This is a genomic window from Lentzea alba, assembly GCF_047445655.1.
GTDB classification, from domain to species: Bacteria; Actinomycetota; Actinomycetes; order Mycobacteriales; family Pseudonocardiaceae; genus Lentzea; species Lentzea alba_A.
Map to the genome: position 1 here is coordinate 1 of NZ_JAJAEG010000049.1, position 57671 is coordinate 57671.

Annotated in this window: 38 protein-coding genes and 2 pseudogenes (1 of these 40 running past the window's edge); 30 read left to right on the forward strand and 10 right to left on the reverse strand. The window is 68.3% G+C overall.

Annotation, left to right across the window (positions count from 1 at the left end):
- Positions 1-97: 97 nt before the first annotated feature.
- Positions 98-391, reverse strand: coding sequence for a hypothetical protein (locus tag LFM09_RS46200; RefSeq protein WP_414103007.1), 294 nt, complete (start codon positions 389-391; stop codon positions 98-100).
- 26 nt (positions 392-417) lie between these two features.
- On the opposite strand from LFM09_RS46200, the gene LFM09_RS46205 reads away from it, so the two are divergent.
- Positions 418-897, forward strand: a complete 480-nt coding sequence (locus LFM09_RS46205) for a GTPase (protein ID WP_414103008.1) — start codon at positions 418-420, stop codon at positions 895-897.
- Between the two features lie 46 nt (positions 898-943).
- Here LFM09_RS46205 and LFM09_RS46210 read toward each other — a convergent pair whose 3' ends face one another.
- Positions 944-1345, reverse strand: a complete 402-nt coding sequence (locus LFM09_RS46210; protein WP_414103009.1) for a hypothetical protein — start codon at positions 1343-1345, stop codon at positions 944-946.
- Positions 1346-1471: 126 nt separating this feature from the next.
- Between LFM09_RS46210 and LFM09_RS46215 the strand changes: the two genes are divergently transcribed.
- A complete protein-coding gene (locus LFM09_RS46215) occupies positions 1472-1963 on the forward strand; it encodes a DUF6292 family protein (RefSeq protein WP_414103010.1) in 492 nt (163 codons plus the stop codon).
- Between the two features lie 59 nt (positions 1964-2022).
- Here the strand turns inward: LFM09_RS46215 and LFM09_RS46220 are convergent, their stop codons facing one another.
- On the reverse strand, positions 2023-2232 hold the full coding sequence (locus LFM09_RS46220; protein ID WP_414103011.1) for a DUF1918 domain-containing protein: 210 nt from the start codon (positions 2230-2232) through the stop codon (positions 2023-2025).
- A gap of 937 nt (positions 2233-3169) precedes the next feature.
- Here LFM09_RS46220 and LFM09_RS46225 point away from each other — a divergent pair.
- The 3 genes from LFM09_RS46225 (at position 3170) to LFM09_RS46235 (ending at position 5321) form a co-directional block, all read left to right on the forward strand.
- On the forward strand, positions 3170-3313 hold the full coding sequence (locus LFM09_RS46225; protein WP_414103012.1) for a transglycosylase family protein: 144 nt from the start codon (positions 3170-3172) through the stop codon (positions 3311-3313).
- A 1180-nt stretch (positions 3314-4493) separates the two neighbouring features.
- The gene (locus LFM09_RS46230; protein WP_414103013.1) at positions 4494-4976 is read left to right on the forward strand and encodes a DUF6292 family protein; all 483 of its coding nucleotides are present in this window, start codon (positions 4494-4496) and stop codon (positions 4974-4976) included.
- Positions 4977-5159: 183 nt separating this feature from the next.
- Entirely contained in the window at positions 5160-5321 is a 162-nt protein-coding gene (locus tag LFM09_RS46235) for a hypothetical protein (RefSeq protein WP_414103014.1), read from the forward strand.
- A gap of 772 nt (positions 5322-6093) precedes the next feature.
- On the opposite strand, the pseudogene LFM09_RS46240 reads toward LFM09_RS46235, so the two are convergent.
- From LFM09_RS46240 to LFM09_RS46250, 3 genes and pseudogenes are all read right to left on the reverse strand, one after another.
- Positions 6094-7203: pseudogene (locus LFM09_RS46240) on the reverse strand (IS30 family transposase); the annotation flags it as partial.
- Between the two features lie 205 nt (positions 7204-7408).
- Positions 7409-7870 carry a hypothetical protein gene (locus LFM09_RS46245; RefSeq protein WP_414103015.1) on the reverse strand — a complete coding sequence of 154 codons (462 nt, stop codon included), beginning with the start codon at positions 7868-7870 and terminating at the stop codon, positions 7409-7411.
- Positions 7871-8025: 155 nt separating this feature from the next.
- Entirely contained in the window at positions 8026-8205 is a 180-nt protein-coding gene (locus LFM09_RS46250; protein WP_414103016.1) for a hypothetical protein, read from the reverse strand.
- Positions 8206-8473: 268 nt separating this feature from the next.
- Here LFM09_RS46250 and LFM09_RS46255 point away from each other — a divergent pair, with 268 nt between their 5' ends.
- The 23 genes and pseudogenes from LFM09_RS46255 (at position 8474) to LFM09_RS46365 (ending at position 44010) form a co-directional block, all read left to right on the forward strand.
- Positions 8474-9172: a thioesterase II family protein gene (locus LFM09_RS46255; RefSeq protein WP_414103017.1), complete on the forward strand. Its 699-nt coding sequence runs from the start codon at positions 8474-8476 to the stop codon at positions 9170-9172.
- Entirely contained in the window at positions 9156-10388 is a 1233-nt protein-coding gene (locus LFM09_RS46260; RefSeq protein WP_414103018.1) for a salicylate synthase, read from the forward strand. The genes LFM09_RS46255 and LFM09_RS46260 overlap by 17 nt, the downstream gene beginning before the upstream one ends.
- A complete protein-coding gene (locus LFM09_RS46265; protein ID WP_414103019.1) occupies positions 10379-11371 on the forward strand; it encodes a Gfo/Idh/MocA family oxidoreductase in 993 nt (330 codons plus the stop codon). Before LFM09_RS46260 ends, LFM09_RS46265 begins: the two co-directional genes overlap by 10 nt.
- The gene (locus LFM09_RS46270) at positions 11365-11982 is read left to right on the forward strand and encodes a VOC family protein (protein ID WP_414103020.1); all 618 of its coding nucleotides are present in this window, start codon (positions 11365-11367) and stop codon (positions 11980-11982) included. The genes LFM09_RS46265 and LFM09_RS46270 overlap by 7 nt, the downstream gene beginning before the upstream one ends.
- 10 nt (positions 11983-11992) lie before the next feature.
- Positions 11993-13486, forward strand: coding sequence for an ABC transporter substrate-binding protein (locus LFM09_RS46275; RefSeq protein ID WP_414103021.1), 1494 nt, complete (start codon positions 11993-11995; stop codon positions 13484-13486).
- Positions 13483-14412, forward strand: a complete 930-nt coding sequence (locus LFM09_RS46280) for an ABC transporter permease (protein WP_414103022.1) — start codon at positions 13483-13485, stop codon at positions 14410-14412. The genes LFM09_RS46275 and LFM09_RS46280 overlap by 4 nt, the downstream gene beginning before the upstream one ends.
- Positions 14409-15164 carry an ABC transporter permease gene (locus LFM09_RS46285; RefSeq protein ID WP_414103023.1) on the forward strand — a complete coding sequence of 252 codons (756 nt, stop codon included), beginning with the start codon at positions 14409-14411 and terminating at the stop codon, positions 15162-15164. The genes LFM09_RS46280 and LFM09_RS46285 overlap by 4 nt, the downstream gene beginning before the upstream one ends.
- Positions 15155-16390: an ABC transporter ATP-binding protein gene (locus LFM09_RS46290; RefSeq protein WP_414103025.1), complete on the forward strand. Its 1236-nt coding sequence runs from the start codon at positions 15155-15157 to the stop codon at positions 16388-16390. Before LFM09_RS46285 ends, LFM09_RS46290 begins: the two co-directional genes overlap by 10 nt.
- Positions 16387-21396 carry an amino acid adenylation domain-containing protein gene (locus LFM09_RS46295; RefSeq protein ID WP_414103026.1) on the forward strand — a complete coding sequence of 1670 codons (5010 nt, stop codon included), beginning with the start codon at positions 16387-16389 and terminating at the stop codon, positions 21394-21396. The genes LFM09_RS46290 and LFM09_RS46295 overlap by 4 nt, the downstream gene beginning before the upstream one ends.
- A complete protein-coding gene (locus LFM09_RS46300; RefSeq protein ID WP_414103027.1) occupies positions 21393-23090 on the forward strand; it encodes an ABC transporter ATP-binding protein in 1698 nt (565 codons plus the stop codon). Before LFM09_RS46295 ends, LFM09_RS46300 begins: the two co-directional genes overlap by 4 nt.
- Positions 23087-24793 carry an ABC transporter ATP-binding protein gene (locus LFM09_RS46305; RefSeq protein WP_414103028.1) on the forward strand — a complete coding sequence of 569 codons (1707 nt, stop codon included), beginning with the start codon at positions 23087-23089 and terminating at the stop codon, positions 24791-24793. The genes LFM09_RS46300 and LFM09_RS46305 overlap by 4 nt, the downstream gene beginning before the upstream one ends.
- Positions 24790-25689, forward strand: coding sequence for a hypothetical protein (locus LFM09_RS46310; RefSeq protein ID WP_414103029.1), 900 nt, complete (start codon positions 24790-24792; stop codon positions 25687-25689). Before LFM09_RS46305 ends, LFM09_RS46310 begins: the two co-directional genes overlap by 4 nt.
- The gene (locus LFM09_RS46315) at positions 25686-26525 is read left to right on the forward strand and encodes a class I SAM-dependent methyltransferase (protein WP_414103030.1); all 840 of its coding nucleotides are present in this window, start codon (positions 25686-25688) and stop codon (positions 26523-26525) included. The genes LFM09_RS46310 and LFM09_RS46315 overlap by 4 nt, the downstream gene beginning before the upstream one ends.
- Positions 26522-27652, forward strand: a complete 1131-nt coding sequence (locus tag LFM09_RS46320; protein WP_414103031.1) for a methyltransferase — start codon at positions 26522-26524, stop codon at positions 27650-27652. Before LFM09_RS46315 ends, LFM09_RS46320 begins: the two co-directional genes overlap by 4 nt.
- A 14-nt stretch (positions 27653-27666) precedes the next feature.
- Entirely contained in the window at positions 27667-29508 is a 1842-nt protein-coding gene (gene asnB, locus LFM09_RS46325) for an asparagine synthase (glutamine-hydrolyzing) (RefSeq protein WP_414103032.1), read from the forward strand.
- 13 nt (positions 29509-29521) lie between these two features.
- On the forward strand, positions 29522-30727 hold the full coding sequence (locus tag LFM09_RS46330) for a cytochrome P450 family protein (RefSeq protein ID WP_414103033.1): 1206 nt from the start codon (positions 29522-29524) through the stop codon (positions 30725-30727).
- Entirely contained in the window at positions 30724-32124 is a 1401-nt protein-coding gene (locus LFM09_RS46335) for a (2,3-dihydroxybenzoyl)adenylate synthase (protein WP_414103034.1), read from the forward strand. The genes LFM09_RS46330 and LFM09_RS46335 overlap by 4 nt, the downstream gene beginning before the upstream one ends.
- On the forward strand, positions 32121-33254 hold the full coding sequence (locus LFM09_RS46340; protein WP_414103035.1) for a cytochrome P450: 1134 nt from the start codon (positions 32121-32123) through the stop codon (positions 33252-33254). The genes LFM09_RS46335 and LFM09_RS46340 overlap by 4 nt, the downstream gene beginning before the upstream one ends.
- Positions 33255-33263: 9 nt before the next feature.
- Complete coding sequence (locus LFM09_RS46345) at positions 33264-39389, forward strand: amino acid adenylation domain-containing protein (RefSeq protein ID WP_414103036.1); 6126 nt, start codon at positions 33264-33266, stop codon at positions 39387-39389.
- A gap of 185 nt (positions 39390-39574) precedes the next feature.
- Positions 39575-39745 carry a hypothetical protein gene (locus LFM09_RS46350; RefSeq protein ID WP_414103037.1) on the forward strand — a complete coding sequence of 57 codons (171 nt, stop codon included), beginning with the start codon at positions 39575-39577 and terminating at the stop codon, positions 39743-39745.
- Between the two features lie 927 nt (positions 39746-40672).
- Positions 40673-40859, forward strand: a pseudogene (locus LFM09_RS46355) (ATP-binding protein); the annotation flags it as partial.
- 708 nt (positions 40860-41567) lie between these two features.
- Complete coding sequence (locus LFM09_RS46360; protein ID WP_414103038.1) at positions 41568-41975, forward strand: IS110 family transposase; 408 nt, start codon at positions 41568-41570, stop codon at positions 41973-41975.
- Positions 41976-42045: 70 nt separating this feature from the next.
- A complete protein-coding gene (locus LFM09_RS46365) occupies positions 42046-44010 on the forward strand; it encodes an NB-ARC domain-containing protein (RefSeq protein ID WP_414103039.1) in 1965 nt (654 codons plus the stop codon).
- Here the strand turns inward: LFM09_RS46365 and LFM09_RS46370 are convergent.
- Positions 43976-45367, reverse strand: a complete 1392-nt coding sequence (locus LFM09_RS46370) for a hypothetical protein (protein WP_414103040.1) — start codon at positions 45365-45367, stop codon at positions 43976-43978. The two genes, LFM09_RS46365 and LFM09_RS46370, sit on opposite strands and share 35 nt — an antisense overlap.
- Before the next feature lie 542 nt (positions 45368-45909).
- On the opposite strand from LFM09_RS46370, the gene LFM09_RS46375 reads away from it, so the two are divergent.
- Complete coding sequence (locus LFM09_RS46375) at positions 45910-46338, forward strand: hypothetical protein (protein ID WP_414103041.1); 429 nt, start codon at positions 45910-45912, stop codon at positions 46336-46338.
- A 651-nt stretch (positions 46339-46989) separates the two neighbouring features.
- Positions 46990-48327: a hypothetical protein gene (locus LFM09_RS46380; protein WP_414103042.1), complete on the forward strand. Its 1338-nt coding sequence runs from the start codon at positions 46990-46992 to the stop codon at positions 48325-48327.
- 32 nt (positions 48328-48359) lie between these two features.
- On the opposite strand, the gene LFM09_RS46385 is transcribed toward LFM09_RS46380, so the two are convergent.
- The 3 genes from LFM09_RS46385 to LFM09_RS46395 all read right to left on the reverse strand — a co-directional run.
- Complete coding sequence (locus LFM09_RS46385) at positions 48360-55244, reverse strand: SDR family NAD(P)-dependent oxidoreductase (protein WP_414103043.1); 6885 nt, start codon at positions 55242-55244, stop codon at positions 48360-48362.
- Positions 55245-55305: 61 nt separating this feature from the next.
- Complete coding sequence (locus LFM09_RS46390; protein ID WP_414103044.1) at positions 55306-56403, reverse strand: 3-oxoacyl-[acyl-carrier-protein] synthase III C-terminal domain-containing protein; 1098 nt, start codon at positions 56401-56403, stop codon at positions 55306-55308.
- A 42-nt stretch (positions 56404-56445) separates the two neighbouring features.
- On the reverse strand, positions 56446-57671 hold the 3' portion of the coding sequence (locus LFM09_RS46395; RefSeq protein WP_414103045.1) for an FAD-dependent oxidoreductase. Its footprint extends 223 nt past the window's final position; 1226 of the gene's 1449 nt are visible here — the last part of the coding sequence; the start codon falls outside the window, past its right edge — the gene reads right to left on this strand; its stop codon occupies positions 56446-56448.

Here is a 57671-nt window from a genome sequence, read left to right on the forward strand (position 1 = left end):
GCGACCCCACCCGCCACACCCGCCGACTCGTCGCCCAGCTCCACCAACTCGGCTTCCGCGTCACTCTCGACCCAGCGACATGACGGCTATTTTCGACTCAGTCCCTTGTGAGGCTCTTCTCCGGTCCAGATGGTGTTCGCTCTGCGGTTGGTGCCTGCCGTGCTTGCGGCACGAACACGTCCTGCGTGGTGGGGACCGCCAGTTCTGTCAGGAGGTTCCGGGTGAACTGATCTGGGTAGGTGTCGGCGTAGGTTGTCCAGTCGGCCAGGGGCACGACGACGCTGCCGTGCTCGAGCAGACGCCCGAGCATCGCCGCTCCGCGTGCGGGCGTGAAGCTGCGGAGGCCTGCCGGTACTCGGAGTTGTCCTGGCCCGTTAAGGCGTACAGCCATGCCTGTTTCCCTGAAGCCCCAGCCGATTGGACGGCACCTGGGAGGACGAGGCCGACTGGTCGGCCTTCGACGACCTTTCCGACGACGCCGAGGAGGCCGCGCCACCGCAACCGGTGCTCGCGGTGGTCGGACGGCCGAACGTCGGCAAGTCCACGCTGGTCAACCGCATTGCTCCTTCAACTCGGGCCGAACACCGAGGTCGCCACCGGGCTGCGCCGCGTGATCAGCAGCAGGTCTGGGGCGGCGCTGTCCTCAGAAGTTCAGTCAGGGATGCGCACACGGCCTCGTCACCCGGCTCCGACAGGCTCGTCGAGGGCGATCGCGGTACGCCGCGGTCGGCGTGTTATCGGGTGTGGTCGAGCAGGGTGCGCAGGGCGGTGAGTTCGACCGCGTTGGCCATCATGATCGTCAGCTCGTCGCGGCCGGTGCCGGGCTTGGCCCACCGGGCGAGCAGAGCCAGTGCACGAACCCGCACCTCGGGGCGGCAGCGCAGGCCCGCCAGCTGATTGTGCGATCGTGCGGTGCGATGCACCGGCCACACGATGCGCCCGCTCACCCCGCCACCTGATCGTCCGCGCTACCGGTGATCGCCGTCAGCAGGTGTCGTGCGGACCGCAGCTCGGTGATCGCGGCATCGATCCCGTCATCGGCGCCCAGGTGCGCGAACGCCGACTGCAGCAGTGCCATCACGCGCATGAACGCCCCGTCCGGGGCGGTGGCCGGATCAGTGCGCAGTACCGCCAGCTCGGCCTGGATCGGAGCGATCGCGGCCAGATACGCAAGCAATGTTTCCGTGATTCGTTCCTCGATCACATCGGCGTCACCGGGATCGGTCCGAGATCCGCCGCCGGCGTGGCCGAGGGGACCGGAGCACAGCCGGGTGAGGGCGTCGTCCACTGCGCTGGCAAGCACTCGTAGCACGTCGTGGTCACGCTCCGCCGCGTCAGCTGTCACAGACCGCGATGCTAGTTCACTATGGACGAGATCCGCGGGTGACGGGATGCGGTGCGCGGGGTCCGGGTGTGCCATACACGAGTGGAGTACACGCGTCACGAGGCGGCAGCCGTGGCGTCGTGTTCGGTGACAGGCATCGTAATCACACGGCCGATCGCACGGCCGGGCCCGGATGCGGAGGCGCGTGTGTTCGGCTTCGACGATGACGATCTGCGGCTCGGCGATGAGTGGCTGCCCAGCCGCGGCCTGACCGGGTACGTGCACGCCGTGGCCGCGATCCTGGGCCTGTTGCCGGAGGCGACGTGGTGCGACACCGGGCATCCCTCAGTCGCCTACATCGCGCTCGAGCAGCGGATAGCGCAGTTTCCGGATCGGGATGTGGCGTTGTTGTGGGATGAGGAGTCCGGGTGGTGTGTGGCGCTGGAAACCGGCACGACGGACGACCCGATCGCCCTGTCGTGGCTAGGCCGTGACGTGCTGCCCGCGCCCGCGGTGGTGCGGGAGTTCGTCGACCTGATCATGCGGGGCCGCCTGCCGGGCAGCCTGGACCGCCCACGGCTGCGGTGCAGCGGTGACGACGACAGCCTGGCCCGGCGGCTTGCCGTCTACGACACCTGAGCGTTGTGATCATCCGGACGCCCGCCCAAGGCGGCCAGGACACGCGATGTGTCCGAGCTTTAGCCGTGGTCGTGGGTGCCGTCGTGCTGACGGGGCAGGATCAGGCAGTCGGGGCCAGGAACGTAGATGGTTTCGTGGCCGTCGTCGAACCGCACCCGGTAGGGCGGCCGACCGTCGCCTCCATGGACGGCGAGGATCTGACCGCCGCGGGCGGGCATGCCCTGACGGGAACTGTGAATCCAGAGCCGGTCACCGGCATCGGCACGCATGTCCTCAAACCTCCACGCACACAACAACGTCACGGCGTGCCAGAAGTCTCGGTGGGGCTGCCGCCTGCAGCTCACGGCAGCCCCGAGACCCCGTGCGCCCCAGCGTGCACCACCGTGTTCACCGGCCAGGCCTGTCTCAAACCAGAATCATCGACAGGACTGCGGGGAGGCTTGACCGCGTTCACCCGATCGCGCGGCAATGCCAGTGTCGTCGCCCGCAGTCGAGGGCAGGCCTGGTGCGTGGCGCTCACGGTCAGAGCCGGCGAGGCGGCAGGGTCTCGATCGGCAGGTCTGGTCCGGTGGGGGCGTGCGCGGCCGGTCGCTGTTGGCCTTCGCTATGCCGACAACCGCCGGACGTGACGGCCGGGTTTAGCTGCCGTGGTTCCCTGGCACGGCAGGGCCGCTACCGCTCCGTTGCAGCGTGCCCGCCGTGCCGGCGACGATGCACCTGACCAGCGCTGAGGGCCATCCGAAGGGGCGTCGGATTCAATTCCGGCTCTCCGATGCCCGAGAGCGGCTGGCGCCACCACATTCGGCGTCCGCCGCGCCCCGGAATCTCGCGTCGTGGTGAGGCTGTGACCAGTATGAACAGGGCAACTCGCACGTAGCAGGTGTCGACGCGGTGGTGTGGACGGTGCTCTTGATCGTCTCGCCGGGCTGGTCTCGGGTCCGTACGGCCCCGTGTCGGCCGGGGTCGTGTGCCCGGCCGGAGCACGACCGGGGAACCGAGCACCGAGTCCTGTCCGCAGGTCACCCGGCCAGCGTCACCGAGCGAGAGGTGACCCACGGGACAGGAACCACCCACCGCCAGGCGCATTCCCTGGCGAGCCGGAGTATGAGGTGCGGCGGGTCGGCAGGGGGCATGACGTCTCACCGAACCAACCGCCGTCACCAACTGTTCACCGTCGCGTGAGGTGTCGCTGCCGCCCTCGCCGTCATGGCCGGCTTGGTCTCCGGTGCCGCGCAGGCCGCACCGGGTGCCGACTGGGACCGGATCGCGCAATGCGAGAGCGCCCGCAACTGGTCGACCAGCACCGGCAACGGCTACTACGGCGGCCTGCAATTCACCCCGCGCACCTGACGTGCCAACGGCGGCGCCGCCCACGCCGCCGGTGAGGAGCAGATCCGGGTCGCCGAGAACGTCCTGCGCACCCAGGGCATCGGCGCCTGGAGCGCCCGCGGCCGAAACGGCCACGGCTACGTCCCGTCACCGCGCCAGGCCGCACCAACCTCACGCGGCGCCGCTCCCGCCACCGTGCGGCCGCCGGTCGCACCGGCAGCGGGATCGACAAGCAACCCGCACGGCGACTACACCGTCAACCCGGTGACACCCTCGCCAGCCTCGCTTGCGACCTGGAGATCGAGGGTGGCTGGCAGGTCTTGGTGGACAAGAACAAGGCTTCCTCACCAGCCCGGATTTGATCTTCGTCGGTCACAAGATCGCCACCACGCCGGCGGAGGCTGTGTCACTGCGGGCACGAGCCGTGCTGTAGCCGCCCAGGCGCCGGCGACGCGGGTGCGACAGTGCTGGTACTGCGCCGATGGTGTGTCTGCTGTGGACAAACACCCAGGCGAGGCGGACGCTGTGAGGGCGGGCGCTTGGTGGACCGGGGGGACGCGGTTGTCACGAATCAGCCTCCCTTGCGGAACCGCCAGGCACCCGCCTACACGCGGTGAGAGTGTCGAGGGGATTCCTCACGCGCCGTGCGACTCTGCCGACTTCAATCCGGTATGGGGTGGGGCCGGTGCCCGACTCCCCAAGCGTGGGGACCCGGATCGGGGGCTAAGCCACCCTTTGATCATGACCCGTTTGGCCATGGCTGGCATGCCTGCGAGTGCGCGGCGATGGTCATCGCCGTTGCCAGTTCGATGTTCGCCCCGCTCGTGGGAGGCAGCGTGCGGGTGGTCTGAAGGGAAGGGCTTCAGACCACCCACACGACGCAGCACGAAGACCGGGGCAAGTACAAGGCTGGGTATGGGGCCCTGTCTCGGTTGACCCAGGTCGGTATGCGGTGCCTGAGGATCGCGCGCGTGAGCAGGGCGCGCGGATTGCCGCTGTCGACACTGATCGCGAGGCCGTCCTTCTACGCCCGACCCAGGTTCCGTCCAGCACTCTGCCTCTGGCTGGCCGGTACCGCGACACGCCACCATCCGGTGATCAACTCACGGAGCCTCCGGTCGACCAGAGCTAGCATTACGCCTTTCGTGGTAATGAGTGGGGCGTGGTGATGGACGCGGAGAGAACCGGCGGGGACGTTGTCATGGACCTGAGTACTGACCAGGCACAGCGCGGCCTGCACCGCTATGTGCAACTGATCGCGGCCGCGCTCGGCGCCGACCTGGACATGGGCTGGTGCGAGTGGGACACCGAAGCCACCGCGTATCTGCCGCTGCCGCAGCAGATCAGAGGCACGACCGGGGGTCCCGGCCCGACCGCGCATCAGCTCGCGCTGATGTGGGACGAGCTGTGCGGATGGTCGGTCGGCGTGAACACCGACAACGACTTCCTCGTACTGGCCACCTACCACGAAGACGTCTTGCCCGCGCCCCGTGTGGTCGCCGCGTTCGTGTTCGACGTGGCCGACGGTACCGCCGTCGCATCCGCGCCAAGCGACGCGGACCTCGGCTGCGACACCAGTCACGACTCCGGCTGCGACCAGGCACAGGTACGGCAGCGGCTGACCGCATACGCGCCCACCAGTTCGGACACGCCGACGTTCTCGCTGCCGCCCAGCCGCCTCTAACCACCTCGCTGCAACCAAGAGCACCCTGACCATCAGGCGTGGTGAGTCGATGGTCGCGTCCGCCTCACCTGATCGATCGGATCAACCAGGCGGACGCCTGCGCGGCCTGGTTGACCGAGCGGGTCTGGCCGACATCGAGGTGATCATGAACGAGATGGCGCAGACGACGACACCGGAGGCGGCGTGGCTGGTGATCATCGGGTCCGGGTTCCCCAGGCACTGGCGAAGGTGCCCGCGGACACGGTGGAAACCGCGCGGAAGATCGGCCCGGCGTCGCTGCAGGCCGAGGGCGTGACAGAACTCGATGCCACCACCTTGATCGGTAGTGGGTGCCGCGCGACGTGACGCGCAACTCGTGGCCTGGGTGCAAATGATTTCACGGGCCAGCGTCGCGCAGGCCGGTCCAGGCCGACGAGGGACGACGGGCGGTGGCCAGGCCTGTGATGGGTGATCCGCCCCGCGAACAGAAACCGAGGCCAGGTGTCAGTACGTGAGGGATGCCGGTGCCGACGTGCGTCGGCCCCGGCCGTGGATGGCCGAGGCCGGCGACTGGAGATCTAGCAGCTGGAGCAGCATCCACATCCGGGACCGGTGCAGCCGCCACAGCAGCTGCAACCACCGAGCTGCGCTTGGGGCTGAGGACTGGTCTCTGTCGTCATTGGGCCTCCTGCGATCGTCTGATCTCTCCGGCGACGGCGTTCGGTGTCCACCGTCTGGCGCGAAGGTCGCCGCTAGGAAGCCGCATCACCCGAATGCGGGCACTTGTCACCGCTATGCCGCAATGGCGGACTCGCGAAGCGAGGTGACTACCGCTCGGCGTGGGTTGTCGGTCGTCGACCACTCGCTCGAGGCACTGCTGGGCCGTGTCGATGGTCAGTGCTCGTCGAAGTGGTCGTTGTGTGCGTAGTCGACGTGATCGCCGTGTGGGATGGCTACGTGTCCGCAGCCGTCGCCGTGGGTGGGTCGTGCGTCGCGTGTTCGGCGTGAGCGGTCGTCATGTGGTGCGCCTCCTCGAAGTGACGGATGCGGCTGAAGGGGTGAATTTCACGGTAGTCCGTGCGGGCGGTGGCGGATTCCGGGGGTTGTCGCAACACAGATGATCAACTGGCTTGGGTGAGAGCTTAGCCATGCGTTCGGCTGGGGTGTCCCATCCGAGTGTTTTGCGTGGGCGGCCGTTGAGCCGGACCGCGACGGCGTCGAGGTGCTCGCGGCTGTGGGCGGAGAGGTCTGTGCCTTTGGGGAAGTATTGGCGTAGCAGGCCGTTGGTGTGCTCGTTGCTGCCGCGTTGCCAGGGTGAGTGCGGGTCGCAGAAGTAGACCGGGATGTCGGTGGCGGCGGTGAAGCCGGGGTGGCCGGACATTTCGGCGCCTTGGTCCCAGGTCGGCGATCGCCGGAGGTGGGCGGGCAGGGTCTGGACGGTGCCGATCAGGGCGTCGCGGACGACGTCCGCGGTGCGGGCGTGGGGCAGGTGCACGAGCATGACGTCGCGGGTGGCGCGTTCGACCAGGGTCCGATGGCGGATTTCGCGTCTTTGCCGATGACCAGATCACCTTCCCAATGGCCTGGGATCGCGCGGTCGTCGGCTTCGGCGGGGCGTTCGCTGATCATGACCATCGGGGCGGCAATGCGCGGAACACGCTGCTGGGCCTGGCGGTGCGGGCGGCGCATCGCCCGGCCTGTGCGCAACGCCGAGGCCAGTTCGCGGCGCAAACTCACCGCGGCCCTGGACGTAGAGGGCCCGGCAGATCGTCTCGTGGACCACGTGCAGCTCCGGACGGTCGGGGAAGTCCCGGCGCAAGCGTCGCACGATCTGTTCCAGGCTCCACCGCAGGTCCAGGCCGTCCTGGACGGCTTGGCGCAGTGCGGGGTTCGCGGCGATCTTGCCGGTTTTCGGCCGTGGCCGGCGCGCCCAGGCACGTGACTGTACGGCATGAGGCCGGTAGTCACCGGTCCGCGGATGGGCGTTGCGCCGCAGTTCCCGGCTCACCGTCGAGGCACTACGGCCCAGCACGGCGGCGATCTGTCGCATCGTGGCACCGGCACGGCGCAGGTCGGCTATCACGACACGTTCGTCCTCGTTGAGAAACCGGCCCCGCACAACTGGCGGGGCCACCTCGGTGATCGGGGGCGCCGCGTTGTTCCACTTCGACGCCGTGCGGCCGTTACGCCACCGCTTCCCGGTCCGGTAGTTGATACCGACGATCCGGCACGCCTCCCGGCTGCTCACACCACCCGCCACGAGATCAAGATATGCGGCTCGTTCCCGATCCAGCCGCCTGCGTTCCGAGCGGTCCTCCCGGACCTCGAACATCACAACCCCTGAACAACTCAGGCGCTGCAACGACCACTAGAACCCAAGGGTTCCGCAGGGGCCAGTCACGGTGCGACAGCGGCAGTCCTGGTCGGCGCGATCCAGGAGAGGCGGATGGCCATCACGACCACGACGAGTGACCCGATGACTGGCGCCGTTGGGGCGGCCTCGTTGAGCGCGGTGCCCAGCAGCGGACCACGATGAAGGTCGCGCCGGTGGTGGCGTTGATCAGGCTGGCGATTGATCCCTGCTGGCCGGGGCGGACGGCGAGGGTGGGCGCGGTGGTAAGGCCGGGAATCGCGAGGCCGAGGCCGATCGAGAGCACGGTGAACGTCGCGGCGATCGACCAGAGCTGATCCGCGACGGTGGGCAGTGCGAATGCGATCGGGGCGCCGACGCGGATCAGGCGCAGCGCGGGCGAGCCGAGCTTGGGCACCACGGCGCCCTGGACGCCGATCAGCACGAGGCCGGCGACGAACAACGCGACTCCGACCGCGCCCGCGGTGGCCTTCACGTCGAGGTGGAGCCGGTCGGCGACGAGGAATCCGATGATCACCTGCACGAGTCCGAGTGACAGGTACATGCAGCAGGACCGATGGCGAACAGCGGCCAGAGGTGGGCTTCCCAGGGGCGTGCGCCGGCGGCGCGGGAACCGGTGTCGCGGACCACGGGTGGGTGGCGGACCGTGAGAAAGATCCAGATCGTGAGCAGGCCCGCGAGGTAGAGCGGGAGCAACAGTTACCCGACCGGGAGCGCGCCACCGGCCGCCGGTCCGAGTGCGAGGGAAAGTCCTTGTGCCGCAACGATCGTGCGGGTTCGGTCGGCTTCGTAGGTGGTCGTCGTGCTCGCGGCGGCCAGGGCTGCGATCGGGAGTGCGGCGATGCCCGCGCCGAAGAGCAGTGATCGCGTCGCCGGCATCAGCGTCATGGTCGTGGTGGGCGGCAGGCCCGGCTGTCGATGCCACTGCTAACCCGGTCATTCCCGCCGTCGCGAGGCTGAGTTCGGCTAGCAGCACCTTGCGCAGGCCGAGGGTGTCGAGGGCGCGTCCTCACGGTGGGCTGGTGACCGTGGTGGCGGCTGCGATATTGACAACCGTTGTCGTTTCCATTCAGGATGACCCTATTGAGTGACGAAAGAGGGATGAGTGAACGAGTGGTTACGCTGTCGCGCGCCAAAGCGGCAGGCTGTGGCGCGGGTGGTGTGCCTGCCGCATGCCGGGGGAGCTGCGAGCTTCTTCGGATCCTGGGGTGACGAGACGTCCGCCGAGGTGCTCGCCGTGCAGTACCCCGGTCGTGAGGATCGTCTCGGTGATGCGTTTCCGGCCGATGTCACCGCCCTCGCCGGCGAGATCGCCGCGGCCTTGCCGACGGATCTGCCGATTGTCCTCTTCGGACACAGTCTTGGTGCGATCGTCGCGTACGAGGTGGCTCGTGCGCTGGAGTTCCGGCACGGCGTGGGTCCGGCTCACCTGGTGGTTTCCGGCCGTCGTGCCCCGTCCGACCCGCCCGGTGGCGACGTGCACCGGTGGTCGGACGACCAGCTCGTGGACGAGCTCGTGCGGCTCGGCGGTACCGACGGCGGTGTGTTGCGCGTCCCTGAGGCGCGTTCGGTGTTCCTGCCCGCGATCCGCGCCGACTTCCGGATCGCCGAGACCTACCGGCACTCGCCGGGGCCCGAGCCGAGCTGTCCGCTGACGGCGGTGATCGGGACCGAGGACACCGAGGTCGACGCGGAACAGGCCCGGCGCTGGGCCGGGCACACGACCGGGGAGTTCGCGCTGCACCTGTTGCCCGGTGGGCACTTCTACCTGATCGCGGAACGCGACGCGCTGCTGGACATCATCGAGACAAAGACAGGAATGAGGCATCGTGAGACCGTCGGTTGAGCGCCGGGTTCCGCACTCCGGCGACGGGCTCGGCGCGGCGGTGGCGCTGGCGCGAGGCAGCGCGGAACCCCATGTGCTGTACGAGAACCGGGGTGCCGTGTGCTGGGCCGAAGGCGAGCTCGCGGTGATCACGGTCGATGGGTTCGACGGGCTGGCTGCCGTCGGCGGGGCGCTGCGCGACCTCGGCGCACCGAGGGCCTACGGCTGGGCGAGCTTCGAGCTGGCGCATGGCGGGAGAGGTCCGCTGGCGTACTTCGCCGTGCCGCGCAACGAGATCCGCTTCGTGGAGGGCGCGGCCGCGTTGCGCTCGGCGGATGAGTCCACATTGGATCTGCTTGAGAAGCGCCTCGCCGACGTCACGGTCACCGAGCCGTCCGGCGAGCGGGTCGAGGTCGACATCGAGACCTACGACGCCGCTGGTTACCGCGAGGCTGTGGCGGAGGCGGTGTCGGCGATCCGGAGCGGGCAGCTGGAGAAGGTCATCCTTTCCCGGACCGTGCCGGTGCAGGAGGAGATCGACTTCCCGTCGACGTACCTGGCCGGCCGCCGGGGCAACGATCCGGCGCGGTCGTTCCTGCTGCGGCTCGGCGGCTGGGAGGCAGCCGGGTTCAGTCCGGAGATCGTCGTGCGGGTGTCGGCGGACGGCGAGGTCGCGACCCAGCCGCTGGCCGGCACACGGGCGTTCGACAACTCGGTGTTCGACGTGGCGCGGCGGGAGGAGCTCTATCGCGACGCGAAGGAGGTCTTCGAGCACGCGATCTCGGTGCGGTTGTCGGCCGCGGAGCTGGCCACTGTGTGCGCTCCGGGCACGGTCCGGGTGACGGACTTCATGTCGGTCAAGGAACGGGGCAGCGTGCAGCACCTGGCGTCGGACGTGGTCGGGCGGCTCGCCGACGGGCGCACGCCGTGGGACGCGTTCGCCGCGTTGTTCCCGGCGGTCACGGCGTCCGGCATCCCGAAGGCCGAGGCGTGCGACATGATCCGCCGCACCGAGACCGGCGACCGCGGCCTCTACAGCGGGGCGGTGCTGACGGTGGACGCCGACGGTGCTATCGACGCGGCTCTGGTGCTGCGCAGCGTGTACCGCCGCGGCGGCAGGACGTGGTTGCGGGCGGGTGCGGGCATTGTCGCGCAGTCCACGCCGGAGCGTGAGCTGGAGGAGACGGTCGAGAAGCTGCGCAGCGTCTCCCGGTTCCTGGTGCCGTCATGCGCGTAGTGGTGGCGGGCACGGCGTTCGGCCGGATCTACCTCGAGGCGGTGCGGGACGACCTCGCGGGCATTCTCGCGCAGGGCAGCGACTACTCGAAGGCGTGCGCCGATCGGTACGGGGTGCCGCTGTACACGTCGGTCGACGACGTGCCTGACGTCGACGTGGCCTGCGTGGTGGTGAAGTCCGGTGCGCTCGGCGGACCGGGCACGGACCTCGCGCGGGCGTTCCTGAAGCGCGGAATCCATGTCCTGCAGGAACATCCTGTGCACGCCGACGAGATCGCGTCGCTGCTGCGGGAAGCCCGTGGTGGTGTTTCCTACGCGGTGAACACGCTGTACCCGAACCTGCGGCCCGTCCGGCAGTTCCTCGCCGCAGCCGAGGTGATCAGGAAGCACCAGCGAATCGAGTTCATCGACGCGGCGTGCAACAGCCAGGTGCTGTACCCCCTGATCGACATCCTCGGCCGGGTGGCGGGAGGCCTGCGCCCGTGGGAGTTCGGCGAACCATTCGACGGCCGCCCCTTCCAGTCGCTGCACGCGGTGATCGGTGGAGTGCCGGTGACGCTGCGGGTGCAGAACCAGGTGCATCCCGGCGACCCGGACAACCACTCGTACTTCCTGCACCGGATCTCCGTCGGCTGTGAAGGCGGCGTGCTGACGCTCGCCGACACGCACGGACCGGTGCTGTGGAACCCGCGGCTGCACTCACCGCGCGACGAGACCGGGCGGCTGATCATGGACGCGGCCCGGCTGGATGTGCCGAACATCGAGGTCGTGGGTTCGCCGGTGACGTACCTGGACGTGTTCGCCGACCTGTGGCCGGACGCCGTCGCGGAGAGCCTGCGGGCCATGCACGACCCGGCCGGTCGTCAGTGGGCGCTGAGCGTGTCGACGGTGTGGCGCGATCTCACCGCCCGGATCGGCCTGCCTGAACTGATCAACCCCGGCGAACCGAAGCCCCTTGACCTGCTGAAGGAGCTGGCGTGCTGAGTCATGTTCTGGTGAAGGTGGCCGACCTCGACCGTGCCGTCGCCGACTACCGCGCGCTCGGCTTCGTCGTCCACTACGCGTCCAAACGGCACGCGCACATCTGGTTCACCGACGGGCCGATCATCGAGCTGCTCACCACCCCGCGCAAGGCCGAGTGGCTGAAGCGGCCCATCAACCTGTTCTGGGGCAAGGGATCCGGCACGCGCATGGCCCGCTGGGCGCGCGCTGGCGACGGGTTCTGCGACGTCGCGGTGCTGACGGACGAGCCCGCCGACGCGGGTGTGCCGATCGGCAAGGTCATCAGCTGGAAGCGGGACGGGATCACGTTCCGGTTCGCGTATCCGCGCAACCCGCAGCTGCCGTTCCTGGTCACACCCTACGACCCGCCGCGGCACCCGGCCGAGATCGTGCATCCCAATGGCGCCACCGGCTTGACCAGGGTCGTGATGGAGATCCATCTGGACGACCTCGCCGAGTTCGAACGGCTCGTCGGCGACGACCCCACCTTCAAGTACGCGGCGGGCCCGGTCACCAGGGTCATCGCCATCGAACTCTCCGGGCTGACCGGCGACCTGGATCCCGTGCTGCTGCACGGCATCCGCATCATCTGAAAGGACAGCGATGATCAACCGCCGCGATCTGCTCCGCCTGGCGGGGGCCGGTGCTCTCCTGACCGCCTGTGGCACGGGCGGTGGCTCCACCCCGGTGCAGAACGCCGGGGCCGCGACGCCCAAGCAGGGCGGCACGTTGCGGGCCGTCTTCACCGGAGGTGGCACCGCGGAGAGCCTCGACCCGTTCGGCGGCGGCTCACCGATCGACTTCGTCCGCAACGACGTCATCTACGACTCGCTGTTCACGTTGCGCAACGGTGAAGTCCTGCCCGCGCTGGCCACGACGGCGAAGGCCGAGGCGAAATCGTTCACGCTCACGCTGCGCTCGGACGTGAAGTGGCACGACGGCTCGGCGTTCACCGCGCAGGACGTGTCGGCGAGCCTGCGCTACATGTGCGCGCCCGATCGGGCGTACCCGAGCCAGCTGGCCGCGTTCCTGGACGTGGCGAAGATCGAGGTCCGCGATCCGCTGACGGTGGTTGTGCCGACGCTGCAGGCCGTCGGGGATCCGGCGCTGTTCCTCGCCGCGTTTCCGGCGAAGATGCGCAAGGACAAGGGGATCGGCACCGGCGCGTACAAGGTGACCGCGTTCGAGGCCGGCCGCGAGGCACGGCTCGCGCGGTTCGACGACCACTGGGGTGGCAAGGCCCCGGCCGACGAGCTGGTGCTGCTGAGCCTGACCGACCCGCAGGCCAAGGTGAACGCCGTCTCCACCGGACAGGCCGACTACGCGGGCGACATTCCTTTCACCGCGGCGAAAACCGGCGTACCCGGCTTCGAGGTACGCACGGCGGGCGAGTCGGCGCGAACCGCGTTCGGGTTCGTGCTCAACTGCACGCGCAAGCCGTTCGACGATCCGCGGGTGCGTAGGGCCGTGCGGCTCGCGATCGACCGGCAGGCGCTAGTGAACTCCGTGCTGCTCGGCTTCGGCGCACCCGGTAACGACCTGTTGTGTGCCGGCGCCAAATACTTCAGCGGCCGCGAGCCGCTGAAGCGTGATCTCGACCAGGCGCGGAAGCTGTTGCGCGAGGCGGGTGCCGAGGGTGCGGAGATCACGATCCGCTCGGCCGAGTGGGAGATCGGCTACAACGCCTCGACCCAGCTGCTCGCCGAGCAGCTGAAGGAGATCGGCCTCGTGGTGAAGCCGCAGATCGTGGGTCCGGCCGAGTTCTTCGAGATGAACGCCGTCTCGGCGGCCAACGGTGTCGCCTTCTCCGGCGGCGCGATCCCACTGGCCGTGATGTACGGCCGGCTGAGCGCCCTGCCGCCGCTGGCGTTGCCGGACGGCTCGGTGCGTGCCGCGCTGTCCACCGCGATCGCGAGCACCGACGAGAACGAACGCGGCAAGGCGTGGACGACCGTGCAGGACGCGATGTTCGACCGCGGTAACACCATCGTGTGGGGGCAGGCGGACGTGCTCAGCCTGGCGCGCCCGACCGTCGCGGGCATCGAGGTGCGGGACCAGGCGAAGTACCCGTACCTGGGCAGGGCCGGACTCGCATGAGGCTGGTGCGTGCCCTCGGGCTGCTGGCGTTGCTGTCGCTGGTGGTCCACGTCGGTGTCGACCTGCTGCCGGGTGACCCGGTGACCAGCAGGCTCGGCCCGACCGCCTCACCCCAGCGGATCGCCGAACTACGCGCACATCTCGGGCTCGATCGTCCGGTGCTGGTGCGGTACGGCGAATGGCTGGCCGGTGTGGTGCGGGGTGATCTCGGAATGTCGACGTCCGGGCGGCCGGTCACCGAGATGCTGTCCGATCGAGTGGCGAACTCCGCTCTGCTGGCCGGAATCGCGATGATCCTCCTGGCGCCGCTGTCGCTCGCGCTGGCGGCGTGGGCCGCCTGGCGCAAAGGTGCGACGGATCGTGTGGTCTCGGCCGGTGCGTTGGTGCTCGTCTCGGTGCCGGAGTTCGTGGTGGCCGGTGCGCTGGTGCTGTTGTTCTCGGTGACTCTGCGCGCGTTGCCGGCGGTGTCGCTGGTCCCGATTGGCGAGAGCCCGTTGGGACATCCAGAGGTGCTGGTGCTGCCGGTGCTCAGCCTGTTGCTGGTCGGGCTCGCCTACGCGGTGCGGGTGATCAGGGCGTCGGCGGTGTCGGTGCTCGCGTCGCCGCACGTGGAGTTCATGCGGCTCAACGGTTCCTCGACGCGTGAGGTGGTGCGGCAGGCGGTGCTGCCCGCGGTGTTGCCGGTCGCGGTGCAGGTGTGGCTCGTCACCGGGGTGTCGTTCCTCGGTGGCGCCGTGCTCGTGGAGAAGGTGTTCGGCTATCCGGGGATCGGTGAGCTGCTGGTCTCGTCGGTGCAGATCGGCGATCTGCCGGTGGTGCAGGCGCTTGTGCTGATCCTGGGCGCGGCGATGCTGCTCGCCCTTGTCCTCGCCGACCAGGCTGTCATCTGGCTGACCCCGCGTCTGCGCACAGGAGATGCCCGATGAAGCTGATCTGGGCCGGGGTGTTGCTGCTCTTGGTGCTCATCGCGCCGGAACTGGCGCAGCACTCACCGACCGAGCCGGTCGCTCCGCCGTACTCCCCGCCGGGAACAGGTGGGTTGCTGGGCACCGACTACCTCGGCCGTGACGTCGTCTCGCGCCTGTTGCACGGCGGTCGTCCGATGGTGCTGACGAGCCTGCTCGCGGCGCTGGCCGGGTCCGGGTTGGGTGCGCTCGCCGGGCTCAGCGTGGCGTTCGGCAGGCACTGGGTAGAGACCGTGGTCATGCGGCCACTGGACGCGCTCGCTGCGGTGCCGCCGATTCTGTTGCTGCTGCTCGTGCTCACGGCGTTGCCGAACAGGGTAGGCGTCGTGCTCGCCGTCGCGCTGGCCAGCGTGCCACTGGCCGCTCGCGTGGCTCGTGCCGCCGCGGAACAGGTGATGGGCCGGGCACACATCGAGGCCGCGGTCGCCCGCGGCGAGGGCTGGGGCTGGCTGGTGGGCCGCGAGGTGCTGCCGCTGGTGCGTGGCACGTTGCTGGCAGACCTCGGCGTCCGGTTCGTGATGGCCGTGTATCTCGTTGCGGCGGCAGGGTTCCTGGGGCTGAGCACGTCCGACTCGGACTGGGGTCTGCTGGTGGTGGAGGCGTTGCCGGGTGCGGCGTTGCAGCCCATCGCTTTGCTGGCACCGGTGCTCGGGATCGCCCTGCTGGCTGTGACGGCCAATCTCTGGACCGATCGGAGGGCCGCATGTTCGTGAAGATCGACGGACTGCGGTTGGCGGCGGGCGATCGGCCGATCCTGGACGGCGTCGACCTGACCATCGCCGAGGGCGAGGCCGTCGCCATCGTCGGCGAGTCGGGTTCGGGCAAGACGACGCTGGCGCTCTCGGTGCTGGGGCACCTGCGGCCGGGGATCCGGCACCTCGGCGGCCAGGTGACCGTGCTGGACCACCCGATGCTGCCGGCACCACCGCGTGGTGTTCGCGGTGACCTCGTGGGATACCTGGGGCAGGATCCGGGCGTCACCCTCAACCCCAACGCGAAGATCGGTGAGCGTTACCCCCACCAGCTGTCCGGCGGTCAGCAACAACGCGCGGCGCTCGCCATCGCGATGGCCCGTTCGCCGCGGTTGCTGGTGCTCGACGAACCCACGACGGCACTCGACCCGCGGGCGAAGGCGGAGGTGCAGGCCGAGCTCATGCGCTTGCGTGAGCAGGGCGTCGCACTGCTGTGGGTTACGCACGACGTAGATGCCGTGCGGCCGCTGGCGGACCGGATCGTGGTGCTGGGCGACGAACCTGTGGCAGCACAAGAGGTCTATCGGCAGTCGAAGATCGGCGACATCGTGCTGAGTGCACACGATCTGACCGCAGGCTTTGGCGGGCGTGCGGTGCAGTCCGGTGTGAACCTGGATGTACGCGCGGGGGAGAGCGCTGCCCTGGTGGGTGCGTCCGGCATCGGCAAGAGCACGCTCGCACGCTGCGTCGCCGGGCTACACCGGCCGATCAGCGGAACCGTGTGGCTGCACGGGAAACCGATCGCCCCGGACGTGCGCAAGCGCAGCAGGGCCGAGCGTGCGGCGATCGGACTCGTCGCGCAGAACCCGGCAGAGGCATTGCACCCGATGCAGGACGTGCGCACGGCCCTGGCCCGGCCGTTGCGGCTGTTGCGGGGGATCACCAGGCCGGACAACGAGATCGCGAGCCTGCTCGACGCGGTGCGGCTGCCCGCCGAGTTCGCGGCGCGACGACCGGGTGAGCTGTCCGGCGGTCAGCGGCAGCGGGTGGCGCTCGCGCGCGCACTCGCGACCGAGCCGAATGTGCTCATCTGCGACGAAGCCACGTCCGCGCTGGACGTCCGGACACAGGACGAGATCCTGCGCCTGCTGGCCGGCCTGCGCGCCGAACGGGGACTTGGCGTCGTACTCATCACCCATGACGCACGAGTTGCGTCCACTTCGGACAGAACGGTGGAGCTGGCGTGAGCGCACAGGAGATCGTCGCGGAACTCCGCGATCTGGGGGTCGAGCTCTGGGAGGAGACGGGCCAACTCCGCTTCCGCGCGCCGCGCGGTGTGCTGACCGAGGACCGGAAGGCGGTGCTGCGCGAGCACAAGGCGGAGATCGTCGTTCTGCTCGCGACCGTGACGGCGGACCCGGACGCGCGGTACGAGCCGTTCCCGCTGACCGACGTGCAAACCGCGTACTTCCTCGGGAGGCAGGACTCCTTCGGCTACGGCGGCGTCGCCTGCCACGGCTACCTCGAGGTCGACCTGCCGGGCGTCGATGCCGCACGTGTCGAGGACGCCTGGAACACCCTGATCGCCCGGCACGACATGCTCCGCGCGGTCATCGACGCCGACGGCTTCCAACGCGTGCTGCCCGATGTGCCGCGGTTCCGGGTCACCGAGACCGACCCGGAGACAGCGCGGGTGGAGATGGGGCAGCGGATGTACGACACGGCCGCCTGGCCGTTGTTCGAGCTGCGGGTCAGCACAGGCACGCTGCACATCTCCATGGACTCGCTGATCGCCGACTGGGCCAGCGCCGGTGTGCTGCTGAACGAGCTGGACGTACTGCTCGCCGACCAAGCCGCCGACTTGCCGCCGCTGGGCATCACCTTCCGCGACTACGTGCTCGGCGAACGCCGGATCCGGGAAACCAGCCGCTACCAGCGTGACCGCGACTACTGGCATGCCAGGATCGACGATCTGCCCGCCGCTCCCGACCTGCCCCGGCGGGAGAAGGACGTCCCCGCGACGTTCGAACGCCTGCACACCAGCCTCGCTGTCGAGCAGTGGGAGAGCCTGAAGACCCGCGCCGGTGCACACGGCGTCACGGCGTCGACCGCTGTGCTGGCCGCCTACACCGCAGTGTTGCAGCGGTGGTCGCGCCGTCAGCGGTTCGGACTGAACCTGACGCTGCTCAACCGGCAGCCCGTGCATCCCGATGTCGACCGGCTGGTCGGCGACTTCACCTCGGTGAGCCTGCTGGCGGTGGAGGCCGGCGGCGCATTCGCGGAACAGGCGCAACGGCTGGGCGCGCAGATGTTCGCCGATCTGGATCACCGGCTGTTCTCCGGCGTCGAGGTGGTCCGCGAGATCGCGCGCCGCAAGGGCCGCGAGGCGGCGCTCATGCCGATCGTGTTCACCAGCGGCATCGGGCTCGGCGGCCGGCAGGCGGGCGCGGGCATCACCCAGACACCCCAGGTCTTCCTGGACTGCCAGGTGACCGACGACCAGACCGGTCTCCAGGTCAACTGGGACGTGCGGCAGGGCATTTTCCCGGACGGCCTGGTCGAGGACATGTTCGCCGCACTGACCTCGTTGCTCGGCAGGCTCGCGGAGAGCGACGAGACATGGCAGAGCACTGATCCCGTTCCGTTGCCGCGCTGGCAGGTCGAGGAACGGGCCCGCGTGAACGACACCGCGGCTCCGTTGCCGGACTCCTTGCTGCACCAGGAGGTCTTCGCCCAGGCGGCACGGACACCGGACGCCATGGCGATCGCCGGTGCGCTCACCTACCGCGAGCTGGCCTGCCGGGCCGGTGCGGTCGCCGCGGCGCTCGACTGCGAACGAGGCGAGCGGGTCGGCATCGTGCTGGACAAGGGCCCGGACCAGGTGGTCGCCGTGCTCGGCGTGCTCCTGGCGGGTGGTGTCTACCTGCCGGTCGACACCACGCAACCCGCGCTCCGCCAGGAGAAGATCCTCTCCGGCGTGCGCCACGTGATCACCGCGGAGTGGCTGGCCGGTCTGACGCCGGTCGGCACGATTCCCGAACCGGACAAGGGTGATCCGGACGGGCTGGCGTACGTGATCTACACGTCCGGGTCCACCGGTGATCCCAAGGGCGTGATGATCACGCACCGGGCCGCGCTGAACACGATCGAGGACGTCAACCGGCGGTTCGGGGTCACCTCGGCGGACCGCGTGCTCGGCCTGGCACAACTGGGTTTCGATCTGTCGGTGTACGACATCTTCGGCACGCTCTCGGTCGGCGCCACGCTGGTGCTGCCGGATCCGGCCAGGCCGGGCGACCCGTCGCACTGGGCCGGGCTGATCGCCGAGCACGGCGTGACGGTGTGGAACTCGGTGCCCGCCCAGCTGCAGATGGTCGCGAACTACCTGAAGACCGAGCTCCAGCCGCTGCGGCTCGCGATGCTGTCCGGTGACTGGATCCCGATCACGCTGCCCGCGCAGGCGAAGGCGTTCGCGCCGCGGATCGTGAGCCTCGGAGGCGCGACGGAGGCGTCGATCTGGTCGAACTACCACCAGATCGACGTGGTGGACCCGGACTGGGTGAGCATCCCGTACGGGGTTCCGCTGGCGAACCAGGGCTTCCGGGTGCTCGATGAGGAGGGCCGCGACAGTCCGGTGTGGACACCGGGCGAGCTCTTCATCAGCGGCGCCGGACTGGCCACCGGCTACTTCGGTGACGACGAGCTGACGGCCGCGAAGTTCGTCACCGTGGACGGGCAACGGCTCTATCGCACCGGTGACCTGGGCCGGTACCTGCCGGGCGGGGAGATCGAGTTCCTGGGCCGTGAGGACAACCAGGTCAAGATCCGGGGGCACCGGATCGAGCTCGGTGAGGTCGAGGCGAGCCTGCTCGGCCACGAGAGCGTGGGGGCGGCGGCCGTCGTCGTGGCCGGGGACGCGCTCCTCGGATTCGCCGAGACGGCACGGGGTGGGCTCCACCCAGAGCCGGACTTCAGCGCGGTACACCGGTTCGCGGACCGTGAACCCGCCGCTGACGTGCGGGATCTGCACGACGCGGCGCTCACGTCGATCTCGCGTGCGCTGGCCGACCTCGGTGTGGTGCACGAGAAGCACCAGTGGCTGGTGCGCCGCTGGCGAGAGCTGGTGGCGGGATGGTCCGGCCGGAGCGTGGAGTGGGACCAGGTTTCCATGGCGCCGGAATTCGTTCGGTACCACCAGGATCACGTGGTGCGGATCAAGGAACTGCTCAACGGCGAGCAGAACCCGTTCGAGCTGCTGTTCCCCGAGGGCCGCACGGACGTCGCCCGTGCGGTCTACCGCGACTCGCGCTACCTCAACCAGGCTGTCGCCGCACTGATGAACCGGATCGCGGCCAAGCACGACGGTGTGCTGCGGGTGCTGGAGGTGGGCGCCGGCACCGGGGCCACCACCGAGGACGTGCTGCCGATGCTGGCCGGGTTCGACGTCGACTACCTCTACACCGACGTCACGCCGTTCTTCCTGCCCGAGGCGCGGGAACGGTTCTCCGGCCCCAGGTTCGGCGTGTTCGACATCGACCAGGACTATCGCAAGCAGGGCCTGGCACCGAACTCGTTCGACGTCGTACTGTGCGCGGGCGTGTTGAACAGCACCCAGGATCCGCACGCCGCGGTGACAGCCGCGGCGGAGCTCCTCGCGCCGGGTGGCTGGCTGGTGTTCACCGAACCGACCGCCGACCTGCCGCACATCCTGCTGACCCAGGGTTTCATGATGCAGCCGCGGTCGTTCCTGTCCCCCGAGCGGTGGCGTGAGGTGGTCGCCGAGGCGGGCGGGGAGACCGTGCTGTGCCTGTCCCAGAACGATGAACAGCACATGCACGTGTTCGCCGCGCGGTTCAAGACCAACCGGCGTCGCGTCACCACGAACGAGCTGACGGCGTTCCTGGCGCAACGCCTGCCCACGCACATGGTCCCCGCGCAGGTGCAGCTGGTCGACGAGCTTCCGCTCACCGGCAACGGCAAGGTCGACCGCCGCACGCTGGCCGGCTGGCAGGTCTCGGCGACCGCCGACGAGGACGGTGACACCGCGCCGGACGAGCTGGAAGGCAGGCTGTGCGCGTTGTGGGCCGACGCACTCGGACTTGCGAGAATCGGCCGGGATGACAACTTCTACGACCGCGGCGCGGACTCGCTGATCCTGGCACGGGTGGCCGGACGACTGCGAGAGGACGTGCCCGAGGCCGCCGAGTTCGCCTACGACACGTTGCTGCGGCAGATGCTGAACGAGCCGACAGTGGTGGCGCTCGCACGGACACTCCAGTCGCGACCGGTCGCGGAACCTGTTGCCGCGCAACGTGGAAACTCACTGCTAGTGCCGTTCGGCGGTGGCGGCGACGGGCCGGTACGCGTGCTGTTCCACGCCGCGCTCGGCACGCTGGACTACTTCCAGTCCATCGGGAACGCACTGGCCGCGCAGAACCTCGGCCCGGTGGTCGGGCTCGCGGTCGCCGATGTGGAGGCCTACCTGGCGATTGAGCCGAAGCAGCTGATCAGCCGGGTCGCCGACGACTACGCCGACCGGCTTATCTCCGAGGGCCACACCAGGTTCCAGCTGATCGGCTACTGCCTCGGCGGCCTGCTCGCCACGGAGGTCGCGCGACGCCTACTGGAACGCGGGTACGCCGTCGAGGACCTGACCCTGGTCGACAGCATCCCGATGTTCATCGAGACCGACGAGGAACTGGCGTTCGAGGCGATCTTCGCACCGAACCTCAACCTCGACCCGGTCGCGGCGGTGTTCGGGTCCGATGTGGACGCCGCCCTCGTCTATCGCGCCATCGACCAGCTGATGACCGAGCACGACGGCAAGGTCCCCGCCGGCGCGATGGCTGAACTCACCGGTGACCTGGAACCGGTGGCGGCCGCGGTGCGCAGGCAGCACGAGCGGTCCCAGCCCGAACGGCTGGCGTCCTACGCGGCGGCGGCCGCGGCGCAGGCGGGGCTGCCCGTCGATCCGGAGCTGGTGCCCGCGTTGTTCCGGGTGTGCCGGCACAGCATGCGCGCCGCGCGGTTCGACCCCGAGCCGTACGCCGGGGACATGACGTTCCTGCGCGCGAACGAGCAGCAGTCGTTCGGCATCTCCGCGGGGGTGAACCACCTGATCGCACCGTTCTGGGAACGGACCTGCGTCGGCGAGCTCACCGTCGTCGACGTGCCGGGCAACCACTTCAGCGTGATCGAGCCGCCACATCTCGACGTGGTGGCCGAGCACCTGGCCAGGGGAGTGCGCAAATGAACGCCCTGCAGGAACTTCGTCGGCCTGTCGTGTGGTGGACCCGCGCCGGTATCGCGCTGGGGGCGGTCGGAGCCGTGACCACGCTCGTGCCGTTCATCGGGATCGCCGAGCTGGGCCGGGCGCTGCTGAACGGCGGCGACACCACCCAGGTCGCGGTCGTCATCGCGGTGGCTCTCGTGGTCGGCTTCCTGTGCAACGGCGGCGCGTTGACGCTCACCCACGTCGCCGACGCGAAGCTGCAGGCCGTCCTGCGGCGCCGGATCGTCGAACGGCTGGGCAAAGTGCCGCTTGGCTGGTACTCCGACACCAACTCCGGTGCGGTGCGCAAGGCGGCGCAGGACGACATCGACGAGCTGCACCACCTGCTGGCGCACCACGACGTCGAGATGACCGGCGCGATCGTGCTCCCGGTGGCGGGCATCGGTTACCTGTGCTGGCTGGACTGGCGGCTCGCGCTGCTCGCGATCGTCACACTGCCGGTCTACGTGGTGGCCTACGGGTTCATGATGCGCGGGTTCGCGGACAAGATGCGGCAGCTCGACAACGGATTCTCCAGGGTGAGCACGGCGATCGTCGAGTTCGTGCACGGCATCACCGTGGTGAAGGTCTTCGGACAGGCGGGAAAGGCGCACCGCAGTTACCAACGGGCGGTCGGCGAGTACGGCGAGCGGTACGCGGGCTGGGTGCAACCGATCCTGCGGCTGGAGGCACTCACCTCGATGGCGTTGTCCGCGCCGGTGGTCGCGCTGGTCAGCCTCGCCGGCGGCACCTGGTTCGTCGGCAACGGCTGGGTGAGCCCGATCGACGTGCTGGCCGAGGTGCTGGTCGCGATCGTCGTCCCGACCACGCTGCTGACGCTGAACCAGGGCATGACCGCGCAACGCAAGGCGGTGGCGGCCGCCGAGCGGATCGTGCAGCTCCTGGACACCCCGACGTTGCCGGTACCCGAACGCCCCGAAGAGCCGCAGGGACACCAGGTCGAGTTCGATGACGTGTCGTTCAGCTACGACGGCACCACGAAGGTGCTCTCAGGCGTCAGCTTGATGTGCGCTCCCGGCACGGTCACCGCGCTGGTCGGCAGCTCCGGCGCGGGCAAGTCGACGCTGGCGAAGCTGGTTCCGCGCTTCTACGACGTCACGGCAGGCGCGGTGCGGATCGGCGGCGTGGACGTGCGGAACATCGCGCCGGACGTGTTGTACCGCAAGGTCGGCTTCGTGCTGCAGGAGGTGCAGCTCCTGCATGGCACCGTCAGCGACAACATCCGGCTCGGCAGGCCGCAAGCCACTGACGAGGAAGTGAGTGAGGCGGCGAAGGCCGCGCGCATCCACGATCGGATCATGGCTCTGCCACAGGGGTACGACACCGTCGACGCGGCGTTCTCCGGCGGTGAGGCGCAACGGGTGTCCATCGCCCGCGCCCTGCTCGCCGACACGCCGATCCTCGTGCTCGACGAGGCGACCGCGTACGCCGATCCCGAGTCCGAGGCGCAGATCCAGGACGCGCTGTCGGTGCTGGCACGTGGGCGAACGGTGCTGGTGATCGCGCACCGGCTCGCGACGATCGCGGGCGTCGACCAGATCGTCGTGCTCGACGAAGGTGCCGTGGTCGAGCGCGGCACGCAGGAAGAACTGCTGGCCGCGGGCGGCCGCTACGCCCGCATGTGGGAAGCACACAGCGAGGTGGTCGTACCGTGATCAGGGACCTGATGAAGATCATGGGACCGGAGCACCGGCGTTCGGTCGAGGTGTACCTGGCATGGCTGGTCGCTTTCGCCGTCCTGCAAGGGATCGCGACCGCGTTCCTGGTGCCGGTGCTGACCGCGTTGATGCGCGGCGAGTTGCCGGTCGGCTGGCTCGTGGCGACCGCGGCGGTCGTGCTGTTCACCTGCGTGGCGCGCTATGCGCAGACGATGAAGGGGTTCGCGCTGGCGCTGGTCACGTTGACCAGCCTGCACACCCGGCTCGGTGACCACGTGGCGAGCCTGCCGCTGGGCTGGTTCTCCACCGAGAAGATCGGGCGCCTGTCCCGCAGCGCGACCGGCGGCACGATGATGGTCACCAACGTCACCGCGCACATGCTGACGCCCGTGGTCACCGGGATCGTCACGCCCGCGACGGTCGCTCTCGCCGTGCTGTTCTTCGACTGGCGCCTCGGCGTCGCGGTGGTGGCGTGCGGGCCGCTGCTGTACCTCGTCCATCGCTGGGCCGCGAACGCGGTCGGCCGCGGCGAACAACGCACGGATGCCGCCGGGGCGCTGGCCAGCAGCCGCGTCGTGGAGTTCGCGCGCAACCAGCAGGTGCTCCGCGCGTTCGGCCGCACCACCGACGGCTACCCGCCGCTGGAAGAGGCCATCGAGAGCCAGCGGTCCGCCTGGGGACGGATGCTGTGGCAGTCCGCGCCACGTCTGCTCGCGGGTGGGCTCGCGGTGCAGCTGGCGTTCGTGGCGCTCCTGGTCTTCGGCCTGACGTTGCGGCCGGAACCCGCGGTGCTCATCGCGTTGCTGGCGTTGATCGCTCGCTTCACCGGACCGCTCGCCGAGCTCGCCGGGCACAGCGGCATGCTCCGCATGGCCGCCAACGACCTGCACCGGCTCGCCGTGATCTTCGACGAGAAACCGTTGGTGGAACCGGAATCCTCACGCACACCGTCCTCATCGGAACTGGTGTTCGAGGACGTCACCTTCGGGTATGCCGAGCAGCCGGTGCTGGAGAACGTCTCGTTCCGGGTGCCGCCCCGGACGATGACGGCGATCGTGGGTCCGTCCGGGTCGGGCAAGACCACCATCACCCGGCTGATCATGCGGTTCTTCGACGTCGGCGCGGGATCCGTGCGGATCGGCGGCGTGGACGTGCGAGAGATGTCCACTGAGGACCTGATGGCGCAGCTGTCGATCGTCATGCAGGACGTCTATCTGTTCGACGACACCCTGGAAGCCAACATCCTCCTCGGCCGCCCCGGCGCGACCGAGGACGAGGTGCGAGAGGCCGCGCGGATCGCCGGCGTCGACGAGATCGTGGCGCGGCTGCCGGAGGGCTGGCAGACCAGGGTCGGTGAGGGCGGCGCGTCGCTGTCCGGTGGTGAACGTCAGCGCGTGTCGGTCGCCAGGGCGGTGCTCAAGGACGCGCCGATCGTGCTGCTGGACGAGGCGACCGCGGCGCTCGACCCGGAGAACGAAAGGTATGTGCAGCATGCGCTGCACAGCCTGATGGACCGCGCGACGTTGCTGGTGATCGCGCACAAGCTGCCCACGGTCGTGGCGGCGGACCAGATCCTGGTGCTGGACAGCGGGCGCATCGCCGAGACCGGAACCCATGAGGAACTGCTGTCCTCCGGCGGCCGGTACACGAACTTCTGGGTCGAGCGGCAGCGCAGCCAGGGCTGGCGGCTGGTCTCGTGATCGGAATCTTGGGTGCCTACGGCGATGTGGGCACACACGCCGTGCGGATGTTGCAAGGGCACGACCTCCGGCTGGGCTGTCGACGGTCCGGTGTGGACTTCCACGACCAGGCGTCGCTCGACCGGTTCGCAGCCGGGTGCCGGATCGTCGTGAACTGTGCCGGACCGGCCCACCTCGTCGGGGATCGGGTGCTCCGTGCAGCCGAACGCGCGGGCGCGGACTACGTCGACGCCTCCGGTGACGTCACGCCCTTCGCCGGAACGGCAGTAGTGGGCGCGGGCCTGCAGCCAGGACTGACCGGACTCCTGCCGCGCTGGGTGGGGTCCGACGAGCTGACGCTGTACCTCGGTGTGCTCGACCGGTTCACCGAGACCGCCGCCGCGGACTACCTGTACGGCGTCAACTCCCCGCTCGCCGCGTGGCGCGACGGTCCGGTGCCACGCGCGTTGACCCGGCGTAGCGGGGTGACACTGCCGTTCTTCCCTGGCGAGGTGACGCTGCTGCCGTATCTCGACGCTGAGGCCTGCCGGATCGCCGAGCAGCTGAAGCTGCGCCGCGGTGACTGGTACACCGCCGTGTCCGGGGAGCACGTGCTGCGCGCGTTCGATCGCCTGCACGGCATGGAACGCGCCGAGGCCGTGCCGGCGTTGTGCCGGGCCAGCAGGCTGGATCTCGCCGGACGTGAACCGCACGTGGTGCTGGCCGTGGAGACCACGGGCCGCACTGTCGTGCTACGCGGTAGGAGCAACGGCGAGCTGACCGGCACGGTCGTCGCACTCGCCGTCGAGGCGGTGGACCGGGGAGAGGTGCCGCCGGGCTGCCACCACGCGTCCGACGTGCTCGACCCATCCATTGTGGAGCAGTTGCTCGACCGCGTCGAGGAAGGTGCGCTGTGACCGCGTTGCAGACGTTGGAAGACACCTGCCGCCAGGCGATGGGAGCGTTGCTGCCGTTCGACGGCGTGGCGCCCCAGTACGCCTGGCTGCTTGAGCGCTGGCAGGCCGTCGCCGAGCCGGGCGAGCCGTTCACGCCGCCAGGACCGGAGTTCGAGCTGGCTTACGCGGAACTGGGTTTCCCGCCGCGGATGGCACGGTTTCACCGGGCCGCGCTGGCGAGGCTCCCGCAACTGCTGCGCGGTGAGATCGCGGTCCAGCAGTTGCTGTTCGACGACGGTGACGTGCTGGCGGCCTTCTCCGCCTACCAGGACAACGTCTTCACCGCGCGACTCAACGCCGCGGTCGCCGCGCAGGTGCCGGTCGGCGCGAAGGTGGTCGAGCTCGGTGGCGGCACCGGACGCCTGACCTCCGTCGTGCTGCGGGCCGTCGGCAGCGAGGACTACCTGTTCACCGACATCTCGCGGCTGTTCACGCTCGAAGCGGCGCGGCGGTTCGGCGTGCGCACGGCGTTGCTCGACATCGACGAGCCACACGGCACGGCGGACGCCGTGGTGGCGGGCCACGTCCTGCACAATGCCCGGCACATCGGAAAGACGCTCGCCGGGATCCACCGCATGCTTTCGCCGGGCGGGCGGCTGATCTTCACCGAGGCGGTCAGGGACAACCTGGTGACGCTCACGTCGATGCAGTTCCTCCTGCCACCACCGACCGAACGCGACTGGATCTTCCTGACCGCCGAGCAGTGGCAGGCCGAACTGACCGCCGCCGGGTTCACCCTGGTTGCGACCCTACCCGACGCGTCGGGACAGCAGATGTTCTGCGCGGAGAAGTCATGAGGCTGATCACCTACCTGGAACGTTCCCGTGTGTCGGAGGTGAGCCTTCCGTCGTCCGTGGTGCGCAACCTGATGAACGAACCGTCGGCGATGCTGGCGGATCTCTCGGCGTTGCAGCGCATCCGCTACCACGGCGAACCCCTGCCGGAGACGTGGCAGCACATCGAACTCGTGCGGGTGGCCGACATCGACGACGTCACCGCGCTGGTCGAGGCGACCGCGGTCGACGAGGAGATCGACACCGAGCCGGTGGAACTGCTCAGCAGGGCCGCGTTGCTGTCGATGGCGCACGCGATGCGTCTTCCCGATGCGCCACGCCACGCGAAACTGCTTGACCGGTGGCAGGCCGCGCTGACCAAGGAGCTCGACGCCGCCTGGGACGCGGCGGAATCCGCGTGGCGCAAGGCGTCCGGCTCAGCCGAGACCGTCGAGTACGCACGCCGCAACGCCGAACGCCTGCCGGAGCTGCTGAACGGCACATGCGACCCGGTGAGCCTGATGTTCCCCGAAGGCCGGATGGACGTCGCGGACGGGCTGTACCGCGAGAACATCATGGGCCGCTACCAGCACAGGGCGGTCCGTGCGTTCGTTGGCGCGTTGGGAAGGCCGTTGCGGGTGCTGGAAGTCGGCGCGGGTACAGGTGCCACCACGGAACGCGTGCTGCCGGAGCTCGAAGGTTCCGACTACCTCTTCACCGACGTCTCGAAGTTCTTCCTCGACCAGGCCCGGGAACGGTTCCCCGGCTTGAGATATGCCCTCTACGACATCAACTCCGATGGTCAGCTCGACGAGGAGTTCGACGTCGTGATCGGCGGGGGAGTGCTGAACGCGGCCGTCGACACCGACGCGTCCGTGCGGCGGTTGCGCGACCTGTTGTGCCCAGGAGGGTGGCTCGTGCTGTCCGAGCCGACCGTCGAGGAGCACTGGGTCCTGATCTCCCAGGCTTTCCTGCTCGCCGAACCGGCCGACGCCCGCGCCGCGACCGGAACGACGTTCCTCACCCACGACCAGTGGCGGGACGTCCTGCGTGACGCGGGACTCGATCTGGCGCTCGACCTTCCTGCCGAACACCACCCGCTCGCCAGGTTCGGGCACCGGGTGTTCCTGGCCCGCAAGCCCCTCTACTGAACGCAGGTACCACTTTGTGTGGAATCACCGGCTGGGTCGCCTTCGACGACGACCTGACCAGACAACGAGATGTCATCGACCGGATGACTCGAACCCTGCTGGATCGCGGCCCCGATGACAGCGGCACCTGGGTGCGCACGCACGCCGCGCTGGGGCACCGCCGGCTCGCCGTCATCGACCCGGCAGGCGGTGTGCAGCCGATGGAGGAGGTCACGTCCGAGGGAGCCGTCGCGCTGACGTTCTCCGGCGAGATCTACAACTTCCGCGAGCTGCGAGCGGAGCTGACCGGCCGTGGTCACCGGTTCCGCACCGCGAGCGACACGGAGGTCGTGCTGCGCGGCTACCTGGAGTGGGGCGCGGCGGTGGCCTCCCGGCTCTCCGGCATGTTCGCGCTCGCCGTGTGGGACGAGCGGGTCGCCCGGCTGACTCTCATCCGCGACCGGTTGGGGGTCAAACCCCTCTACTACCACCTGACTGGAGACGGTCTGCTCTTCGGCTCCGAGCCGAAGGCGATCCTCGCCAATCCGTTGTGTCCCCGAGTCGTCGACACCGGCTGCCTGCGTGAGCTGATCGGATTCACGAAAGCGCCGGGGTGGTCGCTGTGGAAGGACGTGCGGGAGGTTCCCCCTGGGACCGCCCTGACTGTGGACCGCGCGGGCGTACGTGAGCATACGTACTGGCGTTTGGGGGCCGCCGAACAAGTCGACGACCTGGAGACGACGGTCGCGCGGGTGCGCGCCCTGCTTGCCGACGCCGTCGCCGGGCAGAGCGTCTCGGATGTCCCGCAAGGCACCCTGTTGTCCGGTGGGCTGGACTCCAGCGCGGTCACCGCGCTGGCAGCCGCGGAGCTGACGGGCAGGGGAGAGAAGGTCCGGTCGTTCGCGGTGGACTTCGTCGGCCAGACCGAGAACTTCGTCCCCGACGAACTTCGGTGCACTCCGGACGCGCCGTTCGTCCGCGAGGTCTCGGAACACGTGGGGACCGCGCACCAGGACATCGTGCTGGACCCGAGGACGCTGGCAGACCCGGCTGTGCGCAGGGCGGTCGTCTCGGCCAGGGACATGCCGATCGGGCTCGGCGACATCGATTCGTCGATGTACCTGCTCTTCCAGGCCATTCGCACCGAATGCACCGTCGCGTTGTCCGGCGAGTTCGCGGACGAGCTGTTCGGCGGCTACGCCTGGTGCCACCACGAGGCCAGCCGCGACGCGCACACGTTTCCCTGGCTCGCCTTCGAGAACGCCTACACCGGTGACCGGACCGCGTTGCTGCGTCCCGAGCTGCGCACCGCGCTCGACATCGAGTCGTATGTGGCCGACGAGTACGCGACAGCGCTCGCGGACATCCCGCGCGTGGACACCGACAGCCCGTTCGAACGCAGGATGCGGGTGATCTCGCACCTGCACCTGACGCGGCTCGGCCGGGCCATGCTCGACCGCAAGGACCGGATGTCCATGGCGGTGGGACTCGAGGTGCGGGTTCCGTTCGCCGACCACCGGCTCGTCGAGTACGTCCACAACGTCCCCTGGTCGCTGAAGACCGCGGACGGACGCGAGAAGAGCCTGCTGCGACTGGCGGTCGCGGATCTGCTGCCCCGGTCGGTCACCGAGCGGGTGAAGAGCCCCTATCCGTCCACACAGGACTCACAGTACGCGGCCGCGTTGCAGGAGCAGTGCCGGGACGTACTGGCCGAACTCGACCACCCGTTGTTCGGGATCGTCGACCGCACCTGGCTCACCGCCGTGCTCGGCCAGGCGCCGGCTGCGATCACCGGTCAGTCGCGCACCGGACTGGAGCGTGTGCTCGACCTCTACCACTGGTTCGACCTGTACCGCCCCGAACTGCGGCTGAGCTGACACCGGAGATCTGATGACCCACCTGCTCGATGAGAGCTTCTTCCAGGACGCGCACACCGCTACCGGCGAGCTGCGTGCGACCACACCGGTGCGGCACGTCGTACTGCCCGACGGACTGCCCGCCTGGCTGGTCACCGGCTACGACGAGGCCAAGGCGGTGATGACCGACCCGAGGTTCTCCAGCCACCGCGTCTACGACCGGCTGCACCGGATGAGCCTCGGGCTCGGCGAGGACGAGGAAACCCCGTTCTCCGACGACCTCGCGGCGAACCTGCTCAACCTCGACCCGCCGGACCACACCAGACTGCGCAAGCTCGTGACGAAGGCGTTCACGTCGCGATCGGTCGCGCCGCTGCGGTCGCGGATCGAACAGATCACCGACGAGCTGCTCGACGCCATGAGTGGCTCGGACACCGTCGAGGTGCTGAACGCGCTCGCGTATCCGTTGCCGATCCAGGTGATCTGCGAGCTGCTCGGTGTCCCGTTCGACGACCGCGACAAGTTCACCGCGTGGTCCAAGACGATGGTCGACGGCGGCACCTCTCCGGAAGCCGGTCAGGCCACGATGATGATGGCGGGCTACCTGAACGAGCTCATCGCGGCCAAACGCGCCGAGCCGGCCGACGATCTGCTCACCGAGCTGGTGCACGTGTCCGACGGCGGCGACGTGCTGTCGCAGCGCGAACTGGTCGCGACGGCGGTCGTGCTGCTGGTGGGCGGCTTCGAGACCACCGTCAACCTGATCAGCAGCGGTCTGCTCGCCCTGGCCCGACACCCCGACCAGGTCAAGCTGCTGCGCGACGACCGCACCCTGCTGCCCGGCGCGGTCGAGGAGTTCCTGCGCTACGAGACGCCGAACAACCTCTCGTCACCGCGCTACACCACCGAAGCCGTGCGGCTGGGTGACGTGGAGATCCCGGCGGGGCACTTCGTCGTGGTTTCCTGGCTGGCCGCGAACCGTGACCCGTCCCGGTTCCCCGGCGCCGACCGGCTCGACGTCACGCGACCGGTGGGCGGGCATCTCGCGTTCGGGCACGGTATCCACTTCTGCGTCGGCGCCCCGCTGGCCCGGCTGGAGGGCGAGGTGGCGTTCGGCAGGTTGCTGGACCGCTTCGAGGGGATCGAGCTCGTGTCCTCTTCGGACGGTCTGCGGTGGCGGCGCAGCACGTCCATGCACGGCCTCGAATCACTGGTACTGCGGCTGAGGAGCGCACGATGACCTGGCCGGAAGAGTTCGCGCAGCGGTACCGAGACCTGGGTCTCTGGCGTGCCAGGACGCTGGGGTCGATCCTGCGGGACAGCGCGGAGAAGTGGCCGGAGCACACGGCGCTCGTCGACGGCGACCGCCGCTGGACCTACCGCGAGCTCGACACGTGGACCGATCGGGTCGCCGGAGGTCTGCGCGGGCAAGGCATCGGGCGTGGCGACCGCGTGCTCGTCCATCTGCCCAACATCGCCGAGATCGTGGCGTTGTCCTTCGCACTGTTCCGGGTCGGCGCGGTGCCCGTGTACGCGCTGCCACAGCACCGCGACACCGAGATCGCCCACCTGCGGCAGGCCGCCTCGCCGGTCGCGTACTTCGGATCCGCCGACCTTCCCGAGGCGGACCGGGTGGTAGGTGACGGACCTGATCCCGCCGACGTCGCGCTGATGCTGTTGTCCGGTGGCACGACCGGCCTGCCGAAGCTGATCCCACGCACCCACAACGACTACGAATACAACCTGCGCGCGAGTGCCGAGCTGTGCGGGTTCGACGAGAACACCCGCTACCTGGCGGCGTTGCCGGTCGCGCACAACTTCGCCCTCGGCTGTCCCGGCGTGCTCGGCACGTTCTGGGCCGGCGGCACGGTGGTGCTGTGCACGAGCGCCGACCCCGAGACCGCGTTCCCGTTGATCCACCGGGAGAAGGTCAACGCGACCGCGCTCGTACCACCGCTCGTGCTGGTGTGGCTGGACCAGGCCGAGCACCTCGGCTTGAGACTGCTGCAGGTGGGCGGCTCTCGCTTGAAGGAAGAAGCGGCCCGCCGGATCCGGCCGGAACTGGGTTGTGAGCTGCAACAGGTCTACGGCATGGCCGAGGGACTGCTCAACTACACCCACCTCGACGACCCGGACGACGTCGTCTTCACCACCCAGGGACGCCCGCTCTCGCCACTCGACGAGATTCGCGTCGTCGACGGCGAATTGCAGACCCGCGGCCCGTACACGATCCGGACGTATTTCGGCGGTGACTTCGACTCGTTCACGGAGGACGGTTTCTACCGCACCGGCGACCTCGTCCGGCTGGAGTCCGGGAACCTGGTCGTGGAGGGCCGGAAGAAGGACGTGATCAACCGGGGCGGCGACAAGATACCGGTCGAGGAGGTCGAGAACCTCCTGCTCGGTCATCCGAAGGTGCACGACGTCGCGATCATCGGTGTGCCGGACGAGTTCCTCGGCGAACGCAGCTGCGCCTGCGTGATCGCGCGTGGTGAGCCGCCCACTCGGCGGGACCTGGTCACCTACCTGACCGGCCTGGGCGTCGCCGCGTTCAAGCTGCCCGATCAGGTGCGTGTCCTGGAGTCCTTTCCCCGCACGGCTGTCGGCAAGGTCGACCGGAAGGCGCTTGCGCTATGAGGTACCCGTTCAACGATTTCACCGGGCTCGATCTCGCCCCGGAGTACGAGAAGGCGCGTGAGACCCCCGGACTGACCCGAGTCGAGCTGCCGTTCGGCGAACCCGCCTGGCTCGTCACCCGCTACGACGAGGCCCGGCTTGTCCTGGGGGACAAGCGGTTCAGCCGGGCCGCGGCACTCGACAGGGACGCGCCACGGGCGTTCCCGCGCATCCCAGGCGGCATCGTGACGATGGATCCACCGGACCTGACGAGGATCCGTCAGCTCGCCGCGCGTGGTTTCACCGCTCGGCGCGTGGAACAGTTGCGGCCGCACGTGCGGTCACTGGTCGCGCAGCTGCTCGACGACATGATCGCGGCAGGACCGCGCGCCGATCTGGTGCGGGACTTCGCGTTGCCGATCCCGATCGCGGTGATCTGCGAGCTGCTCGGCGTCCCCGCCGAGGACCAGGAGACGTTCCGGGCGTGGAACGACTCGCTGATGTCGACCAGCACGCAGACCGCCGAGGAGACCCAGCGCAACCTCGGTGAGCTGGCGGCCTACATCGGCGGGCTGATCGCGCGGCGCCGCGCCGAGCCGACCGATGACCTGCTCACGGCGTTCATCGAGGGTGATCTGCCCGACCAGCAGCTCGTGTTGCTGTGCATCGCGATCCTCGTCGCGGGCTACGAAGCCACCGCGTCGCAGATCCCGAACTTCGTGTTCACCCTGCTGCAGAAGAACGTGCGACTCGACGAGAACGACGTCGACAACGCCGTCGAGGAGCTGCTGAGGTTCGTGCCGCTCGCGTCCAGCGCGATGTTCGCCCACTACGCCCTGGAAGACATCCAGGTCGGTGATGTGATCGTGCGTGAGGGCGAACCTGTGCTCGTGTCGATCGGTTCCGCGAACCGCGACCCGTCCCGGTTCGCCGGCGCCGACGCCCTCGACGTGAACCGTGATGCCCGTGGGCACATGGCGTTCGGTTACGGCCTGCACCACTGCGTCGGCTCCGCGCTCGGCCGGATCGAGCTGCAGGAAGCGTTGCGGGGACTTGTGACCCGGCTGCCCGGGCTGCGACTCGCGGGCGACGTCGAGTGGAAGACGGACACGTTCTTCCGCGGTCCACTGGCCATGCCCGTCACCTGGTAAGGAAGTCACTTGAATCTGCGCAACCAGCTCGCCGAGCTGCTCGAAGTAGACGCCGTCGGACCGGACGAGAACCTGATCGAGCTCGGCATGGACTCGATCACCATGATGCGCCTGGCCGGCCAGTGGCGGAAGGAGGGCTCCACGGTCCGGTTCGCTGATCTCGTGGCCCACCCGACTGTCGCCGCCTGGGAAGCACTGCTCGGTTCACACCAGGACGCTGCACCTGTGTCGAGGATCGAGGTCGACGAGACCGCTCCGTTCCCGCTCGCGTTGATGCAGCACGCCTACTGGGTCGGTCGCGCACCCGGCCAGCAACTCGGCGGCGTGGCCGCGCACTTCTACCACGAGTTCGACGGCGTGGGCATCGAGCCGGAACCGCTGGAACGCGCGGTCCGCGCGGTGATTGCCCGGCACGGCATGCTGCGCGTGCGCATCCTCGACAACGGCACCCAGCGCATCGGCGACGACCCGTGGCCCGGCCTGACTGTGCACCGCGCACCGGACCTGGATGAGCTGCGCGCCCGGTTGTCCCACCGCAGCATGGACATCGCCGCCGGCGAGGTCTTCGACATCCAGCTCTCCCAGCTGCCGGACGGCCGCACGCGGGTGCACGTCAACCTCGACATGATCGCCGCCGACGCGCTGAGCCTGCGTGGTCTGCTGGCCGACCTGGCGACGGCCTACCGCGGCGAGACGCTGCCGCCATTGGACTACAGCTACCCGCGCTATCTCGCTGAGCGACAGCACGCGGCCCGCGAAGAGGATCTGGCGCACTGGCAGCAGCGCCTGCCCGAACTTCCCGGTGCACCACAGCTTCCGGTGACCGGCGCCGACACCGCGACGGTGCTGCGCCGCCACCGGTGGTTGTCCGCCGATGAGGTCCGCGCGCTCGAACTGTCCGCCCAACGGAACGGCCTGACACCCGCGATGGCGCTCGCGGCGGTGTTCGCCGAAACGCTGACGGCGTGGAGCGCCGAGCCGCGGTTCCTCCTCAACCTGCCGCTGTTCGACCGCGAACCACTGCACGCCGACGTCGAGTCGCTGGTCGGCGACTTCACCTCGTCGGTGCTGCTGGCGTGGGACGGCGCCGCGCCAGGGTCGTTCGCGGATCGCGCTTCCCTTCTGCAGCAACGGTTCCACACCGACGTCGCGCACAGCTCGTACTCGGGCGTCGAGGTGCTGCGCGACCTGTCCCGGTTGCACGGCGAGCGCGTGCTCGCGCCGGTCGTCTACACGAGTGCGCTTGGCCTCGGCGAGTTGTTCTCGTCGGACGTGCGGGACTGTTTCGGCGAGGCGTCGTGGATCATCTCTCAGGGCCCGCAGGTGTGGCTGGACGCGCAGGTCACCGAGCTGAACGGCGGCCTGCTGGTCAACTGGGACATCCGGGAGGACGCCTTCACACCCGGTGTCCCGGACGCCATGTTCACCGCTTACAGCGCTTTGCTCGACCGCTTGCTGTCCGATCCGTCGGCCTGGGCGGCGCCGGTCGGTCCGCTGCTCCCCGCGGCACAGGCGGCCGTGCGCGACGAGGTCAACGACACCACCGTCCCCCGGCAGTCCCGGCAGTTGCACGACGCCTTCTTCGCCCATGCGGCGAAGCATCCCGACGCACCCGCACTGTTGTGGGGCGAGGGCGGGATCATGACCTACGGCGAACTCGCCACCCGCGCGCTCACCGTGGCCGCACGCGTGCGCGGCGAGCTGGTCGCGATCTCGTTGCCGAAGGGACCGGACCAGGTCGTCGCGGTGCTCGGCGTGCTCGCTGCAGGGGCCGCCTACCTGCCACTCGGTGTGGACCAGCCCGAGGCACGGCGGGAACGGATCCTTCGCGCGGCCGGGGTGAGCATGGTGCTGGACAACGTCTCCGTGCCCGCACAACCGTTGCGTGAGCCGGTGACGGCTGGCGACGAGCTGGCGTACGTGATCTACACGTCCGGCTCGACCGGTGAGCCGAAGGGCGTGGAGATCACGCACTCGGCGGCCGTGAACACGATCGACGACCTCAACGAGCGGTTCGAGGTCGGTCCGGACGACCGGACGCTCGCGTTGTCCGCGTTGGAGTTCGACCTGTCGGTGTACGACATCTTCGGCCCGCTGTCCGTCGGCGGTGCGGTCGTGTGCGTGCAGGAGACGGGACGCCGTGACGCCACGCAGTGGGTCTCGTTGCTGTCGCGGCACCGGGCCACCGTGCTCAACTGCGTACCCGCGTTGCTGGACATGGTGCTCACCGTCGCGGAGGAAGAGCTGCCGTTGCGGGTGGTTCTGCTCGGTGGTGACTGGGTCGCCGTCGACCTGCCCGACAGGCTGGTGGAGCACGCTCCGGGCTGCCGGTTCGCAGGGCTCGGCGGTACCACCGAGACCGCGATCCACTCGACCGTCTGCGAAGTCGTGTCCGTCGATCCACAGTGGACCTCGGTGCCGTACGGGACGCCGCTGAGCAACGTTCGCTGCCGCGTCGTGGACGCGCTGGGCCGTGACTGCCCGGACTGGGTGCCGGGGGAGCTGTGGATCGGCGGCGCCGGTGTGGCAAGGGGTTATCGCGGCGATCCCGAGCGCACGGCGGACAGGTTCGTCGGCGGCTGGTACCGCACCGGCGACCAGGCCCGCTACTGGCCGGACGGGACGCTGGAGTTCCTCGGCCGCGCTGACCACCAGGTGAAGATCCGTGGCCACCGCATCGAGCTCGGCGAGGTCGAAGCCACACTGACCGCGCATCCGGGCGTGCACAGCGGGGTGGCCGTGGTGACGGCCGAGCACAGGCTGGCCGCCGCGATCACCGGTTCGGACGACGGCGTCCGGGAGTTCCTGTGCGAACGGCTGCCCGCGCCCATGGTGCCCGACACGATCAGCGTGTTGCCGTCGTTGCCACTGACACCCAACGGCAAGATTGACCGCAAGCTGTTGCGGCAGACTCTGAGTGGCGTCGCCGCTCTCCAGGTCACCGCTCCCGCCGGAGAGATCGAACGCCGGGTGTCCGATGCGTGGGCCGAGATCCTCGCCGTCGGGGAGGTGGGCCGAGAGCACGACTTCTTCGCACTGGGCGGGGACTCCCTGCTGGCGACCCGGCTGATCAGCAGGCTACGAGCCGCCGGACTGGCCGGGGTGTCGCTCAGCGCCCTGTTCGCCAACCCCGTGCTCACGGACTTCGCCGCCACGCTCACGTTCGCCGATCTCGACGAGAACCAGGTGCTGTCCGCCGACCTCGCGCACCGGCACGAGCCGTTCCCACCGACCGAGGTGCAACGCGCGTACTGGCTCGGCCGCGACGAGGGCTTCACCCTCGGTGGAATCGGCTGCCACTTCTACCGCGAGTACGCCGTGGCGGACCTGGACGTCGAACGGCTGGAGGTCGCGGTCAACGCGCTGATCCGGCGACACGAGATGCTCCGCGCGATCTTCGACGACAACGGCGACCAACGCATCCTCGCCGATGTGCCGTGGTTCCGCGTCGCCCGTGAACTCGACCGTGAGTCGCTGTCCCACCAGGTGTTCGACCCGGCGCGGTGGCCGCTGTTCGCCATCGCCACCGACGGTGAGCGGCTCGCGATCGGCATGGACAACCTGATCCTCGACGCGCTGAGCATCCTGATCTTCTACGCCGAGCTCGGCGCGCTGTATGACGATCCGGCCGTGGTGCTGCCACCGGTGGGGGTGTCGTTCCGAGACTACGTCCTGGGTGCACCGCCACCGTCGGAGGCCGCCCGTGAGCACTGGTCGGCACGTGTACCGACCTTGCCGCCTGCACCTCAGCTGCCACTCGCCAAAGATCCTTCCGAGGTCGTGCGCCCTCGGTTCACCAGACGTGCGGCGGCGATCGACTCCGGCCGCTGGAAGTCCATTGTGGAACGAGCACGCGAGCACGGCGTCACATCCTCGGCCGTGCTGCTCACCGCGTTCGCCGAGGTGCTCGGCCGGTGGAGCGCCCGCCCCGACCTGACGCTGAACCTCACCCTGTTCGACCGCAAGGAGGTGCACTCCGACATCAACAACGTGCTGGGCGACTTCACCTCGTTGCTGCTCGTCGCCTGCCGGCCAGCCGAGTCGTGGCTGGATCAGGTGCGCCAGGTGCAGCAACAGCTCTGGCAGGCCATCGACCACCGCGACGTCTCGACGGTGTGGGTGCTGCGCGAGCTGGCCCGCACCACGGGCGACCCGACAGTGACGATGCCGGTCGTGTTCACCAGCGCGCTCGGCGTGGGCCCGTCACGTCCGGCTGGCTCGTTGTTCGACGACCAGGTGTGGGGCGTGTCCCAGACACCGCAGGTGTGGCTCGACCACCAGGTCACCGAACTCGATGGCGGCGTGTACCTGAACTGGGACGCGGTCGACGAGCTGTTCCCGGCCGGGCTGCTCGACGACATGTTCGCCGCCTATCTGTCCCTTGTGGACTTCCTGGCCATCTCCGAATGGTCCTCGCCCGCGCCCGAGCTGATGCCGTCCGGCCAGCGCTCGGTGCGCGCGCAGGTGAACTCGACCTCCGGCGAGCTGCCCTCCCGCGCACTGCACACGGACTTCTTCGGCCACGCCGCGTCGTCGCCCGACCGCATCGCGGTGCGCTGGGACTCTGGTTCCTTGACCTACGGCGAACTGGCGTACCGCGCACGCCGCCTGGCGGCGGTGCTGTCCGCACGCGGCGTACGACCGGGCGACCCGGTCGCGATCACCCTGCCCAAGGGACCGGACCAGATCGTCGCCGTGCTCGGCGTGCTCGCCGCGGGCGGCATCTACGCGCCGGTCGGCGTGGACCAGCCACCTACGCGCCGCGAACGCATCCTGCACGTCGCCGGCGCACGCCATGCCGTCACCTCGTTGGACGAACTGTCCTCGGTGGATCCGGCGCCCGTGTTCCAGCCGGATCCGGACGCGCTCGCCTACGTGATCTTCACGTCCGGCTCGACCGGCGAACCCAAGGGCGTGGAGATCACCCACCGGGCGGCGATGAACACCATCGCCGACATCAACTCGCGCTTCGGCATCGGCCCGGACGACAGCGTGCTCGCCGTGTCCGCTCTGGACTTCGACCTGTCGGTGTACGACGTCTTCGGCCTGCTGTCCGCGGGCGGCACCGTGGTCACCATCGACGAGTCCGACCGCCGCGACGCACACCGCTGGCACGAACTGGCAACCGCGCACGAGGTGACGGTGTGGAACACCGTGCCCGCACTCGCGGAGATGCTGCTGGTCGTCGGCCCGCCACCGCCGTCGCTGCGACTGGTACTCGTCTCCGGCGACTGGGTCGGCCTCGACCTCCCCACTCGCTTCACCGGCTGCCGTTTCGTCGCGCTCGGCGGGGCCACCGAGGCCTCCATCTGGTCGAACTACCTCGAGGTATCCGAGCCGGATCCGTCCTGGCCTTCGATTCCCTACGGCTACCCGCTGCGCAACCAGCGGTTCCGCGTGGTCGACGTGCTCGGCCGCGACTGCCCGGACTGGGTACCGGGCGAGCTGTGGATCGGCGGAGCCGGTGTGGCACAGGGCTACCGCGGCGATCCAGCCCGCACGGCAGAGAAGTTCGCCGACGGCTGGTACCGCACCGGAGACCTCGGCCGCTACTGGCCCGACGGGACGCTGGAGTTCCTCGGCCGAGCCGACCACCAGGTGAAGATCCGCGGCCACCGCATCGAACTCGGCGAAATCGAAGCCGCACTGCAGGCGTCGCCGGGAGTGACCCACGCGGTGGCCACCGCAACCGCTGACCGCCGCCTGGTGGCCGCTGTCGTAGGGACCATCCCGGACGCCTCCGCTCTGGCCGAATGTCTGCCCGAACACATGGTTCCCGACCACATCGCGGTCCTGCCCTCGTTGCCACTGACCCCGAACGGCAAGATCGACCGCACCGCCGTCGCCTGCCTTGCGCCGCACGCCGACCTCGGTGAGGCACCACGGGGAGAGCTCGAGGAAACGGTCGCCGCCGTGTGGGCGGACCTGCTCGAGGTACCCCAGGTCGGCCGCGACCAGAGCTTCTTCGCACTCGGCGGGGACAGCCTGCGCGCCACCCGGCTCGTCGAAGCACTGCGCCGGCGGTTCGGCGTCACAGTCACCCTGCGGCAGCTGTTCAGCGCCCCAACCGTCGAGGCCGTCGCCCAAGCGCTCTCCGTACGTGCCGACGATGACATCGAAGAGGGGACGTTCTGACGGTTTGCCACTCAACTCGACAAGAATGCACATATCTTGATAAGTGAATAGAAGGCGAGGATTCCCTTCTCTGGGTTGTTCCTTGCTTTGCTGGGCGGCGACATCGTGTGCAAGTAACGTCCATTTCCGCGCTTGTTCATTTTGCCTGACCGGTGTTGTGAAAGGGTTGACTCGGCGGTGGCGGTGTGTGGCCTTCGTTGGTGCTGAGTGCGCTCGCCCTGCTCGTGGCCGGGGGTGCGATCTCGAAGATGACCTCGACCCCCGTGATCATCGTGAGTGTGCTCCGTTCGTATCTGCGGCCGCGCTTCGAGCCACCGGAGGTGGTCGATCCGGACGGCGTGGACTTGACAGAGTGACGACGTCCGTCGTTGGCCGAGCTGCACGTCGAGCGAGTTCAGGAACGCGATATGCGGTTGACCGCTCAGCGCATCCTCACCACGTATCTGCTGTCAAGATTCGTCTCTGGCACCAAAACGTCGACCAACGAGGCCTACTGGGGGACCGTGAGCCACTCGATGTTGCCTTGACCGGCGCGGCGCTCGGACAGTGCAAACCACCGTCACCTGGGATCTGGACATACAGGGAGTTGATGCCGACCACGTCCGCGAGACATGTCTTTGGCATGAGCCCATTGCCCGCGTCGGCCGAGAAGGGCTGTGGAAGCTCGTTGCCGATGCGGGTTCAACGTGCCGATCTGTGAGCTGATCAGTGGTGCCGCCTTGCGAGTGGAGTCCGCATCGCTGGAGTCCGGACTACTGGTGACCGACCTCGGTCGTCTGATGCGCTTCGGCCGGCATGGCAAACACGATGTGACGCCACGGCAGGACGAGCGTGACGACAGCTCGGACTGAGCGGAGTGGGGGAGCGCGGACGGCGTGGCTACCGGGGGTGAGGCGGCGGCCGGTCTTCCGGTCGGCGTCGCGCCGTCCGCGCTGGGTCCGGCTGCGGGAGCTTCCGGACCCAGTTGATGATCGGCGATCGGCCGGGCGGAAGCAATTCGAACGGGCCGAAATGGTTCGAAGGGTGCTGTTTGCTTCCCTTTCGAGTCACGCGGTAGAACCACGTCGTCACGTAGATCTCTGTAGTTCGGCGCCAGGGTGTCGGCGGCCCTGGCGAACTGCTACGGGCGATCGTGATGTCGAAACCGCGGCTGCGCTGAGGATCACGCTCGTAGCGGAGCTCGTCGGCCTGGTGGGCGGGCTCACTGCGCTGACCGGCTTGCCGCCTGCTCGTAGTGCTGCCGCCGTCAGTCCGGTCCGGGCGCTTCAAGCGGCAGCCGACCTTTCTTCCAGCTTGTCTCGTCCTGCTACGAGCGAGCCTCGCTGATCGTCACCAGTAACAAGCCGTTTGCTGGGGCGATGTCCTCCTCGTCCACCATGCCGAGGTCATCTCCATCAAGGGGGAGACAGCTACCGCCTCAAAGACCGCGACCTCGGCCGCGTCCCCGCGGCCACCAAGACCACCGACTAACAACCAACCAACCTGGGTGGGTCAGCATTCACCCGGAACAGATTCGGACCGGCGTTGACAGCAACGCCGTAGACGACCAGTTCTGGCTGAGGTCTCGACAGCAGCGCGGGGCGTCCGCGCAGGGAAGATCGCAACGATATGCACACCTCTGTCCATCAGGAGTACCGCGACTGCAGTGTTGGGCGTCTGTGCCTAGTGCTAATCGGGGCGAAGGAACGGATCTTGGGAAGCCGTGCAACTGATGGGCAACGCACTTGACCCTGGAGTCAAGGGGGCGCAGGTTCAAATCCTGTCGTCCTGACGGCCGATGACCAGCGAGTTTGCCCTGCGGCCACAGTCGGGTCGGCGTGCCAGGCGGCCTCGGACTCGTCGGGGCTGAGCCAGTCGAGCTCTTTCTGGAGGCGCTGGGGTGTCGTACCAGCTGTGATTGCAACCGCGGGGACACCTATAACAGCCAGTGGCCGCGGAGTCAGGGTGTCGCGATTGGCGCCTCGCCAACGCGCGCCGTCGCTGGTATGCGACATCGGTGACCACAGGTGCAGCACACGGACGCGATGAACCTCTGGCCACATGCTGGCGTCAGCACCCCGAACCGAGGATGGCCCGGTCCTCGACCTGCAGGTGTCAGCCGTCATCGGCATCACACCTCCGAGTCTTGAACGAGCTCTGGTGCTGCTGGTTGCGGGGCGAGACGGCTGGTGAGACGTCGTGCTCAGTGCACTGTCCATTAAGGCACCGGTGCCCCGCTGCGGATCGAACGACGAGGAGTTGCGGGTGCCGGCAGCGGGATGTGGTGTCAACTGGGCAGAGACTCACCACGATGTGCCGGTTGTAGATGAACACGGCTCGGTCATCGTGGCCGAGCGGATCGGCAAGGATGCTGCGGGATTGCCTCGGTTGTTGGAAATTCTGGCCGAACATGACCCGGACGAAGGCGATCTGGTAGTAGCGATCATGACCGGCAAAGGACTTCTGGTCGCCGGGGCTACGGGCCGTGGCCGGCAGGTGTTCGTGATCTCGATGGTTGCTGGCTCGCGATGGGTGGCGATCTCCGGCAGTGAGGTCCGTTCGGGCGTTACTGTGGCCGTTCTGATGATGTTGCTCAGGGGAGGGTGAAGTGGGGAGCGTCGTAGTCAGTCCGCGTCGTGCTCATCCGTTTCTGAACCGTGTCGGCGCACGGACGGAAATGAGCAGGTTGCTGGTCGAGCGGCGAGCGGAGGGACGTCCCTGCCTGGTGTATTTGCACGGTCCGGACGGCATCGGACGTACGAGCTTGGCCAGTGAGTTCTTCTACGAACACCGATCGGCGTTCGACGACGCCTACATCGAGGTGGCCGCTCGTCAGCCGGACGGCAAGTTGGTACAGCAGGGGGAGATGCTCGGACAGGCGCTGCGAGGCCTGGGTGTGGCCGACGCGGACCTGGCCAATTCCGACGCAGCCCGTGCGGAGGCGTTTCAGCGGCTGTCCGCGGGTAAGCGGTTCCTGATGCTCATCACGGACGTCGCGAGTGCGGAGCAGGTCACGAGGCTGATCCCCAACTCGTCACCGGAGGCCGCGGTGGTGGTGACGGCTCGGGCGATGTTGCGCGAGCTGTTCCAGCACGACTTCGCGGATGTGCCGTTGAGCAAGTTGCCGCGCGCGGAGTCCAGGGAACTGCTCGTGGCCTGCATGGGGCCGGGTGCGGCCGAGTTGCCTACCGAGGTCATCGATGAGCTCACGGAGATCTGTGACGGCTTTCCGTTGTTGATCCGCATCCTCGGCGCGCAGCTCGTGAGGCGTCCTCAGCGCGCCGTGGAACGGTACCTGCGGGAACTGCGGGCCTCGGATGAGGCGCTGCTGGCCATGGACCACTCGCAGCGCGTGGCAAGGTTCCTGAACGCCACCTTCAGCCTCGTGCGCGACCTGCACCTCGCCCTTCGCCGGCTGGCGCTGCTGCCCGGCCCGAGGTTCGGGATCGACGCCGCTGCGGTGGCGTTGGACGTGGGCCGCGAGAAGGCCGAGCGGGTGCTCGACGAGCTTTCCGATCTCAACCTGTTGGTCCACGACGGGGAGCAGGACAGGTACTCGTTCTACCGGGTCGTGCGTGCGCACGCTCTGCGACTTGCGCAGGAGGTTGACGGTCCGGAGGTCGTGAAGCCGGCCGTCGAGAGGATCACGACGTGGTATCTCCGCGAGGCGATCCCGCGTGATGCTGCACTGGCGAACCGGTGGCGGGTCGGTCCGGAGTTCGACAGGTACGTCGCGACCAACCCGGCTCTGCTGCCGCGTAGAGACGCCACGGCCTGGTTCGAGATCGAATGGACCTCGGTTGTTGCGTGCGTGCGCGCCGCGCACGAACAGAACCTGCATGACATCGCGTGGCAGTTGTGCGTCGCGGCCTTCAAGTATCTGCACCTGCACGGGCATGTCGACGTGTGGCTCGACAGTCATGAGCTCGGAGCCCGTTCCGCAAAGGCCAGCGGGAACGTGGCGGGTCTGATGCAGGTCACGTCCCAACGCGGCGCCGCACATCTCGCCGTCGGGAACACTGCGCTCGCGCGGCAGGACTTCGAGGCCTCCCTGGATGCTGCCATCGAGGCAGGGCACCGGCACGGCGAGCAGAGCGCGTGGGAGTGGCTCGGCAAGACCGCTGCCGCTGAGCGCGACCTGGAGACTGCGTTCCGGTGCTTCGACGAGTCCGAGGCGGTGGTCGAACGATCCGGGCAGGCGATCCCAGAGCGGCAACGCATCCGGATGAGGGCGCTGCTGTCCCTGCAGCGCGCGAGGACATGGGTCAAGCTTCACGACTGGGCGAGCGCGGCGAGCGCAGCGGCCGCGGTGATCGAGCACTTCGAGTCGGCTCGCGAGACCGACAACCACGCCAAATGCCTGCTTGTCCTGGGGGATGCCGCCCTCGGTACTGGCAACCCTGCCGAAGCCGCTCGGCACTACAACCAGGCTGCCAGGCTGTTCTCCCACGACCACACCGTTCGCGCCGAGGCCGGCGCCCTGCACCAACTCGGCGCTGCCTTGCGGGCCGGCGGCGACTTCCAGGGCGCTGCCGATGCTCTTCGGTCGGCCAAGGAGCTTTACATCATGCTGGGGGACGCCGAGACAGACGTGGTGGACGTACTTCTCAGGTCGGTCGAGGAGGAACGTGTGGACGGCTGAGCGCAACTTCGATCTGGTGGCCGCCGATCCGCACCAGCCCCTTGTCGGGTAGTGCGTCCCAGGTGCGGCCGGCGGAGAGCCAAGCGTAGATCGCGGACGCACAGGCGACGGATTCGTCCACATCAGACAGACCTTGCACTACGACGCCTTTGTCGCGATGTACGACTTCCTTGCCCGTGACGACCAAGCTGCAGGTGGGGCGGCGAGCGAACGTTTCGTCGACGTCGTGCAGATCCCTGAGCATCACGACGGCCGCGTTGCCGTGCAGATCTCGGCGGGGATGCGTCTGCTCCACCACCAGGTGTCGATCAGTGGTGTTCGGCGCGTGTTCGTCGCGAGCGTCGACGTCCGCTGGCCACCTGGTGACCTCGGCCTCGTGGTCGCCGTGCCACTGCGCCGCCACCCACCACGCGGCGACAGGCATCCGTTCGGGCAGCAACACGTCCGCGGAATAGGGCGGGACCAACGGTGCTCGCGTTGGCTCGGGTAGCGCCAGGAAGCCGTAGAAGGCCCTTCTCAGCGCAGACGCCGATGAGCCGGGCAGTGACGTAGCGAGTTCGCGCACCTTGGTGAACTGGCCGGTCGCGGCCTCCGCAACCGCGGCGTCGAACTGCGGAGGGAATGCCGATGCGGGGTCCAGACGCCTTGCTGTGCGCCCGAGCTCGTCCATCGCGGATCCGTTTGCAATCTGGTCTTCAGGAAATGAAGCCAGCAGCGTCGGCCGCCCGACACACGCCGCGTACCCGGTTACTGCGCCGAAATCGCCGATCACCACGTCGGCAGCCAACACTGCCTGTTGCCAGCCTTCGGCGGGCGGAACCAGCCGCAGGCCCGCGCGCAGACAGTCACCGAGCCACAGCCTGATCTGCGCGGGTCCATGTGCGAACCACGTGTTCGGGTGAAGTACGGCGGCCACGACATGCCGGTCGCTCGGCAGCTCCGCGAGCAACTGGGAGATGAGGTTCGGGTTTCGCCCCAACAGGGAGTGCGGTCCCCAGGTCGACGAGACGAGGACGACCATCATGTCGTCGTCAGCGTCAAGCGCGCTGCGGTACGTGCGGCGTCGAGGTTCGCTGGCCGCCATCCGGTCGAAGCAGGGGTCGCCCGCCACCACCGCAGAGCTCAGCGCTTCGGGAACCGCATCGGCCAGGCGGGCGTACTGCTCGTCGTGCGACAACACCACTGCGCGAGGTACTACAGCACCGTCACGCACCAACCATTCGCGCGACAGTCCGTAGACGGAGCGGTTTCCGGTTTCCGGTTTCCGGTTTCCGGTTTCCGGTTTCCGGTTTCCGGTTTCCGGTTTCCGGTTTCCGGTTGAATACTTAGTATAGCCAATTCCGTGCGAAAGAATCACCAGTGGAGCGTTGATGTCGTGCAGATTCCCACTATTGTGTACCGACAGTGCGAGGTCGAACTCGGTTACGGTCGCCNGAATACTTAGTATAGCCAATTCCGTGCGAAAGAATCACCAGTGGAGCGTTGATGTCGTGCAGATTCCCACTATTGTGTACCGACAGTGCGAGGTCGAACTCGGTTACGGTCGCCTGCTCCCAGGACATGACCAGCCCGCCCATCGCGGCGAGGTGTTCCTCCACGCCGTTGGTCACCGCGGAGGCCTGCGGACACGTGTAGATGATCTGCACCCGCTGGTCGCTGTCGAATACGGGAAGGACATCGGCAAGGCGGTTGAGCGCTGTCACGGTGTGGGCGACAGCCAGCACTGATCGCTCGGCGGCCACCGTTCGCCACCTGGGCCCATGGGGTCCGAGCGGCACCTTCAGCCACCGGCTTGACGACACAATTCACTCCCGCAGACACTCAACCTCAGCTCACCGTACCTGGCATCCGACAACGTGATCTCGGAATCGGTACCGTGCTCACGTGACTCCGATCTGGGTGACGATGCTGGTGGCGGTGCTGAGTGTCTTGGGCGCGCTCGGCGCACAGTGGCTCAACACGATGCGCGCCTTCCGTCTCGCCGAAATCGAACGACGCGCCAAGCGTGAGGAACGCCACCAGCAGAACCGTGAAGACACCTACGCGAAGTTCCTGGTCGCGGCACGCGCCCTGCGCCCTGCCCTGCGTTCCGGCACCACCGAAGCGGCATTGGCCGCGCTCCGGGATGCTGCGGCGTACATCGAGTTGAACGCTCCCGAACTCGCCGAAGGGGCACTCACGGCTGTGCTCGACTCCGGAGAACGGTGGGCTGAGCTTGTGCTGAGCAATCCGGCGACCGCTCCGGTGATCAAAGAGGCCGAAGAGGAGTTCCACCACGCTGTCCGCACCATGCGCGATCTCATGCGCAACGACCTCGCCAGCGAATGATCACAACGCGTGCCGCCGTCGTCACATGACCGATAGGCTGACTGGATCGATCACGAAGCTGGTCAACCGGAAGTGGACACTCCGTGCACTCGACGAGGCTTTGGCCGCGGTGAGCTCTGAGGGCCCGGTGATCAGGGTCTTGCGCGGCCAGCGCGGTAGCGGGAAGTCCACGGTCGCTGTGCATTGGCTGCACCATCTTGCGGATCGATTCCCGATGGGCAGCTCTACGAGAACCTTGGTGCGTGGACCGATCAGGTGAGCGCGCCGAGCGAGGTGCTGGCTGGGTTCCTGGGCGCGCTCGGGGTCGACCGGGCACAGATTCCTGCAGATCTTGTGGCGCGGCGCGGTGTGTTCCGGTCATTGACCCACGACAAGTCATTTCAGGTGATTCTCGACGATGCCGTGACACCCGCCCAGTTGCGGCGCTGCTACCGGACAAGGGCGCTTCGTTGGTCGTGGTCACCGGTCACGGGACTTTCGGGACCATGCTGCAGAACAACGCTGCTTTCGTGGATGTCGAGCCGCTCGAGGCCGAGGTGGCCGTCGAACTGCTGCGCACCTTCGCCGGGAGCCGCGTCGATGGTGAAATCTCCGCTCGTGACGCCGTGCTCGCCATGTGCGCGGGTTGCCTGCCGCGTTGTGCGTGGTGGCGTGCTGATTGCGGAATCACCGGACATGCGATTGGCGGAACTGCTGGACGAGCTGAAGGACCCGGCGACGGGAATCACGCGCGTGACCGTGGGTGGCGAGCCGTCGCTGGGCACCGTGTTCGACGCCGGATACCGCAGGCTCAGCCGCCTCGGCCAACGCTGTTACCGGGCTATGGGACTCCATCTGTACGTCGATGACCTGCCCGTGGCGGTGCTGGCGGCCGCGATGGGGATCCCCGAGGCAGAATTGCGTCCGGTTGTCCGCGAACTTCGGGACACACGAACGATCGATCAACCTCGCGCCAGCAGGCTGACCGTCCACAAGCTGGTGCACGAGCACGCGCGTCTGGTCGCCGACACCGTCGACGACGCAGTGCACCGTCTTGCCGCTACACGGTCGATGATCGGGTGGTGCACAACAGGGGCGGTCACTGCGGTCACCGGGTTGTTGCCGCCACGGTCGTGGCGTGCCGATTTCCTCCCCGAGTCCGTTGTGGACGCTGCACATCCCGCTTCGGTCGATCCTGGCGCCTGGCTGAGGGCCGAGCGGGTCAACCTGCGCGCGGTGGTGACTGTCGCGTTCGAGCTCGGTGGGCTGGAGCCCGTCCTGCGGTTGTGTATCTCGCAGTGGTGGTTGTTCCTGGCGGAGAAGTACGCTGACGACTTGTTGGCCACCCACGCACTTGGCCTTCGCGCCGCAGACCACCTGCACGACGACCGGATGAAGGCTCTCCTGCTGGTGCAGCAGGGTTTCGCGTATCGCAGCTTGGGCCGGTTCTGCGATGCGGTCGACTCGTGCACGGCGGCGATGCGGCTCGCGGAGGCGGTAGGCAGCGTGGAACTGGTTGCCACGAGACTGGAAGGCGCCGGCCTCGCTGCGTTCGACGGCGGTGATCTCACCCAAGCGGCGTTGTGGTTGAGGCGCAACCTGGAGCTGGCGGAGACGACCTGCGACCCGCGACGTATTGCCCTGGCGTGCCTGCACGGCGCCAAGCCTGAACCGTCCGAGCAGGCGCTGGTGCTGCTGGAACGAGCCTACGAGGTGTTCCGGTCGCTACCTGTGCCTGAGTCGCAGAACTTGGCGAAAGTGTTGCTGTGGCAAGGACGTAAGCTCGGCGCCGAAGGCGGTCCGCGGCTCAGGGAAGCCCTCGCCTTGGCGACCGAACACAGGCATCAGGCCGATCGGGCGGAGATCTTGGAAGCACTGGCGCAGCTTGACGCCGACCGCGACGTTGCCGTCGAGCTGTACCGCGAAGCGTTGACGATCCTCGACGACGTAGCTGAAGACATCGAGCACCTTGGACTCGATGTCGTCAGCGAAATCGAGGAACCGGCCTGACATCATCGGAGAGTCCAGATCTGGCCAGCCAATCATGCCACCGGATGCTGGTACGAGGCCAACCGCTCGACCAGGGACCCGTGCAGCAAACGAGCGAGGTTTGCGAGGGTCGTGCTGCCTGCTACGGCTTCAATCGCCAGTTTGACACCGGTTGTCTTGACCAAGCGCTCGCGGAGCTCGACCTCCGACAGCGAGTCGAAGCCCAGCTCGATGAAGTTGCGGTCGAGGTCCACATCGGACGGATCGGTGTGGCCGAGCAGAGCGGCCGCTTGTGTTCGCACCAGGTTCTCGACGACGGGCATCCGGCCTGCTTCGTCGAGTGCCGCGAGCACGTCGAGCAGCGCGCTGGCCGGAACTGTGTTGTACCCGCCCGCCCGCGCCGACCGCCTGTCCCGCGGCGCGAGAATGCCGTGCCACACAGCGCGCGGAGAAATTTGCTGCAGCTGAAGGAGGTTCACTCGCATCGCGGCGAGCACTGGGGGGCCGGCGCCGATTGCCGCGTCGAACAGGCTCAGCGCCTCATCGTCAGACAGCGCCTCGATTCCCCTCCGCCGGATCCGCTCACGATCAGCCTCCGTCATGGTCGCGGTCAGCGCGCTGTCGGTACGCCACAACCCCCACGCGATCGACACCGACGGCAGCCCTTGCGCCCGCCGGAGCTCCGCCAGGGCGTCCAAATAGGCGTTGGCGGCGCCGTAGTTGGCTTGGCCCTGGCTGCCGAGCAGTCCCGCGACCGACGAGAAGAGCACGAACGCGGCCAACGGGTGAGTGGAAGTCAAGTCGTGCAGATGCTGCGCCCCGACCGCTTTCGCTGCCAGGACCACGTCGAGGCTCTCCGCGTCAAGTGCGGTGAACACCCCGTCCTGGCGCATCCCTGCAGCGTGCACGACGCAGGTCAGCGGATGCTCGGCGGGGATCTCGGAGATTGCGACGCTCAGTTCCGTCCGGTTGCTCACATCGCAGGCGACAATGTCCACGATCGCACCGCGCTGCCGCAGATTCTCGCGCAGCGCCTCCGCTCCCGGTGCTTGCGGTCCGCTTCGGGACAGCAGTAGAAGCCTGCGTACGCCGTGCTGCTCGACGAGGTGAGTGGCCAGGAGGCTGCCGAGGGTTCCCGTCCCACCTGTGATCAGTACCGTACCGTCGGATGGCAGCGACACGGACGCCTGTACGGGGCCTTGGCGCGTCAGCCTGGGCACTAGGAGCTTGCCGTCCCGAACCGCGAGTTCCGCCTCCGCGGTGGGCAGATCCATCGCGGAGCTGAATGAGCTGTCACCGTCGATCAGCACGACCGAGCCCGGCCGTTCCTCCTGCGCAGACCGGACGAGGCCCCAGACGGCTGCCTGAACCGGGTCCGAGGCTTCACCCAGACGCGTCACGACGGCGCCACCGGTCACGACCAGCAGACCGGTGTCGGCCCGGCGCAGCGCTGACAACGTGCGCAGCAGAACGCCGTGCAAGTCTTGCTCGCCGCGCAGGTCGAGGGTTTCCCAGCCGGGCGTTGGTGACAACGCGCCCGATGCCACGACCCAGTCGAGCCGAAACAACGAGTCCGCAACCGCACCCGCTGACGTAGCCGGTGTCGTGCGCAGCGCTCGCACCGAGAAGGAGTCGAACTGCGCGACCGGGACGTCGTTCTCGTCGGTCACCCTGATGGTGAAGGTTCCCGACGTTCCTGCCTGCCGCAGCCGGACACGGAGCACGGAGGCTCGGGTTGCGGGCCAGCTCACTCCCCGCCACGCGTACGGCACCTGGGGTCCCCCGGAATGATCACCCAGCAGCGCGCCCGGATGCAGCGCACAGTCGAGCAGAGCGGGGTGCAACCTGAACGCCGTGGCTTCACCACCGTGTCCTGCAGCCAAGACGACCTCGGCGAACAGCTCAGGACCGCGTCTGTGAAGTGTGCGGAGCCCTCGGAAGGCCGGGCCCAGTGCCACCCCGGCGTCGCCGAGCAAGCCGTACACCTCGGCAGGGTTCACCGTCCGTGCACCGCGCGGCGGCCATGGCATCAGCGTGAAGTCCAGCGGCGCCTGCTCGCTGTCGAGCTCGCCGGTCACATTCCTGGCCCAAGTCCGGTCCCCCTCCGCCCGCGTGTGGATGGTGCAGACGCGCCGTCCGTCTTGTTCGTCGCCAACCCGGATCTGGACGTGCACAGCCATGTCATCGGGCACCACGACAGGAGACTCCACGAGGGCCTCGGCCACGCGTCCACAGCCGAACCTGTCACCCGCGAGGCAGAGCAGTTCCAGCAATGCCACCCCCGGTACCACCACCGCGCCGTGGACGCGGTGATCGGCGAGCCAAGGCAGCTCGGTGACGCTGATCTGTCCGGTGAACACTGCGGTGTCGCCCTCCGGGTCCTCGATCAACGTCTTGATAATCGGATGATCGACACTCTCCTGTCCGAGGCCGGATACCTCGTGACGCACTGGAGCACTGAGCCAGTACCGCGTGCGATCGAAGGGATAGGTGGGCAGGTCGATCCGGCGAGGGGCGCAGCCATCGAACCAGCGGGCCCAGTCGACGCTGAGCCCGCGCACGAAGCCTTCAGCAGCGGAGAGCAGGAACCTGCGGGCGCTTCCATCGTCACGCCGCAGCGTGCCGACGGCCGTGCTCGTCCCCGGCAGAGCACCGGTCAATGCGGGGATCAGCACTGGATGCGGGCTGACCTCGATGAAGTGTGTGAACCCGTCGGCGGAGAGCGCGGCGACGGTCGCGCCGAACCGAACCGGTTGGCGGAGGTTCGAGTACCAGTACTCGGCGTCGGCGTCCGAACCGCTCATCCGCTCACCCGTAACCGTGGAGTACCAAGGCACGACCGCATCGCGGGAGTCCAGGCCGGACAGGTCGGTCAGCAGTGCTTCCCGCACGGCCTCGACGATGGGCGAATGCGAGGGGAAGCTGTCACGCAGCACCCTGGCGCGCACGCCGTTCTCCTCGTACCAGCGACCCAGCCCCATGATCGAGTCGGTGCCGCCGGTCAGGATCACCGACGACGGACCGTTCTCAGCAGCAACCGTTACCCCTGGCCAGTTGGAGAGCTGCTCCTTCAAGCCGTCAGTGATCGGTACGTGCAACAGCAGGCCTGGGCGAAGCGCCGCGCACCGCACACCGCGCCGCACGACCACGTACAGCGCGTCGCGCAGGCTCAGCGCGCCGGCGAAACAGGCGGCGGCAAGCTCACCCTGGGAATGACCGACGACAGCGTCGGGCACTACCCCGACGGACTCCCAGAGCCGGGCGAGCGAGTACATCACCGAGAACAGCGCGGGCTGAACGATGTCGGGCCTGCTGAGCGCCTCTTCGTCGTCGAGCACGTCGAGCAGCGACCAGTCCACGAACTCGCGAAGCGCCTGGTCGCACTCGGTCATCGCGGCGGTGAAAACCGGTGCGGTGCCGAACAGTTCCCGACCCATACCGGCCCACTGCGCGCCGTGGCCGGGGAACACGAACACCACGCGCGCAGCTCCTGACAATTGTCCGGCCGACGTGGTCTCGTGAGCTCCCGCAGCAACCGCGTGCAGTTCGCTGGTGAGCGTGGCGTGGTCGGATGCCACCACCACCGCTCGGTGGGCGAACACAGTTCGGGTGGAGATCAGGGAGGCTGCCATGTCGACGAGGGCGAGGTCATCGCCGATGCGATCTGCCAGCCGGGCAGCGGCAGAGCGAAGCGCCGAAGGGCTCGCTGCGGACAGCACCACCGGCACAACGGCAGGTGTCGTCCGGACGTCGGCCACGGTGGCAGGTAAGGGTTCCGCGGGTGCCTCCTCCACGATGAGGTGGGCGTTCGTGCCGCTGATTCCGAACGACGACACGGCCGCCCGGCGTGGGCGTCCGCTCGACGGCCACGGCGTGAGCGCGGTCGCCGGTCGCACCGTCCTCAATCCCCAGTCGACGTGCGAGGTCGGCTCGTCGACGTGCAGCGTCTCCGGCACCGCGGCGTGCTGGACGGACAGAATCGCCTTGATCATCCCGAGTACACCGGCGGCGGCCTGGGTGTGACCGATGTTGGACTTCACCGACCCGAGCAGCATCGGCGTGTCTCGCTCGCCGCCGTAGGTCGCGATGACCGCCTGTGCCTCTATGGGGTCACCCAGACTGGTCGCGCTGCCGTGCGCCTCGAGCATGTCCACCTCGCCCGCGGTGATGCCAGCCGTGGTCAGCGCTCGTGTCATCACCTGTTGCTGTGCCGGGCCGTTCGGCGCTGACAGGCCGTTCGACCTTCCGTCCTGGTTGACAGCACTGCCGCGAATGAGCCCCAGCACGCGGTGTCCCGCCCGGCGGGCGTCTGAGAGTCGCTCCAGCACGATCACACCGCACGCCTCCGACCACCCGGTGCCGTCCGCCGAGTCCGCGAACGACCGGCACCTGCCGTTGGACGAGATGATCTGTTGCCTGCTGAACTCGGTAAAAGTGCGCGGTGTCGACATGATCGTGACTCCGCCTGCGATCGCCAGCGAGCACTCGCCCGACCGAAGCGACTGCACGGCGAGGTGCACGGCGACCAGCGAGGAGGAACAAGCGGTGTCGATGGTGAGGGCCGGGCCGCGCAGGCCGAGCAGGTAGGAGAGCCGGCCCGATGCCACGCTGCTCGCATTGCCGGTTGTCGCGAGCCCACCGGTCTGCTCGACTTCGCGTGACTCGTAGTCCATCGTCATCATTCCGATGAAGACTCCGGTCTGGCTGTCGCGCAGGGAGGCGGGGACGATCATGGCGTGCTCGATCGCCTGCCACGCCGTCTCGAGCAGCACTCGCTGCTGCGGATCCATGGCGGCGGCTTCCCTCGGTGAGATTCCGAAGAACGCGGCGTCGAACGACGTGGCATCCTCGATGAAACCGCCGAGGCGGCGATAGCCGACCGGAGTGGTCAGGTCCCAGCCTCGATCGACGGGGAACTCCCCGATCGCGTCTCGTCCCTCGGCCAGCAGGTCCCAAAGCTCGTCCGCCGACGTGACCCCACCCGGTGCTCGGCAACCGATACCGACGACCACGATCGGGTCGTCGGAATCGCTTGTGGATGCCTGCTGAGTGTTCACAGGTGCGCTGACCCGTCTGGTGGCGAGTTCGACCAGGTGGCCCGCCAGCTGCCGAGGTGTCGGAAGGTCGAAGACAGCAGTCGTCGGCACGGGAAGAGCAGTGGTGGCCGCGAGCGCACGGCACAGGCGCACAGCCGTTAGCGAGTGCATGCCATGGTCGACGAAGACCTCATCCGGCTCGATCGGCGTGCGGTTGCCGACCACCTCCTGCACATGTGCCCGCACCAGCCGGAGCGCCTGCTCAAACCGCTCGGCGGCGTCGAGTGCGCGCAGCTGAGCGGCCCACGATATTTCCGGCCGTCCGGTCTCCTCGTCGAGCCGCGCGGCCAGCCTGCGCTTCGTGATCTTGCCGGTCGGCGTGGCAGGCAGGTCGGGGAGGATGATCAGCTCGGCGGGCATCTTGTACTCGGCCACGCCCTTGGCCGCGAGGTGGTTCGTGATCTCGGCCAGGCTGACGGTGCCGCCGTCACGCGTGCTCACGACGACGCACGGGTATTCTCCGATGCGTTCGTCCGGCCGTCCGAGCACCGCGACCTGGCGTAGAACGGGCAGGTCCGCCAGCAATGTCTCGATTTCAGTCGCGCTGAACTTCACCCCGCCGACATTGATCAGATCGGTGGAGCGGCCGAGGTAGACAACCACGCCGTCGTCTCGGACGGTGGCCTGGTCTCCGGTGCGCAACCAGCCGTCCTCCGACAGCGCGGCACGGGTCAGCTCCGGCGCGCCGAGGTAACCGGTGAACACCGACGGTCCCCGGAAGTGCAGTTCACCTTCTTCACCGGGAGCACATGTCGCGCCGTCGTTCCCGACGACGCGCACCTGCGAGCCGGTAACTGGGTGGCCCACCCCGCAGAAAACTTCGCCAACGGGGTCGCCAGGCCTGGTGAACAGCCCGCCACCCAGCTCGGACATACCCCAGTGCACGACCACGCGGGCACCCGTGTGGCGGCGGACCGCGGCGGCGAGCTGATCAGGCACGACCGCTCCGCTGAGCCTGATCTCCCGCAATCCGAGCTCTGCCGCGTCGTCGCCGGAACCCAGTCGGGACAGAATGTCCCAGGCTTGAGCGGGAACGGTGAAGAGGACCGTCGGGCGCGCGTCCCGCACCAACCGGAAGAACGAATCGACGTCCCAGTGCGGCAGCAGCGCCTGTGTGCTGCCGGTGATCAGGCTGATGTGGACGGACAGCAACCCGTACAGGTGGGTCAGCGGGCTGGCGCTGATGATCTCGTCTGCATCGACCAGTTGCCCGTCGGTGGCGATCTGGGCCGCGTTTGACAACAGACTGTTGTGCGTGTGCACGCAGATCTTCGGTTGCAGGGACGTGGTCCCCGAAGATGGCAGGTACATGAAATGGTCGTCAGGCATGACCGCGACCTGGAGCGGTTCCTTGCCGCGCCAACGGTCGTACAACGCCTGAACCGAGTTCGGCACGTCGTGCGCTGATCCGTCCACTTCGGATACTGCGGTGCTGCCGGACAGCAGTGAGTGGCGCAACGATGGGCATTCCGCCAGCAAGGAACGAGCGAACTCGGCACCGGTGCGTTCAGCGAGATTCGCGGGAACGACAACGACACTCGCACCGGCGCGGTCGATCAGTGATCGCACGTCCGCCACACCGAGCTTGGCGTGCAGCGGCAGCATCACCGCGCCGATCTCGGCGATCGCGACGTGCAGGGTGAGCAGGTCCCAGCAGTTCGGCAGGTGCACGGCGACCACGTCACCCTTGCGAACTCCCAGTTCCTGCAGTCCTCTCGCGAGCGCAGTGGAGTCGCCACGCCAGTCCTCCCACGACCGGTAATGCCCGTCGATGAAGACCGCGGCAGCGTCCTTCCTCGTGATCACTGATTCCGCGAACAGGGCTGGCAACGTGTACCGCACGGTGGACTCCTGGCGTGACGTGGGTTCCGGCTGTGAACGGTGACGCGAACTGCGCCGGCGATCAGGGTGACCAGCCGCCGTCCGGGACGTTCATCGTGAAAGCGCCTCCAGCGAAGCTGAGTCCGAACGCGACGATCAGACCCTGTCCAGCCGGACGGTGGGTCTGTTCCGCGATCATCAACGGCACCGAGCAGCCGATGGTGTTGCCGTAGTCCCGCAGTACCCGGTAGGACGAGGCGACCTGCTCGCTGCCCGGCGCGACGCCGAACTGGTCGCACAGGGCGTCGAGGATGCGGGTGCTGCCGGTGTGCATCAGCAGTACGGAGGCGTCGCTCGGATCACGCAGTTCGCACCCGTCGCTGTCGAGCACCCGTCGCACGGTCTCGCTGGCGTAGAAAGCACCGCGCGGGGTGATATCCGGGCTCAGCGTGTACATCCGCTGGCCATACACGAGCGGGTCGTCGGAACCTCCGTCCGGGACGGTGCCGAGTTCGGCGTCGGACGACAACTCGTTCGTCAGGTTGGCGACCTGGCCGAACGACGGTCCGCCGCTCTCCGCGCCGAAGACCATCGCCACGGCCGCGTCCGCGAACAGGAAGCCGTGCAGAACGTTCACGGTGCCCTGACGCTCGTCCGGTGAGACCTCGGAGAAGTGTTCGTAGAAGTTCGGCAGTTCAGGAGAAAGCGACGAGATCGCGTCCATGAAGCAGATCAGGACATGGCGGTTCGGCCGATAGTTCAGGTACCACCGCGCGGTTTCAACGGCCTTGGCCATCGACGAGCACCCCATGTACTCGATGCTGAGATTGGACGCGGTCCTCGGCAGCTCTGGCATCAGGGCGAAGAGATCGCACACCAGGCTCGGCAACAGCCTGGCGGGGCTGCTGGTCACGCCGACGACCAGCCCTATGGACTCCATCGGGATCCCGGCCTTCGTCAGGCAGGCGCGCGAGGCCTTGACAGCCAGCTGTGATGCCGGAATGTCGATTCTCGGCTCTGCGCCGCGGAAGAGGAAGTCCGGATAGTTCGCGACGATGGAGTGCCGCTTGTCCACGCCGAGGCTGCGCAGCATCGTCTCGAGTTTCTCGGACAAGTGGCCGCGTCCGGCTGTGATCAGCTCCTCTGTCGAGTAGACCGGCCGTGGCAGTTCGGCAGCCACGGCGATGAGGTGAGGATCGATGTCTGTACGTGTAACCATGAGTCAGCCCTGATTGACGTGATGGACCAAGCTGGCCAAGACCTGGTCTGCTGAGGCGTCGTAACGCGCGACGGTGACCGCGCCGGCCAGCGCGGGATCGGGCGCCGGAAAGTCGGGACGGTAGAAAAAACCGCGGCTTTCAGTCCGGGCGAGAACGGAGCACGCGTACGCCTCCGCGAGGATGAGCAGGTCCACGTCCTCGTTGCCGGTGCAGTCTTCGCGCTGTCGGACACGGCGTTCGGTGCGGCACCAGTCGACGAAGCGCTCAGCTCTCTCGAAGGAAAACCTGTTGTCCTGGAAAGAGCTCAGCCCCTGTTCGACGAGCGCACGCAGCTGCGCGTCGGCCGAAGCGTTCGCGCGGGAGACGCCGGACCCCGGCTCGACGACGGAGCTGTGACGACGGTCCGCGAGTTGGTCGGCAAGCATGCCGCCCAGCGCCAAGTAAGTCGCGAACGGCTTGCCCGAGACCGAGTCGACCGCCAGATCGTATGCGCATTCCCCGACCGCGTGGACGTTGCGCACGGTTTCCCCGGTCATGGAGATCGCCATGCCTCCCATCGAGAAACCCTTGATCGGCCCCAGTCGGGAGCGACCGCGCGGGGACGCGATGGTGTGCGGGACGTCGAAGTTGCGAATCCAGTAGCGCCGGAACACCTCCAGATCGACGAGATCCCCGTCGTAGACCTCCAACAACTCAATGAGTTCATGCGCGGTCGCGTCCGCGCGCATCAAGTGCGGTGCGCCTTCGAGTTCGAACGGGTACACGGGCACCTTGCGATCGAGGTCGCCGAGCGGAAACCGAGCAAACATCTCGAGGTTCGCCAACGCACCGCCGTGCCGGGCGTAGGTTCCTAGCACATGACCGCTGTTGCTGCCGACTCCGTCGGCGAACAGCCCACAGAACCCGCCGGATGCCAGGACCACGTCGGCGCCGAACAGCTGTCCGTGCACCCCGCCCTGCTCATAGTGCAGGCCGCGGCACGCGTCACCCTCCATCACGAGGTCTGTCACCCGACCCCGGAGCCGGATTCCGCCGCACCTCTGGAACTCGGCCAGCACGGCGGCGACGACCTCGTCCCCGAGACCGACACGCAAGCCCCGCTCGGGGACCACCGGCATGAGGTACTGGAGAAACTCCCGGTATCGCACCAATTCGGTGAGTGCGTCGAACTCACGGCCGAGATACTCGGCGATCAGGGGAGGAACGGCCGGCGGCAGGCTCGCCGAAC

What these genes read in the sequence shown, in the direction of transcription:
- LFM09_RS46200 (WP_414103007.1), bottom strand. Translation starts at nt 391, where the DNA reads ATGGCTGTACGCCTTAACGGGCCAGGACAACTCCGAGTACCGGCAGGC.
- LFM09_RS46220 (WP_414103011.1), bottom strand. Translation starts at nt 2,232, where the DNA reads ATGCGTGCCGATGCCGGTGACCGGCTCTGGATTCACAGTTCCCGTCAG.
- LFM09_RS46225 (WP_414103012.1), top strand. Translation starts at nt 3,170, where the DNA reads ATGGCCGGCTTGGTCTCCGGTGCCGCGCAGGCCGCACCGGGTGCCGAC.
- LFM09_RS46230 (WP_414103013.1), top strand. Translation starts at nt 4,494, where the DNA reads ATGGACCTGAGTACTGACCAGGCACAGCGCGGCCTGCACCGCTATGTG.
- LFM09_RS46245 (WP_414103015.1), bottom strand. Translation starts at nt 7,870, where the DNA reads ATGTACCTGTCACTCGGACTCGTGCAGGTGATCATCGGATTCCTCGTC.
- LFM09_RS46250 (WP_414103016.1), bottom strand. Translation starts at nt 8,205, where the DNA reads ATGCCGGCGACGCGATCACTGCTCTTCGGCGCGGGCATCGCCGCACTC.
- LFM09_RS46265 (WP_414103019.1), top strand. Translation starts at nt 10,379, where the DNA reads ATGCGCGTAGTGGTGGCGGGCACGGCGTTCGGCCGGATCTACCTCGAG.
- LFM09_RS46275 (WP_414103021.1), top strand. Translation starts at nt 11,993, where the DNA reads ATGATCAACCGCCGCGATCTGCTCCGCCTGGCGGGGGCCGGTGCTCTC.
- LFM09_RS46280 (WP_414103022.1), top strand. Translation starts at nt 13,483, where the DNA reads ATGAGGCTGGTGCGTGCCCTCGGGCTGCTGGCGTTGCTGTCGCTGGTG.
- LFM09_RS46285 (WP_414103023.1), top strand. Translation starts at nt 14,409, where the DNA reads ATGAAGCTGATCTGGGCCGGGGTGTTGCTGCTCTTGGTGCTCATCGCG.
- LFM09_RS46290 (WP_414103025.1), top strand. Translation starts at nt 15,155, where the DNA reads ATGTTCGTGAAGATCGACGGACTGCGGTTGGCGGCGGGCGATCGGCCG.
- LFM09_RS46300 (WP_414103027.1), top strand. Translation starts at nt 21,393, where the DNA reads ATGAACGCCCTGCAGGAACTTCGTCGGCCTGTCGTGTGGTGGACCCGC.
- LFM09_RS46320 (WP_414103031.1), top strand. Translation starts at nt 26,522, where the DNA reads ATGAGGCTGATCACCTACCTGGAACGTTCCCGTGTGTCGGAGGTGAGC.
- LFM09_RS46330 (WP_414103033.1), top strand. Translation starts at nt 29,522, where the DNA reads ATGACCCACCTGCTCGATGAGAGCTTCTTCCAGGACGCGCACACCGCT.
- LFM09_RS46335 (WP_414103034.1), top strand. Translation starts at nt 30,724, where the DNA reads ATGACCTGGCCGGAAGAGTTCGCGCAGCGGTACCGAGACCTGGGTCTC.
- LFM09_RS46340 (WP_414103035.1), top strand. Translation starts at nt 32,121, where the DNA reads ATGAGGTACCCGTTCAACGATTTCACCGGGCTCGATCTCGCCCCGGAG.
- LFM09_RS46365 (WP_414103039.1), top strand. Translation starts at nt 42,046, where the DNA reads ATGAGCAGGTTGCTGGTCGAGCGGCGAGCGGAGGGACGTCCCTGCCTG.